The following is a 57,671-nucleotide window of genomic DNA, read 5'->3' as shown; positions in this document are numbered from 1 at the left end:
GTGATGTGCGGATCCCTGAAGTGGCAAGTGATCAGAATCCGATGCCGTTCATCACTTACTTCACCATAAAAGGAGAAGGAAAACTCTACAACTATTTTGGCATGGAACCTTATGAGGAGAACAAAAAGGGTTTGAGTTTGAGCCTTTTCATTCCGGGCGATAATGATCACACCGTGTATTTTATCAATCACCGAAGCGAGAAGTACATCGGCAGCGGAGCCATTTCTGCCAAAATTGTGGAGAGCAAGAAAAACTACGATTGGTCGGTGAACTATCCGGCCGAATCTCGCCCGTACGTTCGTAATGTTGACGGCAAAACGCGTTTCTTTTGGCTGAGCACCATCGTGTCACGGGCAGGAAAGAACGAAGGTGAGTACATCGGAGGAAGCATTCCAGAGATATGCCTGACCGATGCCGTATACGGCAAAGTAACTTGGATAGCACAGGATTCGCTTATGGACTCAGAGTCTTGGCTGCGAGAGGCTGAGAGGCAGATGAAGGGTTATTGGGATTCGGAATAGAACCTTATTTCTCCAACGCCTCAAAACGCCAACTCACGGATTCGCCTTTTTCGTCAACTACCGTCATGGTGTGTTGGCCTGCTGCAGCACTTACTTCGAGGTTGTGTTCAAATTGGGTTGTGCCGATAAACTCATTGTCCAAATGCCAATAGACAAGCGTCTCTGGCTGACGATGTGCAATTTCAAAAACCACCTTTTCCCACGAACCATTCAGGTTTCTGGGAATGAAAATGCCCGAACCATTCTTCGGATAAATGACCGCAATGTTCTGAATGGCATTGACCAAGCAGTCTTTTCTAAATGGAGGAAGCGGACGATACGTTGGGTTCTTCCGTTTATAATACCATTCCTGAATGGGCGGAAGCACGAACCACGGTTTGTTTACCATAGCGCTAACCGAATAGCAACTGCTCGACACGCGGTATTGCGATGTGCTGTCGAGATGAATGTTCTGGTGATAAGGACATGATTCCGCGCGATTGGCATTACCCGGAACATGAATGATAAGCTGCTCAGGACAATTTGCCGTTGCAAGAAAACCCGATTGTTTGCAGGTATTCACGCCTGTCATTTTGATCTGCGGTTCATCAAACCATCCATCTCGCGGTAAATGCTTAAAAACCTTGAACATGACCGGAGCGGCTACATTCAAACCGGTCAATCCCGGACGACCTTCGCCATCAGCATTTCCCACCCAAACGCCCACCAAATGGTCTGGTGTAAAACCGATTGCCCATGCATCTCTATGGCCGAAACTTGTCCCTGTTTTCCACGCCACTTTTTGCGAAGAACCGAATTCCTGCCAACCCATTTCCTGCGAAGGTCGGTTCAGCATTGACATGGCCTGAACTGTCCACCACAACGCTGCGGGATCGAAGACGTTTTCTCCATCCGTTCGAACTTGAACAGAATCGTTGCTAACGAACGTTGACTGAATCAGATTCTCTTGACCATTAAGCGTTCGGGCCATATTCATGTAGGAAGTGCCAAGATCCCAAAGCGTGGCCTCAGCACCGCCCAAAATGATTGAAAGCCCGTAATGATCCGCTGGCCTTGAAATCGTAGAAAAATGGAGTTTTTGCAATTGATGATAGAATTGCTCTAAACCATAATCTTGCAGCATCCTCACCGCAGGAATATTGAGCGACCGCGCCAATGCTTCTCCAGCAGGCACGGCACCGTCATAGTTCTGATCGAAATTCTTGGGCGCGTAGCCCGCAATGCGCGTTGGAATATCAGGTATGAGCTGATTCGGCAAGAGTGCGCCATCCTGCAACATGAACGTATACAAGAATGGTTTAAGGATGCTGCCTGTGCTTCTGGGTGCCGTGATCACATCCACAGCTCGTCCCGAACCTTCATCGGGGCAATTACTATTGCCAACATACGCCATTACTTTGCCCGTTCTCACATTCAAAACAAGCACCGCCATGTTGTGAATTTCGTTCTGACTGAGCACGCCATGATAATCACTCACAATCCGATTTACGTTTTCCTGCAAGGCCTGTTTGATGGTGGTTCGGACGCGTTCTCCCGTATGACCTTCTTTCATCACACGGTTCAACAAGTGGGGCGCTGTATTGGGCATGGAATGCGGTTTTCCGGGCAACGGTTCTTCTTTGGCCAGCTCACAGGTTTCGGCATCAATCACTCCCTTTTCTCTCAGTTTGTCCAAAAGCCGATTGCGCTTCTGCCTTAGTTTGTTGCTGTTTTTTCCAGGATAAACAAGCGATGGCGCATTGGGCAACACGGCCAGCACGGTCATTTCGCCCCACGAAAGTTGGTATGGATTTCTGCCGTAATAGCGCCAAGCTGCGGCATCCAAGCCAACGACATTCCCACCGAAAGGCGCGTTGGAAGCATAGAGTTTCAGAATCTCATCTTTTGATTCCCTGATCTCTAAACGAACCGCTAGAATCACTTCAATCAGCTTTTCAAATATGCTGCGCGATTGCCCTTTACGCGAAAGGCGAATGGTCTGCATCGTTAGCGTACTTCCGCCACTCACCACATGCTTGGCTTTGATGTTCTGCTTCATCGCCCTTCCGAATGAAACAGGGTTGAATCCAGGATGCTGATAGAAATATTCGTCCTCGAAATAGCGGATGGATTGGATGAATTTGTCTGGCAAACTGTCTGATTTCGGAAATCGCCATTGCCCGTCCGAAGCAATTCTTCCAGCCAACAAACGCCCGTTCTCATCTTCAAGGATTGTACTTGTGGGCGTAGTGAAAAGCGGGTTTGGAAGGCACACCGCGAACCAGATGACCAGTCCGAGGAATGTGCCTCCAATGACCCATTTCTTCCTGTATGAGAGAACTTCTTTCATTTTTGCCTGAGCTCAAAAATCCCCCGTCCTGAAATGTTCCGCAAGCTTCACTTTCAGTCCACCTCCTTTAAAAGGGGGAAGGCGGATTCCTCCTTCTTAAAAGAGGTGCCGATGCAAAGCGGAGGATTTTCACTTTCAATCACTTTGCTTCCGAGGTTGGATTACCAGCCTCTACCACTTTCACCCATTTCCCTGCCTTGTGAGCGTTGATCTCGTTATCATACATCGCTTCGCATGCAACCGTTGGTAGATAGAATTCGCCCAGATACGTGGCATTCAGCAGAATGCGGAAAGTCTTGGTTTCGTTCTTCTTTAGGTCGAAATACGAGTACACACGGTCGTCACGGATGTCCTGATATTCTGGTTCATCAGCCACTTTGGTGCTTTCGCCTTCATCCATCCGCAGGTTGCGGATTTCCCAACCTGAAGGAAAAATCTGCGTGAGCGCCATCTCGCTGTAATCCTTTCTTATACCCGGATGTGTGACCGTAACCTCCGCAATAAGGTCGGAACCTTGCTCCAAAACCTTGGGGTCGATTTCCTTGAAATTAAGATCGGTGTAGCGCACTTTCATCACCAGGTCATGTTCCGAACTGGTCAAATCTCCAGCCGCTGGAATTCCTTCCGAAATCATCTTCACAAACAGCGTGGATGTGCCCGTGTTCGTAACCTTGAAATGGCCGCCTTCGGTTCCGGACATCGGCAAACCAACCTGCGAAATGGCTGTCTCAGAATTGCGCTGTTTTGGCTTGGAATTGCCCAAAACATAGCTGAATTTGAGCGACTTTGCCGCTCCACCGGTTTGTCCAATGAACTTGGAAATGGCCAAAAGCGAATACGCGGTCGTTTGCGTGCTATACCAACTATTGGAGGACAGACCTGTGGTAAGTTCATCCAAAATTTTCTTGGCATCGGTTTTTCGGTCAAGCATCGTCAACGCTTCCAAGATCATCGCACGGTCGCGCTCCGAACTTCCATACGAATAGCTCAATTCGCGGTAGGACTTGATGGTCGTTGATTGCCCTGCGATGAGTCCCTCAGCAATGCTTTGCTTGCCGATCAACTGATAGGCCACAGCCAGTCTCCATCGTGCCGCTGTTTCCAAATTTTTGATGGTTCGCATGCGGTTCATCGCGCCTAGCGAAGGCGTTCCTGCCAAGGCAAGCGTGTAAAGCCTGTACGCCTGAATGAGCTGTCCCCTTGAATAGTAATGGTTGTGCTGCCCATCCATATCGGCCGTCCAACTATTGGCGCGTTGCTGCTGGAATTTCGTCCAATTCTCGATGAAACCTGGAGGCATATCATATCCTTTGGCTTTCGCTTCGAGCATGAAATGCCCTGCGTAGTTTGTTCCCCAATCGCTCGCCTCATCCATTTCGCCTGGCCAATAAGACAATCCGCCAGAATAGATCTGGAAGTTGCGCAAACGATTGATTCCAGCCTTGATGTTGTCCTCAATCTCCTGCTTCTGCTCTGGAGAAAGCTCCATCAGGTTGCTCAGAAACAACTGGGGAAAAACAGATGAAGTGGTCTGTTCGATGCAACCATGCGGATATTGCACCAGATACTGCAAGCGTTTTTCAAGATCCATCGATGGAATATTGGAAAGTTCAACCACGCCTTTGTTTGTTCCGGCCATGCCAATTGGCAGATAATCAATTTCCCAACTTTGACCCGGTTCGAGCAAGGCGTCTTTCACTTCTGTAATACGCGGATTAGGCGTTCGCACGTCCAATTCCACCTCGTATTCAGCACGTTCAGAACCACTTTTCGCAACCACTTTCAATTTTCCAATGCCAAGTTTTTCGGCAACGCTTAGGTTGAAGGTCACGACTTCATCACCAACCCGTGAGAATTTGATGGTCTTGGATTTCTCCCCGTTGATGTGAAATAGCTCATTGCTTTCGATGGTAACCGTCACATTCTTCACCTTATCGTCCATGGCAAAAACAGTTACTGGAATGTCCACTTTTTCCTGTGGGCCAACCACGCGCGGAACGGTAGCAATGACCATCAACGGTTTTTTGACGGGCGTTGTCTTTTCAGTAGAACCGTAAGCATTTCCCTGCCCAGCCACAACCATCGTTCGCACTGATCCAACGTAGTTCGGCATCTCCAATTTGTGCACGTTCTCTTTGCCGGCTTCCACCACAAACGGACCGATGAATTTTACCACAGGTTTGAATCGATTGGCTTTGGCGCCACCGTTTTTCCGACTGTATTCATCTCCACCCAAGGCAAGCAATCCGGCCATTTCTCCTGAGAATGTGCCAATCACATATTGGTACATGTCCCACGTTTTCACGCTCAACGCTTCCTTGGCGTAGAAATGCGACCATGGATCGGGTGTTTTGAAACGCGTAAGATCAAGCAATCCTTCATCTACAACGGCTAAGGTGTAGGTCATTTTTCGACCCATTCCTTCGCGCACTTTCACTTCGAAAGGTGCCTCAGGCGCCAATTCGTTTGGCATGGTAATGATCGGGTCGAGGTGCGATTGCGGATTCTCAATCGTAATGGGTTGAATGCCGTACAAACGGATTGGAAGGTCGTTCTTCACGTTCTTATGAGGCTGAATAAGCGACAGATGAACGAACACGTTCGGAGCCATTTCCTTGGTTGTTTCCAACTCAAAACTGTTCTCGCCTTTCTTCAGGTCCACCCAAAAAGCGTTGATGATCTTACTGCCCGATTCGATGCTGGCCAAGATGCGACCTTGCTTGGCGGACGGCACGCTCACCTTCACCTTTTCGCCTACTTCGTATGTTTTCTTGTCGGTGCTGAAGGTGAGCAACTCCGCAGCTCCGGGCGAGTTGCCGCTATCATCATTCCACCAACCTTTGTAGGTTACATAAAAGGTCTGTCCTGCGCTGTGGCCTGTAACCGGATCGGTGACACGGATAAACTTGCGACCATATTGGCGCTCGCCTAAATTGAGTTCGTAGATCGCCTTCCCATTTTTGGTGTCGATGGTGGCTGATTTCACCAGATTACGATTGTAGTTGCTTACATATCGGGCCAGATCGTTCTCAGACGAACGCTCCCACCACCATCTCCAATACACATCGAAAATCTCAATCTTAACGCCTTTGCGATCAACGGGTTTTCCGAATTCATCCACCGTAACGATCGGTATCAGATTAGGCTCGTTGGAATAGAGCGCGCCATTCCAAGCATCTCCCTGCGGCACTTTCAAACCAACGTATCCGCGATAAGGCGAATACGGCATGCTGAACCGATCGACTGAGAAATCGCCTCCTTGCTCAAACGCACGTATCTTGAAATTGGCAGACAGCATTCCGGGTGCGTTTTTCGCAACCTGAATGTCTGGTTGAACGGTGGCTTTTCCATCAGCATCCAACTTGCCTTCGAACACCATTTTCTCTTCCGCATCAAAGTCTTTTGCAGGGTCATCAAAGATGTAATCAGGATACTTTTCAAATACTGTTGAGCCTTTGGTAAGGTTCAATTCCACATCCGCTTTCAGGTTATCGGCAATGGCGCCATGCAGCCATTTCACTTCAAGCGTTCCTTTTGGTTTCACAACATCGGTCAGAATCTCACTTCCAAAATCAATCTTGATCTTGAGTCGATTCGGTTTGATGGTTTCTATTTTGATGGTCTTTGTGAATTCGGAACCACCCACTTTGATCTTCGCCAACCAGTTTCCAGTTGGCGCATCTACAGCTGTTGAGGTTCTGAAATCGTAGAATCCATTGATCGAAGTGGTGCGCACTTTCCGTTCAAAAAGCTGTTGTTGCGGTGTGTAGAGCTCAAAAACCACCGGATGATCTTTGGGTAGAACGTGGTTCTCATCTTGCAAAATGAAGGACACGAACAGCGAATCGCCCGGACGCCACACGCCACGCTCGCCATAAATGAATCCTTTGACACCTTTCTTATTCTGCTGTCCACCAATATCGAACATGCTCATGGAAAGGGCCGAACCATCATCCAGGCGCAAATAACCGCGCTGTCCATCTTTTTTGGCAATAAGCAGATAAGGCTTTCGCTTCAGGTCGATCTTTACAAAACCATCACCATCGGTAGTAGAACTCCCTACCAATTGTTGTTGAAAGTTGTAAATCTCCACTTCCACATTCGACATCGGATCGGTAGTTCTGAGGTCGGTAACGGCCACCAACATATCCGTGCCACGGCCGCTTTTAGCAATGATTCCGAGGTCGGATGCCAAGAAGTTTCTGGCAGGAAAACGATCGCCTCGCATATAGTATGATTGCGAGCACGGATTATCCCTGTCTTCATATTTATAGTGGCGATAATCATAATAATCTTCGTCATCGTAGTAATCCCAGCGCGGTGGGCTATCAAACTCATTCTCATAATCGGGCTCGTCCCAAACCTCATCCTCTTCCTTCGTTCCGCCACTTTCGCAAGGATAAAGCGATTGCTTTTTGGTGAAACTGACCTGCACGCGATAGAGCGCTCCGGGTTCGGCCTTTATGAGTTTCGAGAGGTCGATGGAGAAATTGTTCCAGCTGCCGTAGTCAATCGGTTTTTCGGATTTGAGTTCTACTTCGCCATTGAAAACCGGACGGGCCACGCGCTTCATTTCGTCAGTTCCATCAAACTGATTTACTTGAAAGAACTGCGCCATATTGTTCTCAAAAATCCTGAGAACACGCACATTTACAGCCTTCAGACTCACCGCTTTGAACGGGAAGGTCAATCCATCAGAACTTGGCAGAATAACACCTTTTCCAATCAATTCAACCGAAGGTTTGATGCTGGTGAACTTGACCTTTTTCTGATATTCAGCCATCAATTGATAGTTGAGTGAGTTGCGCACGCCATCGGTCACAATAAGTGTGATGTCACCAATAAGGCGTTTGACAGGATACAGTTTTACTGAATTTCCTTCGCGCACCAAGCGAATATCAGCTTGTGGTCTTAGGTAAATCAGGCCATTGAGGTCAATCTCCGTACTAATTGGATCGGAAAAGAAGATGGTGATCATCTGCTCGGGCTGTGTAGTGGTTTTCACATCCAAAACCGTGAATTCTCCCAATGGCGGAATGTCATAGCTTCGCTCCTCTTCTCCTTCAAAACCAAGTTTTTCTCCGTTCCACTGTAAGATCACTTGCCCGCGATCTTCCGTTCTGCTAATGCTATCGATGATGAATCGATGCAGCTTACCTCCACCTTCATGTTCCCAGCTCAGACTGAGTTCCTTGCCATTCTGCAAAGCCACCAGCGAAGCTTCCACATCATCTGCAAAAGCCACATCGTAGGTGGTCACATAGCCGCGCATCATCTGCCATTTCAGGTCGGTATCGTAGGCTTCCATTCCATCAAATGCCACTGCCATCGATTGCTTCATCACCTGAATCTGGAATACCAACGTTTTCAGGTTTTCCGGCACGTCAACCAGTTTGTAGAGGTCGAATTCCACCTCATACGCCTTGCCTGATTTCAACCGCTCTTTCGGACGAAACTCAATGGTTCGGTTATCCAGCCAAAACGCTTCACCATCCACATTCGGACTGAAATCGAACAGTTCTTTTTCAATCCGCGTGTTGATCTCAGCATCGGGGTGCGACTCTGCTAGTTTTATCTGAATGGTTGTGCTATTGCTTACCACTCCGCTGGTAAATGCAGAGATGTATCCAGCAAATGCCGGATCAATAGGTTCATTGCTTTTATCCTTACATCCGAACAGTACGAGGATGATGAAAGCAAGACTGGCAATTCTTAGGGCGGAAGGGGCTGGTGTTTTCATGGCAAGAATTTTTTAAATCTAAGGTTTCAACTACATTATTTTGAGATTTTTTGAAATGATGTTACATGTACTACGCTGGCCCGAAAACAAAAATTGTTTGGGTTGCTTTCGCCCAACTGTTTATTAACAATTATTAGAGATTAGCGTGGCAACCTCGATGCCTAAGGAGGTGACAATTTTCATAAAAATGGACGTCAATTGATGTTTTCGGTCCATCCTGATATTTTTTGGGTCTGTTATTTTAGCCTGTCCGCTCCCAGTTCAAATCCATAGCCAATCCTTCATTATTCACCTATTCAGACTTGCAATGAATACGGAGATATTGGCAAAAAACAGACCCCGTAAGACTGTAATGTTGGGTAACTTGAATGGAAATCCTAAAAACCCATAAGTCATGAAAAATCTACTGCTCATTTTGGTGATGCTGTTGGCTGAAGTTGCTTTGGCCCAAGACACAGCTATTGAAGAAAAAAAGTTGAACTCTGAAGTGAGCGAAGTGACCGTTTACTTTAAAGGAGCTCAGGTAAAACGAGTAAAGCCATTAAAGCTGAAACCGGGAAAATACAGGCTGGTGTTTGAGGGTTTGGAACCCGACCTGATGGACAATAGCCTTCAGGTGAAGGTAGACGATGGACTTGTGATCAACTACGTTAACAAGCGTTCGAACTTCCTAAAGCACCTTGACAAGAATGAAAAATCCGAGGCGCTTCAAACAAGTCTGGACAGTCTACAGATTATTATAGAGGACGAATCGGACGTGCTGGCTTTGTATCAGAACCAAGAGAAGATATTGGCTCTGAACAACGAAATAGGCGGACAGCAGGAAGGTGTGCGGGTAAATGAACTCATCGAGACCGTTGAATTCTATGAGGTGAAGCTAAAGGAAGTGAAAATGGCTCAACGAAAAAGCCATAGAAGAATCAAGGATCTGGAAAAACTGCTGCGCGAAAAAACCGCTCAAAAGCAGGAGATAACCAGTATTGTTCCTCCAAAAACAAGTGAAATTGTTGTTGAAGCAAGTTGCGAAGACACTTTCAAAGGAAACATCTCGCTCAAATACATCATTCCGAATGCCGGTTGGACTCCCATTTACGACCTACGGGCTGAGGACATAGACGAACCGATCAATCTGATTCTAAAGGCCAACGTGCGTCAAAGCAGCGGGTCAGACTGGAAAGATGTGAAGCTCAATCTGACCTCTGAAAATCCGTTTGAAAGCGGCCAAATGCCAGAACTAAAACGCTGGGATCTTGGCAGCTTGAGAAATTCTAAGCCAACACCTGAACTCAATATTGCCAGCATGGAACTTACTGGTTCGGGAAGTATCCAGGGAACGGTATCAGACGACCGTTCTGAACCGATTCCATTTGCCAATGTGGCGCTACTGAATGAAGGGGAAATAGTAACCGGTTCGACCACAGATTTTGACGGAGTCTTTAAACTGAAAAACATCAGTGCCGGAATGTACGACCTCAAGGTCAGTTCGGTCGGTTTCACTTCGCAGGAACGGAAAGGAATTCCAGTTCATGGTGATCAGATTGCAATTGCCGATTTTAAATTGAGCGCAGGCGTACAGCTGGATGAAGTCTGTGTGATTGCCTATACCGTTCCACTCATACAGAAAGACGGAGGTTCTGGCTCTTCATTTTCAGCCAGTGAAATTAGGCCCGGAGGGTATGGAGGTGGAAACCTGCTCAGTTCGGTTGCTGGTGTAGAAATTGAAAAAATGCCAGCGCGCGGTGCAAATTCGGTAGTTACAACTGTGGCTGGCATGCAAAATGAACTTGGTTTGATTCGAGGCTCGCGGGATGGTGCTTTGAATCCCTACATTGATGGCGTGAAGGTGCGCGGATCTTCCTCGCTTCCGCAATCGGCCTACGAAAGCGTACGCGTACTTACAGGTGGCATTCCAGCACAATATGGCGATGTGGATGGAGGAATAGCGTCTATCAGTTCTCAACCATATTTCAGTAATAATTACACATCAGATTTTCGGGCGAGGAACAAGCGAATATCGGTGAACACTTCGGTTGCTAAAAAGGAAACCCGCGTTTTTTACAAGGTGGAGACTCCTTTCACCGTGCTTTCTGACGATAAGGATTACACCGTGCAAATAGATGAACTGGAAATGAACGCAGACATGAGCTACTTCTCCGCCCCCATCGAAGTACCTCACGCTTTTCTGGTAGCCAAGATCACCGACTGGGAACGATTTGAGCTATTGGAAGGTATTGTTAGCCTCTATGTTTCTGGCACTTACATTGGACAATCGCTCTTATCGCCTCAAAACACAGGAGATACCATGCTCGTTTCGCTTGGCTCTGATAAATCTTTGGTGGTGGAACGAGAGCAAATGAAGGAGTTTACCAAGCAGCAGATAATTGGCAACAAGACGATTGATTATCGAGGCTTCACCATCAAGCTAAAGAACAACAAAGACAAACTGGTGAGGCTTCATTTACAGGACCAATTACCGGTCTCCACATCTCGAGACATTTCCATTTCGTTGATCGATACCGAAGGTGTGAAACTGGATGAAGACAAGGGAATTCTCGATTGGAAATTGACGCTGTTACCTGGAGAAAGCAAACAGGTCACCTTCAAATACCTTGTAAAACGTCCCAGTTGGAGAACGGTCTCTTTAGATTGAATGTAAGAAGGCGGGTCAAATTCGAGACTAGTTATTCAAATTCGAAGCAATGCTTCAAAATCCTTCCAAATGTTCGAGATCTGTCCCCTACGGGCTACAAAAAAGGCTTTCCGTTTGGAAAGCCTTTTTTATTTCAAATAACTTCAAGTTCTACTCAAAGTAGAGATCAATCAGCTCGTGTACTTTCTCTTGCGAGTAAGAAGAGCCACCTTTTAGGAATAGATCAATCATTTGCTGCACTTCATCAGGTGTCAATTCTCCGTCCTTATTGAAATCAGCTTCCTTATATTTCTTTGCAAGTAGTCTTCTAGATTCTTCTTTGTACTCGCCACCTTCTGTTTTCAAAATTGTCAGCACTCCATTTACGAATGCCACTTTGGTTCCTCCAAAGTCGATTGGCTCAACATTTTCGGTAAAGTCTGTGAAGTAGGCATTCATCTCATTGAATTGTTCGGTTGTCACCGAAGAATTGCCTTCTAAGATCTGATCCAGAACCTTTTGAATCTCTACCGCAGAAATGAGCCCGTCATTATTTTGATCGGCCATTTTAAACTGAGGTTTTACGGGTGCGTAATTGATACGCGGTTGTTTTTTCAAGTTCGAGGTTGAACGAATTTCTTTGATCGCTTCCTTCAAAGGGGCTCCGGTAAGCGTGCTTGGCACCGGCTCTGACATTCTATTTTCAACTGCAACACCCACTTCTGGCTGATCAACTTCTGACGATTCTGGCGTTCTCAATTCATCTGTTGTGATATCTGCTTGAACATCTACTATCGGCTCTGATTTCTCCTCCATTATCGGGTGCTCTACCTCTGATTCATCGACAGGTACATTCAGAACAAAAGTTGCCTTGGGAACAGGGTTTGCGTCCAGTTTTTCTTGAACTGGAGCTATCGAATTGCTGACAACTGGATCATAAATGAAAGCATTCATGCTCAACAGAAAATCCTTCACCAACATTACCTCTGGAGTTCCATCGAATAGGTAACGTTCGAATCTAGAAACGGTGTAGTCCAATTCTGCTGACTGGACAGTTTCACTGGCTTTAATGTTTTCAATCGCTTCTTGCATCCCATAAGAAGTTGCATTAAACGCTTTTTGCACTTGACCAGAACCTGCCAATTGTTCAGCAGCTTGAATCGAATAGGATTCAGGCACTTCGTAAGAGGAATAAATACCTTCTTTCTCCAATTCCAATCTTTGCGACTCAGCGTCTTCGAACTTTTCAAAAACCCCAAGTCTGTATATGATGAGGGAATCGTTCAGCACTTGCTTCCTCAATTCTGGAATTTTCAAAAGACGCGGATTCACCTCTTTTCCCTCCTGCTCTTTATCAGTGGCCACATTTACTGTATAACCTTTGTTCTCCACAAATCTTGGGTTAGGATATCTCTTATCCCAATTGATACCGTAAACGTTTTCCGAAACCATCCATTTCTCGGCCACCAATTCATAATCGATCGGCTTGCCGGTCTGGTCAACCACCTCATCCTTTCCCGTGTTCAAACTATTGTCGCGGTAATCAGGAATTCCGTCAACGTCCTCATCTAACGGACATCCCGCTTTGTCAACTTTAACTCCGCTCGGTGTAGCAGCACACTTATCCAAAATATCCTTCACGCCATCTTCGTCCCTATCTTCATTTTCAACAATAGATAATTGAGACGGATCGAACAGGAATTTGTAATTAGGCAGTTCTGCATTTCGCGATGTATTGAATGCCATTGTGTTTACCACCAACGAAAGTTGATTCAAAAAGAATCCGTCATTCAATCCAGCGGAATTGCCAGTGGAATTGCCATCAACTTCATCGTTCACCGAAAAGAAGTATCTGCTCATTAATCGTACGGAAAAGGCTCTACTCAAATGTAAATCAACACCTAAACCAGCAGATGCCGTGAACGTGCTCATCGATTTCTTGACCAGCGTTTCGTATTCGAAATCGCGTGAAACATTCTGAGCTAGATCGCGATTCCCTGGTGTCTCAGCAAGATTTCGGATGGTTCCATCAGACCAATAATTGTATTGGTTCTCACCATCATAAAGTAAATCGGTGCGCAGATTGAAATAGTTACTGTAGTAGGCTCCAGCTACAAGAAATGGATTGACCACAGGCAATCGATATTTGTATAGTCCCGCAAAGTTGTATTCTACATTAATCCCTGCCTGAACCATTTGCGTTTCAAAATTGCGATGCTCCTTAAATGCATTCTCGTTACCACTCAGTTTACCATAGATGACATTGAAATTCAGCGTGAACGATTTAGAAAATCCAAGACCTAGATTAAGGTCATACGCGGCTCTATTTCCTAATATATGAACGTTAGCCTTTGCCGATGCATCTTGAACATCTCCCAAAAACTTAGTCACACCACCGCCAACACTGAAAACAAAATTTATGGGCCGCTTGGTTGAATCCGTTACAGACTCAACAGAATCTTGGGCCAAACCAGCTTTACACAACGTGACCATCCATAAAATTGACACAATTCCCAAATACCTCATACACATATTGTTAAAATGCAGTGAACGCCCCTAGAGCGGACCTCTGTCCGATTCTCGATAAATCATTGTTGATTGTCGATTAATTGTGCAAATGTATAGACGAAGACGTAGATTTGACGTCCGTCAGAAACGAATTCGACAAGCAGCATGGAAATAAGATTCCTTAGAAACATCTACTCAACAACAAATATGATGCGCATAAAGTCATTGCCCTTCATTACGCTGTTTTTTCTTGGAGCAAGTGGGGCTTTTGCACAGATTACTGTCAATCAGTCATCTACAACAAACCAAGTGCAAGCATTGGTTGAAAATGTACTTCTTGGTTCATGTGTTACAGTTTCCAACGTAAATTATATCGGGCCTGCATCTGCCGCTGGAACTTTCAACGCAACAGGAACCACTTTTGCCATGCAGAATGGTATTCTTCTTACCACTGGAAGTGCCAATACTGCCATTGGCCCTGACGATGATAACAATGCCGGGGTCGACCAAGGAAGAACTGGAGATGCAAACCTTACAAGTCTTGCAGGAGTAACCACTTACGATGCGGTTATTTTGGAATTCGATTTCGTACCACAAGATGATTCACTTTCGTTCAGATATGTTTTTGCTTCGGAAGAATATCCAGAATGGGTAAACTCACAATACAATGATGTGTTCGGATTCTTTATTTCTGGCCCAGGAATAAGCGGTCCTTACGTTGGTAATTCGGCAAATATTGCGCTGATTCCAAACACCACTACTCCAGTAGCTATCAATAACGTCAACAATGGCTACAGCCAAAACGAGCCTGCCAATGGTCCTTGCGAAAATTGTGCTTACTATGTTGAAAACCACAATGGACCTGCGGTTCAGTACGATGGTTACACAACTGTTTTAACAGCCAAAGCTGTTGTAACGCCTTGCCAAACGTATCATATACGATTGGCGATTGCTGACGCTGGAGACCACATATACGATTCAGGTGTCTTCCTCGAAGCAGGAAGTTTTACTGCCGGAGGTGGAATAACGGTAGATTTCACCAACACGCAAATTGAAGAAGGATGTTCTGACGAGTACATTGTATTCTCAAGAGTTGATGTTGCGAACAACGGAACTCCGATAAGTGCTACTTATAGCGTGAGCGGAACAGCCACCAATGGCGTTGATTACAATTCATTTCCAACAACGGTAACTATTCCCGCAGGTCAGAATTCAGTCATAATTCCAATTGTTGTTCCACTTGACTTCATTGCTGAAGGAATCGAAACAATCGTGGTCAACATGGACCAACCTCCATGTGATTGTTTGGCTCCGGGATCTGCTACAATCAACGTGATTGATAATGATGTTCCACTTGCATTGACTACGACTGGTGAAACCACCATCTGTCTTGGACAATCTGCTAACTTGACTGCCAACGTCAGCGGAAGTTTGCCTCCTTATTCAGGTTCATGGGATAATGGAGCTCCAGTTGGCGCAAACGTGACAGTCTCTCCTGCAAATACCACCACGTACACTTACACGGTGACTGATGCCTGCAATTCTCAAACACAGACTTCAACCGAAACTGTCACCGTAATTCGTCCTGATTTTAACGCTAATGATCCAAGCCAATGTTTTGATGGAAATAGTTTCGCATTTAGCAATACTGGGACGTCTGGCGGAACGGTTTCACACTATTGGACCTTCGGAGATGGAAACTCATCAACGCAAGAAAACCCAACGCACTCTTATGGTGCCGATGGCTCTTACACCGTAACTCATTTTGTGATTTTTACTGCTTCAGCTTGTACAACAAACGCTTCAGAATCAATCACAGTTTTCCCTGAACCTGTAATTACTGCAACTACAGATGCCAATGTGATTTGCGCAGGCGGAACAGAAGGTGCCATTTCAACATCCATTTCTGGAGGAACTGCAGCTTACGGATACGTTTGGACTCCTGGAGGAATGTCAACTGCAAACATATCTTCTCTCGGGGTTGGGAATTATTCAGTTGTTGTTACTGATGCGAATGGCTGTACTGATGACGCAAGTGCGTCTATAAATCAGAATGACCCGGTTCCACCGACAATCACATGTCCCGCAACTGCGAACATCACTACTGACGCTGGGTTGTGCACTTCTTCTGCTTCAATCGGAACGGCTACTTCGTCTGACAACTGTGGTGTTCAATCAACAATTGTAGATAACGCTGGCCCTTATTCAGTTGGAACAACAACCGTTACTTGGACGGCAACGGACTTTACCGGAAACACCGCAAGTTGCTCGCAGGATGTGGTTGTAACGGATGATGAAGCCCCCTCAGTCATCTGTCCAGCAACAGCCAATATCAGCACCGATGCTGGCCTTTGTACTTCTACTGCTTCTATCGGAACAGCAACTTCTTCTGATAACTGTGGCGTTACTTCAACTCTGCCTGACAACTCAGGTCCTTATTCAGTTGGACCAACAATCGTTACTTGGACAGCTACGGACGTGAACGGCAACACGGCCACCTGTACGCAGGATGTGGTGGTTTCGGATGATGAGAACCCATCGGTTTCCTGCCCTGCAACTGCCAACATCTCCACAGATGCTGGTCTATGTACTTCTTCTGCTTCTATCGGAACGGTAACTTCTTCTGACAACTGTGGCGTTGCTTCAACATTGGTCGACAACTCAGGTCCTTATTCGGTTGGAACAACAACCGTTACTTGGACTGCCACCGATGTGAACGGCAACACGGCCACTTGTTCTCAAGATGTGGTTGTTTCTGATGATGAAGACCCATCAGTCACCTGTCCAGCGACTGCAAACATCTCTACTGATGCTGGGTTGTGTTCTTCTTCCTCTTCCATCGGAACAGCAACTTCTTCCGATAACTGTGGCGTTGCTTCAACTCTGGTTGACAATGCTGGGCCGTATTCAGTCGGAACAACAACCGTGACCTGGACCGCTACGGATGTGAACGGAAATACGGCAACTTGCACGCAGGATGTGGTGGTTTCTGATGATGAAGACCCAACGATTCTTGGCTGTCCATCAAATATTGATGTTACTCCAGCAAGCAATGATTGTACTCCAGTTGTTACTTGGAATATTCCGCAGGCAGACGACAACTGCTCAGCGTCACTTTCAAGCACTCACAATTCGGGCGATTCATTCCCGGTTGGAACAACAACGGTTACCTACACGGCCACTGACCTCGCTGGCAACACCTTCGATTGCTCATTCGATGTAACCATCACGCCATCGGTTCTTGTTCTTGCAATTGACCCATCAACGGTTAATTGTGGTGCAAACGTTAGCTGCAATGGTGCAACGGATGGAACAGCTACGGCAAATGTTTCTGGCGGATGTCTTCCTTATTCTTACGATTGGTCTGATGGTCAAACTACTGAAACGGCAACAGGTCTTGCAGCAGGAACATATACTGTAATTGTCACAGACGCTAATGGTTCTACTGAAACGGAATTAATAACGCTAGCCGAGCCAGACGCGTTGGAAATCGATGGTTTCGAAGTGTCGGAATATGTTGGTGGTGCAGGTGTTTCCTGTAATGGAGCTCCAGATGGCGAAATTGACATCACTGTTATTGGAGGTGCTACTTGTCAAGCTTATAGTTTCAGCTGGACCGGCCCCAACGGATTCACTTCTTCCTCCGAAGATCTGACTGGACTTGAAGCTGGTTCATACACGGTTACAATTGAGGATGTAAACGGCTGTTCAACAACTGGTACTTATACTGTTTCTGAACCTGATGCACTGGTTCCGACCTGTACTTCGGAAGACGCGCTTTGTAATGGCGATGCTAACGGAAGTGTTGAAGTAGCTATAGCTGGAGGAACTTCTCCGTACACGTACGCTTGGAGCAACGGAAACACGGATGCTTCTCAATCTGAACTTACAGCTGGAACATATGGTGTAACCGTTACGGATGCAAACGGATGCATCATCACCTGTAGTTCAGTTGTTGGCGAGCCTAACGTGCTGAACGCTGTGGTTACGGCTTTTGACGAAACCTTGGTGAATGGCTGTAACGGTTCTGCAATTGCTACGCCAACTGGTGGGACTGCTCCTTACAGTTACGAGTGGAGCGATGGGCAAACAGATTCGACCGCAATTGATCTTTGTGACGGAATTTATTCCATCACGGTTACGGATGCCAACGGTTGCGAATTCACTACAAGTGTGGTCATCAATCCACCAACTTGCGATTTGGATGTGGACGTAACCGCGTCTGATGTAAGTTGCAATGACGGTTCTGACGGAACAGCAACAGCTACACCGCTTACTCAGCAAAACAACACTCCTTTCACATATCTGTGGAACAATTCAGGAACAACACAAACGATAAACGGAATTTCTGCTGGACCGTACTCTGTGGTCGTAACAGATTCCATCGGTTGTCAAGCCTCAGGTTCGGTGGTGGTTTCAGAACCAACGGCTCTTTCTGTTGGAACGAGTGTAATTGATGAGCAAAACTTCAACGGATGCGATGGTTCTGCAACAGCAAATCCATCTGGCGGAACGCCTCCATATGACTATGCTTGGAACGATGCTGACGCTCAAACCACACAGACAGCTTCTGACCTTTGTCCAGGAACTTACACAGTTACCGTAACCGATGCCAACGGTTGTGATGAAACGGTTACTATCACGGTGAACCCACTTCTTTGTACTGGTTTCTCCGTAGCGGTGAACACGGAACGATTGAGCTGTTTTCAAGCTGGTGATGGTTCTGCCACTGCAATTGTAACTGGCGGAACGTCTCCGTTCACTTACTCTTGGAACAATGCTGAAACAACTAGCAACATCTCAGGATTGGCCGCTGGTTCATACACAGTTACCGTTGTTGACGATGTCAACTGCTCTCAGACAGTAAGCGGAAATGTGACGCAGCCTGCGCTTCTCGAAGCAGCTACGGCAGTTGATAACGTTTCGTGTAACGGAGTTGAAAATGGAGTTGTCGAATTGACCGTAACTGGCGGAACAGCTCCTTATGTTTTTGATTGGGATAACGGAGCAACCTCTGAAGACCTTGAAGACCTTGGGCCTGGTATTTATAACGTTTTGATCACGGACGATAATGGCTGTACCACAACTTCTTCTGGAACGGTTACTCAACCAGATACACTTGGCGCTTCGAGCATTGATGTGGATGTTTCCTGCAATGCTGGTGACAACGGCTCCATTGACCTTACTCCAACCGGTGGTCTTGGACCATATTTATATACTTGGAGCACAGGTGCTCATACGCAAGATATCAGTGACCTTTCGGCAGGAACATATTCAGTCACATTTGCCGATCAGAACGGATGTCTATTTACGTACGAAACGACCATTTCGGAACCGGATGCACTCGACTTGACCTGCAGTTCTGAAGATGCGCTCTGTAATGGCGATGATAACGGAACTGTCGAAGTTTCGGTGGCTGGAGGAACCGCTCCGTTCTCCTATTCTTGGAGCAATGGAAGCACAGATGCGTCTCAAACTGGTTTGGTTGCAGGAACGTATGTTGTAACTGTTACCGATGAAAACGGATGCGTTTCCAACTGTAGTTCAGTTGTTGGTGAACCTGATGTACTGAACGCGGTGGTGGTTGTTCAGGATGAGACATTGGTGAACGGTTGCAATGGTTCGGCAACGGCCAACCCAATAGGCGGGACACCTCCTTACACATATGAGTGGAGCGATGGCCAAACCACGCAAACTGCGGTTGACCTTTGCGCTGGAACCTACACCGTTATCGTCACCGATGCTAACGAATGTGAATTCACCACGAGCAATATCGTTAACCCACCATCTTGTGATCTTGATGTAGATGTTACTGGAACTGACGCAAGCTGTAATGACGGTGAAGATGGAACTGCAACTGCCACTCCGATCACAGTTCAAAACAACACGCCATTCACGTATCTGTGGAACAATTCAGGAACGACACAGACCATTGATGGAATTACTGCCGGACCTTATTCAGTGGTTGTAACCGACTCAATCGGTTGCGAAGCTTCAGGTTCTGTGGTTATTTCTGAGCCAACTGCCTTGAGTGTATCAAGCGTTGTGGTTGATGAGCAGACATTCAATGGTTGCGATGGTTCGGCTACTGCAAATCCTTCAGGTGGAACACCTCCATATTCGTACGATTGGAGCGATGGTCAATCTAATCAAACCGCTACTGACCTTTGCCCAGGAACGTACACGGTAACTGTAACAGATGCGAACGGTTGTGACGAAACGATCACCATCACCGTCAACCCATTGCTTTGTACCGGATTCACAGTAGCAATCAATACCCAAAGACTCAGCTGTTTTCAAGCTGGCGATGGTTCTGCCACCGCTGTTGTAACAGGCGGAACGGCTCCATTCACTTACTCATGGAGCAATGGTGGAACGGACAGCTCGATCTCTGGATTGGCTGCTGGACAATACACGGTTACCGTTGTTGATGCGGTTAACTGTTCGCAAACTGTTAGTGGAAACGTAACGCAACCAGCACTTCTCGAAGCTGCTACTGCAGTTGACAATGTTTCTTGTCATGGAGTTGGAAATGGTGTGGTGGAATTGACCGTAACTGGTGGAACTGCCCCATACGTTTTCGATTGGGACAACGGAGCAACAACTGAAGATTTGAACAACATTGGCCCAGGTTCTTACAATGTTCTTGTTACAGATGAGAATGGATGTACCGTTTCAGCTTCTGCAACGGTTACTGAGCCTGATACGCTTCAAGCATCAAGCATTGATATAAATCCAACTTGTTTTGAAGGAAACGATGGCTCGATTGACCTAACGGTTTCCGGTGGTCTTGGACCTTACTTGGTTTCGTGGGACAATGGTGGCAACACCGCAGATATTTCGGGTCTGAGCGCAGGAACTTATGTGGCAACCATCGTAGATCAGAATGGATGTATCTACACCTATTCAACTACGCTGACTGAACCGAATCTGGTTGTTCCAACCATTACGGCTGATGGTCCAATCATCTTCTGCGAAGGAGATTCTGTAACGCTCACCGCAAGTGAAAATGCTAGCTATTCTTGGAGCCCGAACGGAGAAACAACTCAGTCAATTACTGTTTACGATGCAGGAGATTACAGCGTGAGCGTGGTAACTGAACATGGTTGTAACGGAACATCTGCTGCAACTTCTGTAACCATGTTCCAAGTTGATCCAGCAACTATTGATGTTTCGGGACCAACGGAATTCTGCCAAGGCGCATCAGTGACATTATCTGCTTCGCAGGGTTCATCTTACGCTTGGTTACCAAACGGTGAAACGACTTCTTCAATCACGGTTTCTACTTCAGGAACGTATTCGGTTACCGTAACGGATGTTAACGGTTGCGAATCAACTTCTGCTGAAGCGACCATCACGGTTTATGATCTTCCTGTTCCAACAGTTACAGCTGACGGACCACTAACTTTCTGCGAAGGTGGTTCGGTAACGCTCACGTCTAGCGAAGCTGAATCTTACGCTTGGGCGCCATTCGGACAGACTACTCAGTCCGTAATTCTGACTGAATCCGGAATTTACCGAGTGACTGTAACAGACGAGAATGGATGTCAGGGAACTTCCACCCCAATTCAGGTGGTTGCGAATCAAAATCCAGAACCTGTGATCATTGCAAATGGCCCAACACAATTCTGTGAAGGTGGTTCTGTGGAGCTTTCCGGACCAAGCGGATTCATATATAACTGGTCTCCAAACGGAGAAACAAACCAATCGATTCTTGTTACAGAAACAGGAGATTATCAGTTGACGGTTACGGATGAACAGGGATGTACAGGCATTTCAAACATCATCACAGTAACCAATTTTGATGTGGACACTGCTCAAATTTTTGCAAGCGGGCCAACGGAATTCTGTGAAGGAAAAGAACTTGCGCTTACTGCTTCTTCTGCATCATCTTACCTATGGGCACCATCTGGAGAAACATCACAAATCGTTCTTGCAACGACTTCTGGTGCGTATTCTGTAACCATTACAGATGCGAATGGATGTATTTCACAGTCAGACACAATTGATGTGATCGCACATGAAAATCCTACTCCAATTGTAAGTGCAAACGGCCCATTGACCTTCTGCGAAGGCGATTCGGTTGTTCTTACCACAGGAAATTTTGATCAGTATGATTGGCATCCAAATTCAGAGATCAGCTCCTCGATAACGGTTTCCGAAGCTGGTGATTACTGGGTGGTTGTAACCGATCAGAACGGCTGTACAGGTTCTTCAGATACTGTTTCTGTAGGCAACTTCACTGTTGCGGATGCCACAATCAACGTTTCTGACCCAACGGAATTCTGCCAAGGTGGATCGGTCACGTTATCTGCTTCGCAAGGTTCATCTTACGCTTGGTTGCCAAATGGCGAAACAACTTCTTCAATCACAATTACTACTTCGGGAACGTATTCGGTAACTGTAACGGATGTTAACGGTTGCGAGTCATCATCTGCTGAAACCACCATCACTGTTTATGATCTTCCTGTTCCAACAGTTACGGCTGATGGCCCGTTGACATTCTGCGAAGGTGGTTCTGTAACGCTTACTTCAAGTGTTGGCGAATCATACGCTTGGGCACCATTCGGACAAACTACTCAGTCGGTTATTCTGACTGAATCCGGAATTTACCGAGTGACGATAACGGATGAAAACGGATGTCAGGGAACATCCACTCCGACACAAGTAATCGTAAACGAAAGTCCTGAACCTGTCATCGTGGCTAATGGCCCTACGGAAATCTGTCGAGGTGGTTCAATCACGTTGACATCTTCATCTGCAGATTCTTACGATTGGACACCGAATGGCGAAACCACACAGTCTATCACAGTTGACGAATCCGGAGTTTATTCCGTAACGGTTGTTGATGCTAACGGATGCGAAGGTTCGGCACTTACAGCCGTTGAAGTTGTGGTTTTCGAACCTGACACGGTTACCATTTCTGTGAATGGGCCGACTGAGTTCTGCGAAGGAGGAGAAGTTATTTTAACTGCATCGTCAGCTTCATCTTATTCTTGGTTGCCAAATGGCGAAACCGACCAATCGATATCTGTTACACAAACAGGTTCTTATACCGTGACCGCAACTGACCAAAATGGCTGTTCTTCAACATCAGCAAGTATTGATGTGACGGTATTCGATTCGCCAACAGCTGTTATCAGTGCTTCGGGAACCACCACATTCTGCGAAGGCGATTCGGTGACGCTTACAGCTCCAAGTTCGTCTGCTTATCTGTGGGAACCAGGAGGTGAAACGACTCAATCTATCACTGTGTTCAATTCGGGTTCTTACTCGCTTCAAGTAGCTGACGCAAATACTTGTGTTGGAACTTCTGATACGGTTGAGGTGTTGATCTTCGAAGTGGAGCCAATTCAAGTTTCTGCAAGCGGACCAACTTCTTTCTGCGATGGTGGAGATGTGGTTCTTACTGCAACGGGCGGTCAATCTTACTTGTGGGAACCGAACGGTGAGCAAACGCAATCAATTACCGTAAGTGCATCTGGCGAATACGTGGTTACAGTTGTGGATGCGAACGGATGTTCTACTGATTCAGACACAACGGAAGTGAACGTGTTTGAGCTTCCAACAGTTGTGGTTTCTGTTGATGGCCCGAATACAACTTGCGAAGGCGATACCATCACGCTGTCAGCCACTTCGGTTCCAAGCAACGTAAGCTATCAATGGTTTGATGGTGTGCAACCGATGACCGGTGAAGTTGATTCTCTGCTGAATGTGTTCGAGTCTTCTACGTATAGCGTGACGGTAACGGACGCAAATGGCTGTTCTGATTCGGATAATGCGCCAGTACTTCAATTCGTTCCTGTGCCTGTGGCTGTTGTTTCTGAAGATCAATTCATCTGTGCCAGCGATAGCATTACGCTGATTGCTTCGGGTGGAGACAACTACCTCTGGAGCAATGGTTCAACAGGACCGAGCATCACGGTAACACCTGATTCTGCTACGGTTTACACAGTTACAGTTTCCAACCAATTCTGCTCTATTACAAGTTCAGATTCTGTTGCTATCGGTCTTTATCCTTCTCCAAATGCGGTGATTGAAACTAATTTGACCGGAATGCTTGAGGTTGGACATTTGTTTACTGATGCTTCTGGCGATACTTCCATCACTGATTGGTTTTGGGAGTTTGGAGATGGCGAATTTGCTGAGGAGCAAAACCCATTGCATCCATTTAGCGATGAAGGATTCTTCAATGTGGTATTAACCGTGACCAATGAATTTGGATGTACAGATACTGCCAGTGTTGAAGTAGAGATCACACAAGTGATTGATATTCCAAACGTATTTACGCCAAATCATGATGGATACAATGACAACCTCTTCATCGATAATTTCGGAGTGATCGATTATGAACTTACTATCTATAACAGATGGGGAATGGTGATGCACTACGATAAATCGGGAGAAATTTTCTGGGACGGTCGCACTCCTGCAGGCGAAGAAGCGAAAGCTGGAACATACTACTACGTTCTTAAAGTGAAGAACGAAGGAAGCCTCGGAAACTTGGAGAAAACAGGTACGGTTACCCTGATCCGCTAGAGGAACACAAGGAATGTTAAAAGCCGTGAAAATCACATGATTTTCACGGCTTTTTGTTTTTGTCCGTCTCGATTTCTAAATGGGGATGGCTAACTTGTGTCTTCGTTTCTGAATCCGAATGAGCCGATTTCTATTCATCTTAGTTTTCATTTCAAGTTTCCAACTCGCGGTTGGACAGACTTTCTTGGAACGAGGTGTCAGCTCATTCAATGAAGGCGATTACAAACAGGCCAAACGCTGGTTTGATTGGGCACTGAAAGCTGATTCTACCGATCTGGTCGCTATCTCAAACCGTGCGCATACCAAAAGGGCGTTGAATGATTTCCAAGGTGCTTTCGAAGACTTCCACAAGGCTACAGAACTTGCTCCAAACGAGGGCAATACGCATTTCTGGATGGCACTCTGCGCCTTCAATGTGGGCGATTATGAATCGTCAGTGAAGGGAAATTCAAAGGCTTTAGAACTTGGTTCTGAACAAGGGACGCAAGCATATATGAATCGTGCTCAAACATTTATCCGAATGGGCAAGAACCAAAAAGCGCTTGCCGATTATGATAGCGTGATCGTAAAAAAAGATCAACGTCTGATGCAAGCGCATTTCGATCGAGGTCAATTGCACATGCGAATGAATGACCAAAAATCTGCTCTAAAAGACTACAAAAAGGTGGTTGAACTAGACCCTTCCAATGTTCAACTTACGTGGGATATCGGGCGCATTTCGTACGAAGCGGAAGAATACGTGGATGCACTGACCTATTACTCGCGGGCAATAGATGAACTTGACAAGCCGGAAGCGCAATTGTTCTTGATCCGTGGAGAAACATTTGAAAAATTGAAAAACTACGAAGCTGCTATTGTTGACTATACGCGAGTGATAGAGATGAATCCGAATTTGGCAGATGCGCACTACAATCGCGGCCAGGCCAAAGCACGTTTGGGTGATACCGAAAAAGCCTGTGTAGATTGGAAAAAGGCAGCCGAACTTGGACACATGGAAGCAAAAGGTGTGATTGTGTACAATTGCAAATAGCAGAAAAAAGCCTCGAAGAAGAAATTCTTCGAGGCCAGTTCTTTTCTAATCTAGAACCAAGAGAATCATCTCATCAACACTACCTGCTTCGTATACAATTTGTCATTCACGAATAAGCGAACCAAATAACTTCCAGGAGGATTTCCAGCAGCTTCAAAAACCTGTCGATACTTTCCAGCAGCTTGATTTCCGTTTATGATTTCCACCAATTTTCTGCCAGATAGGTCAAAGACATCCAACTGCACTTTTGCATTTTCTGTAAGTGTATATGAAAGTGTGGTCTGATCACGGAATGGACTTGGAGCCACTGTGATGAGATTATCCTCGTCAAACGAGCTGAATTTGTGGTCGGCAACTTCTGGCTGATCATCCTCTCCTGCATCTTTCTGAACCACCGTATGGCAGTAATCGCGACATGGACGATAATCGTACGCTGCGTAGGAATCATAATCGCCAGAAAGCTGCATTTTCCTTCTGATCTTGGTCAGATCCAACTCTCCAGTTCTAAAGCACCACACACGGTTTGGTGTTTCCCACTGTTGTCCTGTCAATTCGTATTCTTCAAAATGCAGCTTATCCCCTATCACGTAGCCGCGGATGTTCATGTAACCCACATCTTCGTGCAGTTTGTCCTTGATGTATGAAGTACCAGTGACCTTATTTCCATCCTGTACGAAATCGAAAACGATATCGAATTTCACCTTGATGAACGTTCCGGTTTCATCGTACTGAATTTCTGTTCCAACCCATTTTCCGCTCAGATCGTATTTACAATCTTGCTCGTACAATTCGTCTGATTCGTACTTGCGGAGTTGCTCCTGATTCTGACTGTAGCTCTGCGAAAATGCAGTTGCGGCAACAGTCAGCATTAAACTCATTGTTCCTAAAAAACGTGTAAATGTTCTCATGTCATTCAGAATTTGAAGCGAAAAGTTACACAGACAATTCCTACTTCCGTCAATTGAGATGAAGAATTAACAAATTTTTCGGATTGATTGTGAGCCCATTCAAGTTCACGTTCTGCTCTGTTACCACGTTGGTTGCCGCTGTTTTTCCTTTCAGTCTTTCCTGAAAACGTGTTAAATCAATATCCATCGGTTTATCGGAAGTATTCATCGCACACATCACCGTTTCCGAATCGGTGTATCGGAAATAGACATACAAGCCATCAACAGGAACAAATTGCATGGTTTTTCCTTGCTTCAGCGCCTTACTTTCCTTGCGGAACTGTGCCAATTTCTGGATGTAAGCGAACGCTTCGTTTTCGAAAGCCGTCCGTCCGTTTTCAGTGAACTTATCAAGCTTATCCGTTTTCCATCCTCCGGGATAATCTGCTCTGACTTTCGCATCTGGATCGGTAAATCCCGTCATTAGAATTTCACTTCCATAATACAACATGGGAATGCCACGAGTGGTGAGCAACCAACCGATTCCCATTTTCCATTTGTCGAAATCTTCCCCAACCATGGAATAAAAGCGGCCGAGATCATGGTTATCCAAGAAGATCACGTTTCGTGTCGGGTCTTCGTAAACAAAATCCTTGGCCATGGTGTAATACAATTTGGCCACACCATCCGTCCAACCTTGCGGTTTCGTTAAAGCATCGTTAATGGCGTAATAGAGTTGAAAATCCGTGACAGCTGGCAACTCCGTATTGAAATCGCCATTCATATTATTGTTCTGAGTAAAATGCGCTTGAATGGGCGTTCCGTGAACCCAGGTCTCTCCAAAAAAACTGAATTTGGGATAATACTTCTTAATCATCTTGGCCCAGTTGGCCATGAATTCTGCATCCGAATATGCGTAAGTATCAATGCGATAAGCATCAATTCCTGTCATCTCAATCCACCAGATAGAATTATAAATGAGGAAGTTGGCCAGCAATTCGTTCTGCTGATTGAGGTCTGGCATGTGACGATCGAACCAACCATCGGTCATCACCTTTTTGTCCGCTTTAGAAACGTAGGGATCCATCAAGGTTGGCGCACGATAACTTGTCCGCTGAAAACCATCCCACTGATGGATCCAATCCTTACTTGGAAGATCTTTGATCAAATGATGATTGGCTCCAACATGATTGAAAACGATATCCATGATCATCTTCATTCCAGATTGATGGCACTCGCTGATCAGTGCTTTGTATTCTTCCAGCGTACCAAAACGCGGATCGATCTGATAATGATCGGTGGCTGCATAGCCGTGGTAACTCTCGTAAGGCTGATCGTTTGTCAGCAGCGGATTGATCCAAAGCGCTGTAGCACCAAGATCTTTAACGTGAAATAGTTTCTCGCGAATTCCCTGAATATCTCCTCCGTGTCTCACTTTCAATGAATCGCGAAGCACGCGTGTGTCGGTCAATCCTGCAATCACATCATTCTGCTCATTTCCGTTTGCAAAACGGTCTGGAAATATGAGGTAGATAAGGTCTGACTGATTCAATCCTTGATGAACTTTCGAAGATTCATCGCGCTTTAAAAGCGGATAATTGAGTTTGAACGACTTTTCTCCATTCGTAAAATTGAGTTCAACATTATTTCCAGAAAACTCCGTTGGAATCGAAATGTCCAAGAACAGATATTTCGGATTTTCGACTTTGTGCGTTTCCGTAACGAGAACTCCAGCATTGCTTGGCAGCGCCACGTTCCAACCTTCATCTACACCATAGATCATCAGCTGAAATTCCTGTTCGGGCATTCCAATCCACCAATTGGGCGGATAACATTTGACCGTGCTCGCATCTTGCCCAAATGCTGTGCTTGCTAAAAGGAAAATGAATAGGAAAAATCTCATCGTCTGGATAAAATAAAGGCCGTCACGAGCAGCTCGGACGGCCTTGAACAGTTAAAGTCTTAGATCAATCAACCATGATCTTGGTTGATTTTTGGAAATCAGCACAACTCAATTTCAACACATAGATTCCTGTTGGAAGATGGTTTGCAGCAATAGAAATCTGCGATTGCCCGTTTACTGTTTGTGCGTAAACCTGTTTTCCATCTACCGATACCAACTCAACAGATTTAAGCTCTGCTGCATTTTGGATAATAATTCCATCTAAGGTTCTTGCGATTCCGAATTCGGTAGTCACATCTTCTATTGCTGTGACAGCAGAAACGGTGAATTCATAGTTGTTTCCACTATTGTTTCCGAAGAAAAGCGTGAAATAATCAATGGTTTCTGCAACTGGATTGGTCTCTTCCGTAACCAAAGCGTAATAGCTTACGGTAGTTCCTGCTGGAATCACCCCAGCTGGAACGGTGACCGTGCCAACGCCATTTGCAAAATTCGTCACCTCTAAGAAGTTAGAACTTGAGTAACCATCAACACTGGAACGAATAAAAAGGTGCTCTCCTGGGCTCAATACAAGTGCATTCGCCAATTCAACAGTCACGGTTACGTTATCAGCTTCTGTCGGACTTGTTGGCGAGTTGTAAACGGTGTCAATCGCCACTGGCGAGAAAGCTGTTTCAATGATTGACATAAAATTGTCTCCTCCTCCATCTTGGATAATGGTCGTGTAGTAATAGCCTGCTTGAATGGCCGGCAACAAACCAGTGGCACCTCCACCCAAAGCTTGTGTATTGAGTCGAGCACTTGCAGTTTCAAGCGTTGGATCAATGATCGCATTGAAAGACGATAAAGTGTCATTTGCACTGTAAGGTCGCCAAACCGGATCGTAATTACCAGTGAAAAACTCCCAAGTTCCATCTCCTGCTTGAATAGCATTCTGTGCTTGAAAACGCACTGAACTCACCACCCCATGATCAATGAGATTGTAGGTTTGATAGGAGATTCCATCCTCGGCATTCGAGCCGAAATTGGTAGGCACTTGCGCAAAGCCACTAGCGGCCATCAGCACAAGACAAAAAGAGTAGATTTTTTTCATGATGAGAATGTTAAGGGTTTTGTTCTATTGAAGGATTTCCAGCAATTTCTTCTTGAGGAATTTTGAATAGTAAAGATGCAGCATTGTACGAAACATCATCGCGCAAAGGCGCTTTCCTTCTCTTCAATTCGTGATAGCGGTCGTTTTCAAAACACAATTCCCAGCGCCTTTCCAATTGGATCTTTTCCAAGAGCTGATTGGTGCCCGTTTCCTCAATGAAATCGACACCGAAAGCGCGTTCCCGAATGGCATTATAACTTGCCAATGCATCGGCAGTATTGCCGTTTCCGGCTGCGCTAATGTTGGCTTCTGCACGTATCAAATGCATTTCTGCAAGGCGAACAACTGGCACATTATAAAACACATCTCCCGGACGATCATACTTGATGATTCGCCCTTTCAAGTTGACCGGATTTTGCAAAAACCATTTGGTTTTCCGTTGATCGCCAGGCGCATAACTTGTGATCAGCGCTTCAGAAGCATATTGAAAAACAGGAAGATTATTGAACTGCGAATAAGATTCATTCAGGCCGTTATCGAAAGTGGTAAATGCGAGCTGAAAAATCGATTCGTTGGCTGTTGCGTAACCTTGCGACCGGAATGGAATAAGCAAGGCATCGTCTTCTGCATTGGTAGGATAAAGGCTGTATAGATTGCTCGAAATCACTGCTCCTGCCGCATCCGAAGCTCCCAAATAATCGCCTTTTGCAAATAACACCCGCGCTTTGATGGCTGTTGCGGCCATTTGCGATGCCCGATGTGTTGATCTTCTAACACCTTGCTCCTGAAATAAGGCTTCTGATTCTTCAAGATCGCTCAGCACGTTGGCATAAACTTGTTCTACAGAAGAACGTGCAATTGCCAGATCTTGCTCAAAAGACAAGGTTGGTTCCGTTCGGTAAGGAACACCAGCCTGACTGTTGTTTCCCTGCTTATCCACATCATAAGGCAAGGCCCAAAATCGGCACAATTCAAAATGACAAAGAGCTCGAACGAACAGTGCTTCGGCCTTCAATGTTCCTTTCTTGTTTTCGAATTCTGTTCCGGAAAGCAGGTTTTCATCAACTACTCGGATGATGTTGTTTGCACGATTGATCACCTTGTAGGCTTCGCGCCATGTGCTGCGCAACGTTCCGATCTGAATGGTAGTAGCACGCTGATAGATCTCTAACGTTCCGAAAGGCGAAAGCCGCGATTCATCTACTTGCGTATCTTCTGCCATGAGGTCGGCATACAATTGCAAATTGCCACCATAAAGCGAACTTCCCTGCAAACCATTGTACATGGAATTGGCCAAATTGTCCAAATCCTGATACGTGGTGATCGCTTGACCGGACGGAATGCTGTTAACCGGTTCAATGTTCAGCAGGTCTTCGCACGAACTGAGAACAATAACGGAGAGAAATATGATCGATAGTCTTTTCATTCTGTTGCCGATTAAATTCCTATTTGAATACCGAATGAAATGGTTCTGGCCTGTGGCGTTCCCAAATACGGACCCGCAAACGATACATTACCTGATTGTGAATTCGGGTCCACATTTCTCAACACTTCGGGATCCCAACCTGGGAAAGCTGTCAATGTCCAAAGGTTTCCTCCTTTCACGTAAATGCGAAGTTTCTGGATCTTGATGCGCTCGCACACTTTCTTCGAAAATCCATAGCCGAATGTGAGTGTTCGTAGTCGTAAGTACGATCCATCATACAAAAAGCGCGATGAATTTACCGGTGTGTAATTATTCAAACCCGGAACATCTGTATCTGTATTTGTTGGCGACCAAGCGTTTTTGATCTCCTCGCGCTGCGCGATGCTTTGCCAATTTCCGACCTGCGTTTTGGCAGCATCATCGTAAATCGTGTTGCCATACGCAAAACTGAACAAGGCGCTTAGCTCAAATCCTGCAAAAGAAAAGGTGTTGGTAATACCACCGTAGAAGATCGGAAGCGGACTTCCCATCGGCTTTCGGTTGTTCTCGTAAAACAATCCTCCAGTTGGGTTTGCAAAGGTCATAACGTTGCCATTCTTATCATAGAAAAGCTCTGTTCCTCCAGCCACATCATACATGACCTGATTGCCAGAACCATCTAGCATTTGCGAACCATCTAAGTTGAAGGCGCCAATTTGACCATCAGCTTTCTGCACTCCCGCAAACTCAACCAAAAACGCTTGCCCTACGGGATAACCTTCAATGACCCGACCTTCTCCTGCTTGTCCACTCTCGAACGCATCAGGCGGAAGGCCCGCAGCATTCAGCACTTTATTGCGATTGAATGCAAGGTTCAAATTGGTTTCCCACTTGAATTTGCGATTGAGGTTTCGGCTCGTCAGGCTGAATTCCATACCCCAGTTCTCAAGCTTACCAACGTTCTGCCAAACACCATCATAACCAGATGAAGTTGGTAACGAAACGAAGAGAAGCAGATCGGAACTGGTCTTTCGGTAGTAGGTGATATTTCCAAAAATCTTGCTATCGAAAAAGGCAAAATCGAGATTGACATCCAATTGCTGAGAACGCTCCCATTTCAAGTTCCGATTATCGAGCTGAATCGGTGCCACGCCAGAGCTATCTGCATAACCAAAACCAGCAGAATAAAGCGACCAATGTGCAAAATCTGGAATGGCGTTGTTGCCCGTATATCCAAAGCTAGCACTCACTTTCAAGTACGGAACGGCTTTTGAATCCTTCATAAATTTCTCGTCAGAGATGATCCATCCTGCCGAAAATGCAGGAAAGAAACCCCATTTATTTCCTGGGCCGAAACGAGAACTGGCATCACCTCGCACGCTTATTCCGAGCAGGTATTTGTTCTTCAACTTATAATTGATCCTCGAAAAGAACGAGAGCAATCCGTTGGCTGTTTCGTAGCTGTATCCGCTTTGATTTTCTTTTGGAGCATCGGATGGATTTTTAAGGTAATCGTTCGGAAAACCAAAACCGTAAAGCCCAAATCCTTCCGATTTTACCCGCTGCGATGTTTGCCCCACCATGATCTTGAAATAGTGGCGTTCAGCCCAATCTTTCTCGTAGGTCAAATAGTTGTTCAAGTTCCAATTGACCACGCGCGTGGTTCTATCCCAAGCAGAAGAAGTGCTTCCTTGCTGATTGATGTTCCTGAAATTGAACTCATCTTCCTGCTGATTCATGAAATCAATCCCGAAATCGGAATGGAAGCTGACATTTTTGTGGAACTTGTAATCGACATAAACAGAGTTGATATTACGGATGATCTCTGTATTGAATGTCTGATTGTTCAGCGCCCAAACCGGATTGTAGATATTATCGTTGTAATCGCCATTCGGGTCGTAAATAGGAATGTATGGAAGAATCTGTTGAGCGGTTCCCAACCCTCCAGCGTCACCCGTACGGATTCGATCAATGCTTGTGTAAGTGAAAGCCAGATTGCCTCCAATACGAAGACGTTCGCTTGCATCCGCATCCAGATTCAGTCGAGCGTTTGCCCGATTGTAGTTGTTGCCAACCAGAAATCCTTTTTCACCACGATAAGCTCCACCGAGGTAATAGCGTACTTTCTCAGAGCCTCCGCTTGCCGAAACATCCAGCTGGTGAACGCTTCCAGTACGCAACATTTGGCTGACCCAATCCGTGCCTCCGTTTCGGGCGATGGAATCTGCTTCGGCTCTGGTCAATCCGCCACCAACTGATGTCGTTGCCGTTTCTGGAGCCAATCCTTGATCAGCACGAGCCTGATCGCGCAAAGCCAAATGCTCTTCAGCACTTAAAAACTTCACCCGATTGGTTTCGTTCATGATGCCATAACTGTAACCAACGTTGATTCTGGATTTCCCCGACTTTCCGTGTTTGGTGGTGATCAGCACAACGCCATTCGCACCTCGCGAACCGTAAATGGATGTGGCCGCTGCATCTTTCAAAACCTCCACACTTTCAATATCGTTCGGGTTCAGATCAGATAATGCATTAGAACTTGAACCGAGATTTCCCGGGTCGAAACTTCCTGTGGTGATCGGAATTCCATCCACCACAATCAACGGTTGACTTCCTGCCGCAATGGAATTGGTTCCACGCACGTTTATCTTGACTGCCGAACCAGAAATACCATTCTGAGAGATGATGCTTACTCCTGCTGCTTGCCCTTGCAAAGCTTGATCGACACTTGGTTGCGTAGAGCTTTCAATTGCTTCCGCTTTCACTGTTGCAATCGAACCTGTGATATCGCGTTTTTGAGTTGTTCCGTAACCGACCACAACCACCTGATCCAGCAACATCACATCTTCCGATAGCTTAATATTGAACGTAGTCGTTTCGCCAGATTTGATGGTGAGAACTTGCTTTTGTGTCTTCAATCCAATGAAGGAAAACACAAAGGTCTTTTCTCCAACAGGCACGTTTTTGAGTTCAAAATTCCCATCAAAATCTGTGGAAGTTCCGATTGTCGTTCCCTCAAGCACCACCGAACCACCAATAATGGACAAGCCATCATCTCCGGTCATGACACCTTTCAGGGTTCCAGTTTGGGCCAAGGCCCAAGAACTAATAAGTACGAAAAAGGCAGAAAGTAGATGTTTGGTCATTGCCCTAATTTAGTTCAGAAAAGCAATTTTAGACCACTAATATAATATTAAGTGTCAAGATGACACTAAGTGTTGAAAAAGGTCAGTGTTTATCCTCTATCATCCGTTCGAAAATCTGGTAACCATGTGGTTCTAGCTCCCAATGCAGATTTCCATGTGCATCAATTGAACCTTTGTCAATGTGGCTCGAATAAAATCCTGAGAATTCATCACCCTCAAGATCAATGGAGACAGCTTCCGCAGAGAAATTCAGCATTACGAGGATTTCCGAAAACTCATCGGCTCTCGAATAAACCACTACGCGTTCGTTTCCAGCATCAATGAATTTGATCGGAGCTCCATCAGCACCAGTAGCCAAAACATCGTGATCAGCTTTGATTGAAACCAAATTCTTATAGAAATCAGCCAGTGAATCGTTACTCCAATCAATGACATCTTTCTCAAAAAACTTTAGTCGTTTGTTCAAGTCCGCTTCCTGTCCGCTGTAGATCAGCGGCATTCCAGGAACCGTGAAACTCATCACGGCAAACGCTTTTCGATTGTCGCCCATTCGTTCAATGGCAGTTCCATTCCACGAGTTCTCATCGTGATTGGTAATGAACTGCATGCGATAATCTTCAGGTTTGTATTTGGTGGATTGCTCTTCCCAATACGCTTTCAGATCAGAAGCTCCTTTCTCTCCTCTCGAAACCTCATTCATCAAGTGATGAAAGCTCCAAGCATAAGTCATATCAAACGCTTGATGTAGTTCAGCTGGTTCGCCTTCTGCCAAGAAGAAATTAGGTTTTACAGAATCAATTCGTGCTCTGGCAGCAATCCAAAAATCCAAAGGAACCATCTCCGCAACATCACATCTAAAACCATCGATATCTGCTTCCCGAAGCCAGAATTCGAGACTTTGGATCATCGCTTCGCGCATGTCGGCATTATCGTAATTCAGATCAACCACATCGGCCCAATCGGCAACTGGCGGAAGCATTTTTCCAGTTGAATCGGTGGTGTACCAATCTGGATGATCCGTAACCCACGCATTGTCCCATGCCGTGTGATTGGCAACCCAATCCAAGATCACTTTCATGCCTTTAGCGTGCGCTGCATCCACCAAAGCTTTAAAATCTTCCATCGATCCATGTTCAGCACTCACCGCTTGGTAATCCTTCACCGCATAATAGCTTCCCAGCGCACCTTTCCGATTCTGTTCTCCAATAGGATAGATCGGCATGAACCACAGGATTTCAACGCCCATATCTGCCAGACGATCCAAGTGCTGTTCTTGAAACGCTTTGAAGGTTCCTTCTTCGGTCATCTGACGAAGATTCACCTCGTAAATGGTGCTGTTTGTCGACCAGTGTTTGTCAGGAACGGGCGTTTCTTCTATTGGCGGTTTTGGATCGGTGCAGGAAAAAAGAAAAAGAGTGAAAAGGAAAAAGATGTGTTTCATTGGATTGTTTTTACACAGAGACTGTATTGAGATTTGGAGAGGCACAGAGGCAAGATTGAAAACACATTCATCCATTTAATCTGTGTCATCCGTGTTCTATTTTTTGATCAAAATTTCGAAGCCATAAGCAGGCACATTCACTTCTAGGTTTCCGCTAGAATAGTGCAATTCACTTCCGAAGTGAACTGTCCATTCGTCACTGTCATCATGCACAGGAAGCATGTGTTGCGCGCTGTCTTTATTGAAGATGATGATTACTTCGTCATCGAAATATTTCCTGCGATAATGCATCATTTTTCCGTCTGCGCAGATGTCGTAAATATCTCCGAATTGAAGCGCCAAATGATTCTTACGTAAGGCAGTGATTGATTTTGCAATTTCTAAAGTTTCGTTTTCTTTTTCAGATAGATCGAAGCGCATCAATCGCCTGTTATCTGGGTCGCCAGCGCCTGGCATTCCGAACTCATCTCCATAATACATCACGGGAATTCCTGGGATTGTCCACATGAAAGCAATGAGCTGCTCCAGCTTCTTGTAGCCTACCGGATTTTCCACTTTGATGTCGCGATTCCAGCCTGCTTCTTTTTCATCTTCACCGAATTTCAAGGCTTCTCCAGCATAGGAAATGAAGCGAGGCAGATCGTGATTCCCTGTGATATTTCCCATCAAATGATGATGTCCGTAGTAACTCAAACTCGATTGAAGTGACGTTCCCAAGCGATTAAAATCTTCGGCATCGAGCGCGAAAACGTTCCGCGCATCGAAATACAAGTTAAAGTCGAATTTCCCATCCATCATTCCTGAACCGATATAAGAACCGATCAACTCGCGGCTTCCGAAGGTTTCACCGATCTGAAAAACCGGTTTCCCTTTTTCAACGATCACTTCTTGCTTGATCTTTCTAGTAAGCGTTCGCCAGAATTCTTGCGGAATATGCTTCGTGGCATCATGTCGGAAACCATCGAAACCATATTCTGTCACCCAAAACAATGCCGTGTCCGAAAGCATTTCGGTTACTTCCGGTTTGGAGTGATCGAGGCTTGGCAAGAACGTATCGAACCAAGTTGTCAATCGCTGATCTTCCCAAATGCGGATGTTTTTGGTTCCATCAGGAAGATCCAATTGTGTGCGCCATTCAGGATGTTCTTTCACAATCGGATGATCTTCGTGAACATGATTGGAAACGAAATCAAGAATGATGTTCATGTCTTTTCCATGCACATCGTCAATCAGGCTTCTGAGTTCATCTGAAGTTCCCAAACGATGATCAACCACCGTGTTCAGAATGGGCCAATAACCGTGATATCCAGAGAACTTTCTGTGTCGAGCAGGAAACTCAACGTAACCAATTTCAGGGTTTTGGGTGATGGGAGAAACCCAAACCGTGTTCATGCTCAACGCCTCAAAATAACCTTTATCGAGGGTCTGATGAATTCCTGTCAAGTCGCCACCTTGATAATTGGCTCTGTAATCGATTCCTGGGTCAACAACAGGCTGATCATTCAACGAATCTCCGTTTACGAAACGGTCAACCATCATGAAATACATCTGCGCAGCGTGCCACTCATTTCGAGACACATCATCCGCATTCTGAATTGGTTTTCCATTCTGAATTGGAATGTAAATATCATTAGAAACGCCTTTCTCATTATAAGACCAAACACGCAAGGTTGAGTTTGCTGCCTGCTTTGCAAGCGTTGGCAGCCCAACCGTAAGTTCGTTTCCCTGAACACCGACCATATCAGAAGGAATTCGATGATTTTCCCAAAGCGCGAAAACCTCAGTTGGTTCGTTCTTCAGTTCGAAACGGATATTTCCTTCATCAAAACTTCTGGCAAGCAACAGCGGACTTCCCTCCTGCTCCAAACCTCCCACTGTGAGCAGCGAATTGAATCCGCCCACATTATTATCCACACTATCCGGATTGGCCGGGTCGAGTATCCACTTATCATTTACAACAAGTTGATATTGATACAATCCTGGATCGAGATAAAGCGTTCTGGTCCAAACATCATTTTTCCTCTCAAAATCCTGATCTTTTACACTCCAACTCGTGAACTCGGCCGCAACTTGAACTGATTCCGCCTTTCCAGAATACATCAGCTCAACTTTCTGCTTTTTAGATTTTTGAAGAATGATGAAAGAAGGGATTCCATCTGCCCAAAGCTGCAATTCGGCAATGGCAGGAATTTCTCCATTCCAAGAAATCGTCAATTTCGAAGTTTCCGGATCAAGGCTTGACGAAAATGGAGCTTTTATGGAAACACTGTCGAGCTGTTCCATTTCCAGAACGTAATCGTTAATATCAATGGTTGCCGGACTTTCTACTGGAAGATTGATTGGCGAACCTAATCCAAGAATCAGATTTGAATGTTTGACTTCTACCCTTTTATCACCTGAACAGGAAAACATAAAAAGGGAGAGTGCAGCAATCGTAATTCGGTTGACCATAATCGATGTTTAGTCGTTTAATTCACTTTCCCACGTTAGCACAAAAGCGTTTGATGTGTTCTCAAATTCCACCGCAAACACATCACACTTGTAGTCAACTACAGTTGCTCCCAGTGGATCAAAATTCGGCAGTGCATCAACCCAACGGTAATCCTCACTCTTAGCCAACAACCCTTCGACTCCACTCTGGGTGACATCTACCGATGTCACTTTTCTATCATGGAATCCATGCCAAATGACTTTCACTTTATTGAATTCTGAAGCAAAATCTCCCTCTTGAGCTCCAAATAGAATCGTATTGTTCGGACAATCATACTTTATCTCGCGAGAGCTCCATTTGCCTTTCTCGAAATCATAGCTTTCTCCATCATCCTCATAAATGCAAGCAGTTCCTTCTGCGCTGAACCAAACATGAAGGCTCAGAACACCATCGTGCTTATGAGAAGTTGATTGAACCAGACTTTGCGTAATGATCGGTGCTCCACGTTTCACAAAAACAGGCAATTTCTCCACCGGACAATCAACTACAACTTCTTGATTTCCTCTGTAATGTTTGTCTGTAAAAAGGTCGTACCAATCGCCTTCTGGCAAATAAACACGAACCAGATCTTTGGTACTTTCCACTGGACAGATCAGCAATGATTCGCCAAACATGTATTGATTCTGATACGCTGGCTCGTAAATCTTTTCATCTCTTGGATGGAGCAACGCCAACGACCTCACCAGTGGCATTCCATCTTGCGTAGCGCGATGCATGGCCGTGTAAATCGTTGGCATCAACTTATAACGCAAGTTGATGTAATTCCGAGCGATGGCTTCTGAAGTTTCGCCAAAGGTCCAAGGCTCGGCATTGCGCGTTCCGATCATGCTGTGCGCACGGAAAAACGGGCTGAACGCTCCGATGGAAATCCATCGGGCAAACAGATCGGAAGATGCTTCGCCAACAAAGCCGCCAACGTCATAACCAGCAAATGGAATTCCGGTCAAACCCATGCTGTTGATTAGTCGAACGCCAGCCATCATGTGCTCATCAGAAGCAACGTTATCTCCGGTCCAAACGGCTGAATAGCGCTGAACACCCGAAAATCCAGCACGCGTCAACATCAACGGACGCTTGTTATCCAAGTATTTATCCGCGCCTTCTTTTGTGGCGCGAGACATCAACCCACCGTAAACGTTTCTTGCTTCGCGATGCGTGGTAGTGTCACCTTCCCAATCAAACTCAATAAGGTCAGGCGTCATCTGTCCCCAACTTGCAGGTTCGTTCATATCATTCCAGAAACCACGAATGCCGTTATCGGTGTAGAATTTCATCTTATCCGACCACCAATTACGGGCTGATTCTTTGGTGAAATCTGGGAAGTAACTCCAGCCTGGCCAAACCTGTGCGCAGTGCAATTCTCCATCAGGATATTTCACAAACACATCCTTCTTCACACCATCTTCACAAGGCTCGTAGCCTTTTTCCTTCTTCACACCAGGATCGACAATCACGACCGTTTTGAAACCATCTTTCTCCAGATCGGCTGTCAATTTCTTCGGATCTGGAAATCGTTCCTTATCAAAGGTGAAAACCTTGTAATCCTGCATGTAATGGATGTCGAGGTAAATGACATCCGCAGGGATTTTCTTCTCGCGAAACGTTCTTGCTACGTTCAGAACCTCCAAATCGGGATAATAGCTGTAGCGACATTGCTGAAAACCAAGCGCCCATTTTGGAGGAAGCGGAATTCTTCCCGTGAGCCAAGAATAATCCGACACCATTTCGACCACCGAATCATTATGAAAAAAGAAATAATCCATCGGTCCGCCCTCGGCCTGAAACGAAGAAAAACGGTCGTTACTTGCACCAAAATTGACCACTGAACGGTGAGAATTATTCAAGAAAATGCCGTAATGACCTTCGGCATGAATTCCCATGTAAAAAGGTGTGCTCAGATAGATCGGGTCGGCATTGGTCGGATATCCAAAATGATCTGTATTCCATTGCGTGTAAGCGTTTCCAGCTCGGTCAAGCGGACCGGTTTTCTCACCCAAACCGATGAATTTCTCACCTTCCATTAAGGATTTGTAAGTGACAACCGTATCGCCTATCCAACCCGTTCCGAGTGCGCAATCGTCTTCGTTCAAGAAATTTCCATTGCGATCTGTAAATGAGATTCGAAGTGGTTTCCGAGCAATCATCACCTTCAATTTAGCTGTGGTTATGAAGATGACATCTTCTGTCTGCTTCACCTCGAAAGCCGTTTTCTGAGGTTTTTCTACAACTGCATATGGCAATTCTGACGCTTCATTCTGCGTCTTTTCGACATAAACCCGAACAATGGATGGCGAATAGATGGTGAGACGAACCTCAGCATCATCTGTGCTCAGTAAAACGCCATTTGTTGATTCCTGAAAGGAAATGACCGAACCAAGCGATCGGAATAATCTTTTCATCCTTGAATGGCGTGTTTCAGGTGATATTCAACCAATCCGTCAATCGGTTTTTTGACAACATTCCCGACTGTAATTCCCAATTTTTCGGCTTCCTCCTTCAGAATATCCTGAAAGTAATAAGCAATGGAACCCACAAAATTGACCTGAACCTCTTTGTGATTTTTGAAGCAACAAACATGACGCAATAGAAAAGCACGCATACCATCATGAATCATGTTTTTGACATACTCCGTTTCACGAAACTTGGAAATGGTCTTCATGAAAGATGCCAAATAGACATTGGCGTGCGGCTGCATATAAATGTTCTCGAGAATTGATGTTTTGGTGTGACCTTGATTGACCAATTCTTCTCGCAATTCCTCTGGAATCGGTTCTTTATAAAGATAATCGCGCAGCACTTGCTTTCCGTACCAACTGCCGCTCCCTTCATCTCCTAAAATATACGCCAAGGAAGGAATCTCCTCATAAATCCCTCCGTTTCCATCGTAGTAGCACGAATTGGAACCCGTTCCTAAAATGCATGCAATGCCTTCTTGTCCTTGGCAAGCAGCCAAAGCCGCGCCAAGCACATCGTGATCTACTCGGATGTTTGCTTTTCTAAAAAGCGTACGAAGCGCGTTTTCAACTACCTTATTCAGTTCCGGACTGGAACAACCTGCGCTGTATATGTATACATCCGTGATCTGATCCGCATATTTATAAAGCATTCCTTGCGCTTTAATGGTTGCGCTGATTATGGATTCGCTATGAAAAAACGGGTTGAAACCCATGGTACTTACCGCTCCTACCTCACGATCACCATCCATTAATTTCCAGTCGCACTTGGTGCTTCCGCTATCTGCAATCAATACCATTTCTAATCAGAATATTAACATTTCGGTTTGCAAAGAAAGCCAAGTTAGTGTTAAATTGACACACTGAAAAATGACGCATACAATTAACACCATCAATTAATCAATCGCAAGTTGCCAATCAACTCAAAACCAAGCATTTCGGTTGACTGTGTAGTATTTCACTTCGACCAAGAAACCGAACAATTAAGTGTGCTTTTGGTCCATCGAAAGTCTGTGGTTGCTGGTCAACCGACACTTTCTTTACCTGGCGATGAGGTAATGGCGAATGAACTCATTCTGGATGCTGCCAATCGGGTACTACTTGACCAAGCAAGCTTGGAAATTCCATTGTACCGATTTCGTTCGTTCGAAGATCCAGCAAGGCTGAACCGCCCAGATCCGTCTGAAAGCCGTGTTATCACCAAGGCTTTTGTTGGGTTTACGAACAATACGAAACTGACATTTGGATCGTTGGCTGCTTCTGGTGGTTTTTGCCCGATAAGCGAAGTGCCGGAAAAATTGCTTTACGATCATCGCGACATTCTGAATGCAGCTCTGAATACGCTGAAACGAGCAACAGCAAATCATCTACTTCCGCTTGGAGGAATGCCTGAACCGTTCACTATCACCGAAATTCAACAACTGTACGAGACAATTCTAGAAGAGCGACTCGACAAACGGAATTTCAGACGTGCCATTTTAAGTAAAGGATATCTGAACGATTCGGGCAAAATGCTGACCGGACAGAATTTCAGACCAGCCAAACTCTTTGCATTTGACCGAATGAAATTTCAAAATCTCCTCGACAGAGAACTTGAGAAATTGCCTGTGGTTCTATTTTAAAACACGCATATTCGCGCATGGATCAAAATCACCTTCCTTATAATCTGAACCCGAACGTTTCGGTAGATTGTGTGATTTTCGGATTTGACGTGCAAGGATTGAAAGTGTTGTTGATCGAACGAGACAATCCTGACAACACCGAAGGCAAGAATTTCCAACTTCCAGGCGACTTGATCAGAAACGATGAGAATCTTGATCAGGCAGCGAACCGTGTATTAAAGGAACTGACAGGACTGAACGATCTTTTTCTCGAACAATTCGCGGCTTTTGGAGATCCGCTTCGCGCCAAAAGGGAGAACGACCTCGAATGGTTGCGCAGCGTGCGTAAGGATCCTGATGCACGTGTAGTGACCATCGGTTATTATTCGCTCATCAAACCAGAGAATTTCAAACCATCTGCAAACTCATTTGCCCGCAAGGCCGAATGGATCGGATTGAACGAAGTGCCTGAATTGGCTTTCGACCACAACTTAATCCTAGAATCTGCCTTAGAAGCACTTCGAAAGAAGATCCGCGTGGAACCGATCGGCTTTGAACTGCTTCCGAAAAAGTTCACGCTTCGTCAGCTTCAATCGTTGTACGAGGCTGTGCTAGGAATAGAAATTGACAAACGCAATTTCAGAAGGAAAGTGATGAGCTTGGATTTCCTCCTGCATTTGGACGAAAAACAGCAAGGCGTGGCGCATAAACCGGCTCGCCTATTCCAATTTAATGTTAAAGCTTACAACCAAACCTTTCGGCCTGTGTTCGATTTACAGTAGATAGAATAACTTCGGCCGCCAGAAAAATAAAGTAACATGTCATCCATTACACTAGAAGAGAACGGAAAACTTAATGTGCCATCAAACCCAACCATTCCATTTATTGAAGGAGATGGAATTGGAGTAGATATTTGGGAACCGGCAAAGAAAGTTTTTGATGCAGCAGTTGAAAAAGCGTACGGAAAAGAACGGAAAATTGATTGGCTGGAAATTCTAGCTGGCGAAAAGGCATATCACCAAACTGGTGAATGGCTGCCAGAAGAATCGCTGAAGGCCATTCAGACACATTTGGTTGCCATTAAAGGACCGTTGACGACACCGATCGGTGGCGGCATCCGATCATTGAATGTGCAGCTTCGTCAAACACTTGATCTATACGTATGTCTTCGGCCTGTACGTTGGTTCAAAGGCGTGCCTTCTCCCTTGGTACACCCTGAATATACGGATATGGTCATCTTCCGAGAGAACACGGAAGATATCTATGCAGGGATTGAATATCAAGCAGAAACACTAGAATGTGTGAAACTGATAAATATACTTCAAGATGATTTTGGAGCTCGCGGAATCCGCTTTCCAGAAACAACTTCTATCGGCATTAAACCTGTTTCCAGACAAGGAACGGAACGATTGATAAAAGCTTCCATTGAATACGCCATTGAGCACAAAAAACCTTCTGTGACCATTGTTCACAAAGGGAACATAATGAAATATACCGAAGGAAGCTTCAAGAAATGGGGATACGATTATGCCGAAAAACATTTCCATGATCAAGTATTCACTTGGGACATGTACGATCGTATTCTTTCGGTAGATGGAACTGACGCTGCCAATCAGGCACAGGAAGATGCCTTGAACGCTGGAAAAGTGCTTATCAAGGATTGCATCGCAGATGCCTTTTTGCAAGAAATTCTTCTTTATCCGAAGCAGCATTCGGTTGTAGCCACGCTTAATTTGAACGGAGATTACATTTCGGATGCCTTGGCGGCTTGCGTTGGTGGAATTGGCATTGCTCCCGGAGCCAATATCAATTACGCTACCGGGTACGCTATTTTTGAGGCAACGCATGGAACTGCGCCCAAATTAGCTGGTAAGAACATGGTCAATCCGAGTTCCATCATTTTGTCTGGAGCAATGATGTTTGAATACATGGGTTGGACGGAAGTTTCGCGCTTGATTGAAAACGCTGTTGAAAGAGCCATCGCAAGCAAACGAGTGACCTTCGATTTCGAACGATTGATGGATGGAGCAACCTTGCTTTCCTCTTCTGAATTCGGAGATGAGATCATTGCCCACATGAATTGATGCGAAAAACCGAGCACAGATTCAGCACAGAATTATTTACTTCAATTTGCTGCTTGTAACTCAAAAACTAATTCTTACATTTGCAGCCCTAAAATTTGACTACGAGAAGCAATGGCTAATCACAAATCAACTCTCAAAAGAATCCGTTCAAACGAAACCAAGCGTTTGAGAAACAAATACGTTCACAAAACCACTCGTAATGCCGTAAAGGAATTGCGTGGCACAACTGAGAAAGCTGTTGCTGAGGAATTGTTTCCTAAAGTGGCTGCATTGGTTGATAAATTGGCCAAGAACAACATCATTCATAAGAACAAAGCATCCAACTTGAAATCGAAGTTGGCCCTACATGTGAACGCGCTTTAAGCGCACCGTTCGCCCATATTGAAGCTCCGTTCCAATTCGTTGGGACGGAGCTTTTGTTTTGCAGTTTCTGTATATTCGGTCTACGATGGAAACGTATCAGCAGACAAAAGGAATCCGCTCTTGGGCCGAAGATGACAGACCGCGGGAAAAGCTACTTCTGAAAGGAAAATCCGCATTGAGCGATGCTGAGTTGATTGCTATTCTGATCGGTTCTGGAAATACGGAAGAAACAGCTGTTGACCTTTCGAAACGTATTCTTCTGAGCTTGAACAATCAACTTTCCGAACTCGGAAAACTATCCGTAAAAGACCTAACGAAATTCAAAGGAATAGGCGAGGCAAAGGCCATCAGCATTATTGCCGCACTTGAATTAGGTAGAAGACGAAAAGATAGCGAGCCCGAAAAACGAGTTAAGATCACGGACAGCCGTTCTGCCTTTGATGTGGTCTACCCGCATTTGGGCGACCTAAGGCACGAAGAATTTTGGGTTATTTTTCTGAATCGGGCCAACGCTGTGATCGGAAAAGAGAACATCTCCAAAGGAGGTGTTTCTGGAACAACCGTTGACCCTAAAGTGGTATTCAAATTGGCTGTTCAGTTTCCAGCTTCCGCAATCATCTTAGCACACAATCATCCGTCAGGTCAATTAAAACCAAGTCAAGCAGATCATCAACTGACCAAAAAGCTGAAAGAAGCAGGAAATGCTTTGGATATTCCCGTTCTTGATCACCTTATAATTGGTGAGCGGGATTACTTTAGCTTTGTGGACGAAGGAGTGTTTTAATGAAGAAATTACTGACCATTATTGGCGCACGTCCGCAGATCATTAAAGCGGCTGCACTCAATCGGTCAATCCAATCTCGTTTTTCCGATCAGTTGACAGAAGTGTTGGTTCACACAGGCCAACACTACGACCATGGAATGTCTGATGTTTTCTTTCAAGAAATGGGCATTCCATCGCCTAAGTATCAATTGGAAATTGGATCTGGAAGCCACGGAAATCAGAGTGGAAAAATGTTGGACGAGATTGAGCAGGTGATCTTATTGGAAAAACCAGACGCAATTGTTGTTTATGGCGACACCAATTCGACACTGGCTGGTGCGTTGGCCGCGGCTAAAATCCATGTTCCTGTAATTCACATTGAAGCAGGACTTCGTTCGTTCAACAAGCGAATGCCAGAAGAAATAAATCGAATAACTGCCGATCACTGTTCCACTCTACTCTTTTCGCCCACGAAGGCTGGAATTCGAAACTTGGAAAACGAAGGCTTCCATTCATTAAAAGAAGCTCAGAAACGTGGGGAAGCAGATATCGACAATCCTTACATATTCCATTGTGGCGATCTGATGTACGATAACACGCTTTTCTATTCAACAAAAGCAGATGCGTACGAATCACTGTTTGAGAAACATGGAATTGACAAGAACAACTTCATCTTGTCCACCATTCATCGTCCGCAAAACACGGACGACATTCTGGTTCTATCGCGCATTCTCCAAGCACTGAATGAAATCTCTTTGGAAGAAGGCATCCAAGTGGTATTGCCGCTTCATCCGCGTACCACAAAGATGATTACCAACTCTAACGATGCGGGCACCAAACTACTGGATTCGAATCCGAAATTCATCATTATTGAACCTGTTGGGTTCTTAGAAATGCTTCTTTTAGAAAAGCATGCGCAATTGATCATGACCGATAGTGGTGGTGTTCAGAAAGAAGCGTTTTTCATGAAAAAGCCCTGCGTTATTCTGCGGCCAGAAACGGAATGGACCGAGATTGTAGAATTAGGTTGTGGCATTTTGGCCGGTTCTGATCCTGAAAAGATCAAAAGCGGTTACGATCATTTCAAGCACAAACCGCCAACGGACTTTCCGCCCATTTTCGGAGATGGAAATGCTGCCGATTTCATCTGCACTACCATCATAGAACACTTGAATTGATGCTGATTTACAGCCACAAGATCACACCCCGCGTTCGGTACATTTTTAATGTGCTGCTGGCGGATATGCTGGGTTTGCAGATCTCATTTACGGGTAGCAAAGAAAAATTCTTAGCCGCTGAAGGTGCGAAGATCAGCTATTCGCATTCGAAGGTTGGAGATGAAATTCACTTCCGTTCGCAAGGACTATTGCACGAAACGGGTGTAAAAGACCAGAACATCCGCGTTTCAGAAAATGAAAACGGAAAGTATTTCTACACGGTGAATTCCACTGATTCCGCATTCAATTTTGATGTATTCAGTGCTTCTTTCTTCTTACTCTCAAGGTATGAAGAATGTTTGCCACACATCCGCGATAAGTACAATCGATTTGAAGCTTCCGAAAGTCTTGGGTTCAAAAATGGATTCCTTACGGAACCGTTGGTAGATCAATGGCTGCTTCGCATTCGGGCAATGATAAAATCGGCCTATCCAGATCTTGCGTTCAAACAACGGAAGTACGAGTTCATTTCTACCATCGATATTGATAATGCTTACGCGTACAAGAACAAGGGTTTTATGCGAACGGTTGGCGCCTATGGCCGCGCACTATCCAAGTTGAATTTTGGCGAAGTGATGGAGCGTACGAGTGTGCTTGTTGGAAGCGGACACGACCCTTACGACACCTACGATTTTCAACTCGACATTCAGAAGGAATACAAGCTTAGAACCATTTATTTTTTCCTTCTGGCAGATTACGGAGTGAACGATAAGAATGTGCCGTTCTACAACTTGGAATTCCAATCACTTATCAAACATTTAGGCGATTATGCCGAAATAGGCATTCATCCAAGTTTCAATTCCAACCAGAAGAATGAAAAGCTGAAAACGGAGAAAAAACGATTGGAGAAGATCATCAACCGATCTGTGACCAAAAGCCGTCAGCATTTTCTCATTCTGCATTTGCCCCACACGTACCAAAAACTGATTGACAACGATATTCTTGAAGATCACTCGATGGGCTATGCCGAACATATCGGATTCAGAGCTGGTACGTGCACGCCTTTTCGCTTTTATGACCTTGATCTGGAAACGGATACCGAACTGATGGTTTATCCCTTTGCAGTGATGGAGGCTACACTGAAATATTACATGAAGCTGCCGCCAGATGAAGCCAAGAAGCACATCTCCGATATTGTGCAAAAGGTGAAAGATGTGGATGGTACTTTCATTGGACTTTGGCACAACGAGACACTAACAGACCGCGACATTTGGGCCGGTTGGCGAGATGTTTTTGTGCATATGGTAAAAGTGGCGCAAGCGTAACTTTTGGCACCCATAGCCTAGGTTCAATATGTATATTTAGCCTTCGGCACGTTAGTTCCGATTTCTTATTTCAAAATCTCACAATAGATGGCCAATATACTTGGCGGCCACGGGTCGCTTTTCGATCAATTCATAGGTGAACTCCGAAACGTTGACGTACAAAATGACCGCATGCGTTTTAGGCGGAATCTGGAACGGATAGGAGAATTGATGGCCTATGAGATAAGTAAGACATTGAAATGGACCAATGGATCCGTCACCACGCCATTGGGTCAGGCTGATGTTCCGCAGCTGAGTGCTCAGCCAGTGGTTGCCACCATTCTTCGCGCAGGTCTTCCACTCCATCAAGGAATTCTGAATTATTTCGATCAGGCAGACAATTGTTTCATTTCTGCTTATCGCATGAACCATAAGGAAGACGGCACGTTCGATATAAAGGTGGAATACCTTTCGAGCCCATCTGTTGAAGGACGAACCGTGATCCTATGCGATCCGATGTTGGCCACAGGCGGATCGATGGTGTTGGCGTTCAAGGCCTTGCTGAGAAGAGGCAATCCTGATCACGTACACATCGTGGCGGCCATTGCAAGCAGAGAAGGACTTGAATACTGCCAACGACATCTGCCAAAGAATTGCACCATCTGGATAGGCGGATTGGACGAGGAATTGACAGCGCATTCATACATCGTTCCTGGTTTGGGCGATGCTGGAGACCTTGCTTACGGAGCAAAGGAATAATTATACAAAAAGGCATATCCTAATGTTGGTAATGGCGTAGAGAAGGAAATCAGGAGGTGGAGAAAATTCTACAAATATTGTTGATAGTCATACTGAGCGCCACCAAATTCCTGACGGCTCCCATTACTTCCTTGAATATTGGCTTCGGCTACCTCGAAACACTCATCATTACCATGATAGGCGGGCTGATAGGTGTGTTCTTCTTCTTCTACCTGAGTTCGGCCATCATGCTATTGATCAGCCGAATGGCTGCTGGTTCTGACAAGAAAAAACCATCTAAGCCCAAGAAGAAATTCACGTGGAAGAATAAGATCATTGTGCACGTGAAGCGCGAATACGGTCTTATCGGACTCGCTGCCATTACACCAGTACTGCTATCTATTCCGCTCGGTACATTCTTGGCGGCAAGGTTTTTCCGCAATCCGCGCAAAGTGATCCTCTATCTGTCGGCATCGGTTGTTGTATGGTCGGTCATTGTCTCTTCCGTAGTCATCATTTTCTAAGGTGTTTTGAAGAAGATAGAACACGTTTTCTTTGACCTTGACAGAACCCTGTGGGATTTCGAAACCAATTCGGAAGCCACACTGAAAGAACTGTTCAAAGAGTTCGGACTGAGCGAAAAACTAGGCGTTTCTGATGATGAATTCATCATCGAATACAAACGGATAAACGAGATCTTCTGGGAAGATTACAGGAATGGGGTGATCAACAAAGAGTCGTTGCGCTACGCGCGATTTGAAGCCGCATTCAAGTTCTTTGATCATTCAGACAGAGAACTTTCTGTTGCAGTGGGCGAACAGTACATCTGGCGAAGCCCGCGCAAAGTGGCGCTGGTAGATGGCTCGTTGGAAGTGTTGGAATACCTGAGACCAAAATATCAGCTTCATATCATCACCAACGGGTTTGATGAAGTGCAGCACATCAAGATGGAAAGCTCTGGTCTAAGTCCTTACTTCGAACATGTGATAACATCAGAGAGTGCTGGTGCCAAAAAACCGAGTGGCGTAATTTACGATCATGCGCAGAACCTTACCGGAGCCGTAGCTGCGAATAGTGTGATGATCGGAGATCACTTTGAGGCAGATGTGCAAGGCGCCATCAACGCAAAATGGAAGGCGATCTTATTTGAACCAGCCAAGCCCAAAATGAATGAAGCTCAGTTCATTCACATTCATAATCTGAAAGAATTGATGGATATTCTTTAAATCTCAGCCAGCACGCTGATTCCTCCTTTCACCTTCTCTTCCAATTCTACTTTGATCTTCGCATCTAACGGAAGAAAAAGATCTACACGTGAACCGAATTTGATGAAACCAAGTTCATCGCCTTGTTTTACTTGATCGTCTTCGTGACAATACCATACGATGCGTCTGGCTACAAAACCGGCTATCTGACGAATGAGTACGGATACTCCAAACTCCGTTTCAATCACAACCGTGTTACGTTCGTTCTCCGTACTCGACTTTGGATGCCACGCCACAAGAAAAAGTCCGGGATGGTACTTTGAATAAGCAATACGCCCAGAGATCGGATAGCGATTGAGATGTACATTGAGCGGTGACATGAAAACAGAAACCTGAATGCGTTTCTCACCATTGAAATACTCGGGCTCATCCACTTCTTCAATGGCCACCACGGTTCCATCTGCAGGACAAACGATGCTGCGCGATGAAATGACCAGCTTCCGTTTCGGACTTCTGAAAAACTGAAGGAAGATCAAAAAGATGATCGCACCGCCAATTCCGACCAAAAAATGCAGCCATTTAAGTTCAGGGAAGAAGTGAATCACAGCAAATGTGATCCCTACCACTGCAAACGCCAACAGCGTTAGCATACGATAGCCTTCTTTATGTATGGTCATTCTTGCCATTAAACCGCAAATGTAAGCTTTGGTTCGTGCTTAGTTCAGAGAAAAATCTTGAGATAGACAAAAGCGAATGGCGTAGCCAGAATGATACTGTCCAAACGGTCAAGCACTCCGCCATGCCCAGGCAGTAAGGTGCCGCTGTCTTTGGCGCCCACATTACGCTTCAAAAGGCTTTCAACCAGGTCGCCATAAATGCCTGCAACTACTGCAACCACGGATAATCCGATCCATTCCCAAACGTTGAGAAAGTCGAGGAAATAAGAGAATCCGATGGCGAACGCCATGCTCATAAGCAGACCACCAAATGCTCCTTCCCAACTTTTTTTAGGGCTGATGCGCTCAAACAATTTGTGCTTCCCGAAGGCAGTTCCGGCCAAATACGCTCCGGAATCGCTGGCAAGAATGAGTTGGAGGAATGCGGCAAAGAACAGTGGATTGTAGCCGATCTCATCGTTCGGATGAACGATATTGATCAATAATGTAACGGGAACCGCCACGTAAATGATTCCTAAAAAACCGTGCGCAATATTGGTAAACGGATCTTGGCGCTTCCTATACAGCTCAATGGGTGGAATGAGAAAAAGACAGACCAACGGAAACAGCAGGAATTTGTAGGAGAGGCCATAAAAGGTCATGAGGCCATTTCCCAAAAACATGGTGATTCCCAACAAGTAACCCGTAAGCCGTTGCGGTTTAAAACCGCCCATGTCTACCAGATTGTAAAACTCCATGAGTCCAACGATCAGCGCAAAGGAGAAAAAAGCCAGAAACCCGATTGGACCACCCAAGAAAATGGACGAAAGGAAAATGCCGAACACGATCAGTCCGACAATGATCCGTGTAGCTAACTCAGGCATTTTCTTCATCGAGCATCCTTTTTGCTAGAATCACCTCATCCTGCGGAACATACAATTCGGCTTCACCGAACAGATAAGATGAATCTTGCTTATTGATAACGACCACGTTAATTTCTTGTGCTTTGAGCAACATGGATTTCATTTCAATCTCGTTGCTTGCTCCTGAAAGAATCTTTACCCAACCTTTTTCCAAGCGGGCAATTTATCAACTTTGGGTCAAAGTATCGTCCTTCTCGGCTGCAGCGGAAATTTCTGCGTCTTCAACAGGAGCACTTTTCTCATCTACCGCAGGAGCAACACTTTGGTTCAATTCCTCAATCGCTTCTGTGTTTTTCTCCACTAGGTCTTCTTCCCTATCCCATTGACGTTTTCCAAAAATGACCTCCAGATTTTCCTTGAATATCACCTCTTTCTCCAAGAGATTCTCAGCCAATTTCTCGAGTTTATCCTTGTTGTCGAGTAAGATCTTCTTTGTACGCTCGTAAGCAGCCTCCACCATCTCGCTCACCTCTTGATCGATCAACTCAGCCGTTTTCTCGCTGTAAGGCTTATTGAAATTGTACTCGTTCTGACCAGAGGAATCGTAGAAACTGATGTTTCCGATCTTGTCGCTCAATCCGTAAACAGTCACCATCGCGTAAGCTTGCTTGGTCACTTTTTCCAGATCGCTCAAAGCCCCTGTAGATACTTTTCCGAAAATGATCTCTTCTGCAGCTCGTCCGCCAAGTGTAGCGCACATCTCGTCCAACATCTGTTCTTTGGTAGTGATCTGTCGCTCTTCTGGCAAATACCAAGCAGCGCCCAACGATCTTCCGCGCGGAACAATGGTCACTTTGATCAACGGAGATGCGTGTTCAGTCAACCAACTCACGGCAGCATGACCTGCTTCGTGATAGGCAATTACTTTTTTCTCTCCCTTGGTAATGATCTTGTTCTTCTTCTCCAAACCACCGATGATCCTGTCAACAGCATCAAGAAAATCCTGCTTCTCTACCATCTTCTTGTCTTTCCGCGCAGCAATCAAAGCCGCCTCATTGCAAAGGTTGGCGATGTCAGCACCGGAAAAACCAGGAGTTTGTTTTCCGAGGAAATCCACATCAACATCTCCTCCCAACTTCAAAGGTTTCAGATGAACTTTGAAAATCTGAACGCGCTCTGGAAGATCAGGCATATCAACAAGTATCTGACGGTCAAAACGGCCAGCACGCATCAAGGCTCTATCCAAGATGTCTGCACGGTTGGTGGCAGCCAAAATGATAACGCCACTATTGGTTCCAAAACCATCCATCTCGGTAAGCAATTGGTTAAGCGTGTTCTCGCGCTCATCGTTTGCTCCTTGAGAGATGCTTTTGCCTCTAGCTCGTCCAATTGCATCAATCTCATCGATAAAGATGATGGCAGGTGCTTTTTCTTTGGCCTGTTTGAAAAGATCGCGAACGCGGCTTGCGCCTACTCCCACAAACATTTCAACGAAATCTGAACCTGAAAGTGAGAAGAAAGGAACCTTTGCCTCACCCGCAACAGCTTTTGCCAAAAGGGTTTTTCCTGTTCCCGGAGGGCCAACAAGCAAGGCACCTTTCGGAATCTTTGCACCAAGATCCGTGTATTTCTGTGGGCTTTTTAAGAATTCCACAATTTCCTTGATCTCCACTTTGGCTTCGTCCAAACCAGCCACGTCATTAAAGGTCACGTTCACTTTTGTGTCACCTTCAAAAAGCTGCGCTTTGGATTTTCCGATATTGAATATCTGAGCACCGCCTCCGGCACCTCCACTCATTCTCCGCATCAGGAATATCCAAACACCGATAATGAGTACGAATGGAAGCAACCACATGAATGAATCAGCCCAATTCTGCCGGGTTTCAGCACTTGTGGTGAACTGCTCCTCTTTTGGCAATTTCTCCTTTACCTCTTTCAAGGTGTTGTCGAAATTCTGAATCTCAACGATCTGGTAGAAATACTGCGGACCTGTGCTCAAAGCTGTTCCGAAGGGATTATCCTTCACATCCTTATAAGCTTCATTCGATTTCAGCGCTTCTGGCTTGATGAAAATCTCAGCCATTTCCTTGTTGATGATCACCAACTTCTGCACATCGCCCGATGCCAACAACTCCTTCAGTTGATCATCGTTCAATTTTCTTTCCGTATCACTCATGTTGGGCATGAATGTCATGGCGATAAAAGCCACGGCAATGATGACATACACCCAGTAGAAGTTGAAGTTCAACTCGAAGTTGAATTTCGATTTGGAAGGCTTTTTCCCGTCTTCCTTTTTGTTTTTATTTTCCTTGTTTTCCTTGCTCGACATCCTAATAATTTTTCGGCCTAGGCCACTTCATCGTACTCTTTAGTTACCGCATCGGCCCACAGACCTTCTATATTGTAATGATCTCTTATTCCACGCTGAAAAATGTGGACAACCACATTCACGTAATCGAGTAACACCCATTCGGCATTACTTGTTCCCTCAATGTGCCAAGGCTTATCTTTCAGTGCTTTTCTCACCTCTTCTTCCACACTTCCGGCCAAGGCGTTCACGTGTGTGTTGGAATCTCCGCTACAGACAACGTAAAATTCTGTCACAGCATTCTCAATTTTTCTTAGGTCAAGACTTACTATGTGTTTCCCCTTTTTCTCTTGGAGTCCGTTAATGATTTCTTTAACGAGCAGTTCAGTTTCCGCCTTGCGGGATATTTTCTTCATTCAGGGTGTTTAGAATTTGCAAATTTACCATTTAAAACTGCTACAAATTGACCAAAACCCTCTTCATAGGACAAAGCACAATTCGCTTGAATTCGGTCGACTCAACCAACAACTATGCCCGTGCCCTGGTTCGCGACAAAATGCCGATGGAAGGCACGGTTATCGTTGCAGAGGAGCAAACAGCAGGTAGAGGACAAAGGTTCAATTCGTGGGTAACAGAGCCACATTTGAACTTAACATGCAGCTATATTCTTAAGCCTGTCTTTTTGGCAGCAAAAGACCAGTTCATATTGAGTGCCGCTGTTGCATTGGCAGTGCGTGCCACGGTTGCCAATTGCGTCAACGACCAAGAAGTGACTATCAAATGGCCAAATGACATTCTGGTCGGGTCTAAAAAGATTGCGGGAATTCTTATAGAGAACATGCTTCGCGGAAGCCAATTGGAGACAAGCATTGTGGGAATCGGTCTCAACGTGAAGCAAACAACATTTCCCGATGGATTGAATGCCACTTCGCTAAGGCTTTTATCCGATTCGGCACTCGAAATTGAATGGGTGATGGAAATCCTCCACGAACAACTGGAACGGTTTTACCTGCAAATTCGACAAGGAAACCTTGAAACGGTGCTTACTGAAATGAACCGTGTGCTTTTCGGTGGTGGAGAAGAACGACAACTTTCGGTGAATGGCGCGGATGAATTGGTAAGAATTATTGGCGTGCAACAGTCTGGCGAACTGGAGTTGGAACACGCTGATGGAAGCCGTACGCTTCATCAACATCACGAGATCGGCTGGTATCTGTCGTAAATCTTAAAACTAAGCGAATTGCTACGCCTTCCAAACCGAAGGCTCTTTCCGCCATTCGGTCAATTGCTCCAGATCTGATTCTGAAACGTAACCTGAATTCACCGCCAACTTCACCAGTTCCGAATAATTGGAAAGCGTGTAGATCTTGCAGTTAGCAGCTTCAAAATTTTCATCGGCAGTTGCGAATCCGTAGGTGAAAATAGCCACCATTCCTAGAACTGTTGAGCTCGTTTCGCGCAATGCATCCACCGCTTTCAGGCTGCTTCCTCCGGTAGAGATCAGGTCTTCAATCACCACCACTTTGCTATTCTCGGGCAAGTAACCTTCAATCTGATTTCCCAGACCGTGCTCTTTCGGCTTTGGGCGGACATACACGAACGGAAGTCCCAACTCTTCTGCTACCATCATTCCAATGGCAATGGCGCCAGTAGCAACGCCAGCAACCACTTCGGCATCGGCAAATTTCTCTTTCACGCCTTGGGCCAAACCTTGCGCAATCAACTTTCGCACATCAGGAAACGACAGTGTTTTTCGATTATCGCAATAGATGGGCGACTTCCAACCCGAAGCCCAGGTGAATGGGGCATTCGGTTGCAGTTTTACAGCTTTGATGCGAAGCAGTTCATTAGCTACCTTGGCGGCCAATTCTGAGTTCAAAATATCCATGGCGCAAAGCTATAAAGTTTTCATAGGCGGTTCGGTTTTGGAGTTCGGAAACGACTCCGAATTCGGCTCAGTTTTCAACAGGCAATTGACCGATCCATCACTAGAAATGTGGCCAGAGATCATTGCACAGTTGGAAGCCGGTTCGCTGCATGTTCTCGTTTCGGGTAACGTTGCATTCAATTGGGATCATTTTTCTGGGCATTACAAATTGATTGAAGCTGCTGGCGGATTGGTGCAGAATGAAGCTGACGAATGGCTTTTCATCCATCGGAATGGAATGTGGGACCTTCCCAAAGGCAAACTGGAAAAAGGCGAAACAATAGAAAAGTGCGCGGTGCGCGAAGTGGCAGAAGAATGCGGCATCGAAGAACCGAGCATAACCGAGGCCCTTTCGCCTACATTTCACACCTACTCCTTAGGTGCCGAGCGTATCCTGAAGAAAACGCATTGGTATTTAATGAAAAGCCAAAGCAATGCCGCATTGATCCCTCAAACGGAAGAAGGAATAACAGAAGTGAAATGGGTCGATCCGACCAAGGCCAAAGCACTGGCCGAAGCGAGTTTTGGCTCCATTCGGCAAGTAGTGAAAGAAGGTTTTCGACTCTAGACCGACTGCCGAACGAGTATTCAAAAGGCTCCTCATTCTGACCGTGTCGCTCACCGATTTACCCTCAAATTCAGGCACTTAAGCGCTTCAATTAGAGTACTCCTCGAAAAAAATTGTAACCCAATCCGTGTCGATCAAGTTAAAGTCAGTCCATTGAGGCTGATTTTCCATGTGGAACAAATCACATATCAAACAACGATTTAAAGGCGGTTTCTACCGCAAACTCTTCGCGCCTACCATTGGCGTATTCACCAAAGGTTGATCTTCATGAAAACGAAACTGATTGCTGCAACAGCCATGTTGTCTCTTGTCGTGTCGGCACAAGCACAGATAACCAAGAACATAAAATACGATTGGGGCTGGTCGTATAAGTTGGAAATGCCAGAAACGGGATTGAAATGCGAGTTCCCGGAAAAACCTGTGAACACCCAATTGGCTTACGGATACATGACCTCGGCTTCGTTCAAGGATGAACTCTTTATTGCCGCTAAACTCGAAAATCCAGAACCGTACGATATCGAATGCAGAACGCAAGAATTCATTGCCGAAATGCAAAAGGTTCACGGCCTTCCTATTAGCAATCTAAAATGGGATAAGATGCGTTCCGAAAATGGGAATCTGACCATTGCTGCCGACAGTAAAGGTGGTTATGCGCAGTTCCATATCGATGCCATTGCAACAGAGGATGCCTTGACCATCTTCATCTACTCGCATCATAAGGAGCTTTCTGTGCCGGGTCACTTCTTCGCCAATTCGTATTCTGTTCAAGATGCCAAGGCAGGAGATCTTGTATACACATCGAAGGAAAAGCAGCTGAAACACGCCAAAGTCATAGAGCGTGCAAGTGGAAGAAGCGTAGTGAAATTAGAGAACTCGCCCATCACCTTCGAATGGCCCGAAACACCGCAATTGGAGGTGAACAGAAACGAAGCTTCGTATAGTTTGACCAAGAATGAATCGCACTACGCTACACGAGTGGTTGAGGTTGGCCCAACGGTAAGTTATGCCTTCTTCAACACCTTTATAAGTAAAGACCAAAAATCAAGTTCAAAACTTGAGGTCATCTCAGACGAAACCGAGATTCCAGCTCAATTTGATACGGATAAAGAGGTGTTTTTCCGAAAAATGACCTTGCGGACAGAAACAGGAACACAGCATCGATTTTATGTAGCTGCCGAAAACAAGATCATCGTTCAGGAATTGGAAACATCATCTGAACCGACTTTGGCCGAAACACGCTACTTAAACACCTTCGAACAATCGGTTCGAAACAAATACGATACGAGAACCCTCGTGTTAAAGTAAACCAGGAAAGTTTGTGGGTCGAGGCCGTTATGCGAAAGCATGGCGGCCTTTCTCATTTTAGAACCTTGCCTTTTTCGTTTAACCGCAAAGACGCCAAGTTGCCGCAAAGACACGGAGCAATACTTGTTTCAAGACACCCCGCTTGTCATGCTGACGCAGGAAGCATCTTACAGAGAATCCGAAAAACAACTTGTAAAGAGACCCTTCCTATCGTCAGGGTGACAGACGGATATGCGCTCCTTTTTCGTTTTTGTTTAACCGCCAAGACGCCAAGCTACCGCAAAGGCCGCAGAGACCTTTTTCCTTTCGCCTTTATACTTATTCCTTCCGCCTTATTCCTTTTCTTTTTTTTCGAATTTCGTGCTTCGCCCTTTTTACCGCAAAGACGCCAAGTTGCCGCAAAGGCCACAGAGACCTTTTTCCTTTCGCCTTTATACTTATTCCTTCCGCCTTATTCCTTTTCCTTTTTTTCGAATTTCGTGCTTCGCCCTTTTTACCGCCAAGACGCCAAGTTGCCGCAAAGGCCGCAGAGACGTTTTTCCTTTCGCCTTTATACTTATTCCTTTCGCCTTATTCCTTTTCCTTTTTTCGAATTTCGTGCTTCGCCCTTTTTACCGCCAAGACGCCAAGTTGCCGCAAAGGCCGCAGAGACGTTTTTCCTTTCGCCTTTATACTTATTCCTTTCGCCTTATTCCTTTTCCTTTTTTCGAATTT

36 protein-coding genes (1 of these 36 running past the window's edge) are annotated in these 57,671 nt (G+C 45.4%); 18 read left to right on the top strand and 18 right to left on the bottom strand.

From position 1 onward, the window contains the following. Positions 1 to 521, top strand: the 3' end of a protein-coding gene (locus tag K9J17_13450) for a hypothetical protein (protein MCF8277733.1). Its footprint begins 1,075 nt before the window's first position; 521 of the gene's 1,596 nt are visible here — the last part of the coding sequence; the start codon falls outside the window, past its left edge; the stop codon is at positions 519 to 521. A 4-nt stretch (positions 522 to 525) separates the two neighbouring features. On the opposite strand, the gene pbpC is transcribed toward K9J17_13450, so the two are convergent. Both pbpC and K9J17_13440 read right to left on the bottom strand, forming a co-directional pair. Then, the gene (gene pbpC / locus K9J17_13445; protein MCF8277732.1) at positions 526 to 2,850 is read right to left on the bottom strand and encodes a penicillin-binding protein 1C; all 2,325 of its coding nucleotides are present in this window, start codon (positions 2,848 to 2,850) and stop codon (positions 526 to 528) included. A gap of 139 nt (positions 2,851 to 2,989) precedes the next feature. Further along, the gene (locus tag K9J17_13440) at positions 2,990 to 8,590 is read right to left on the bottom strand and encodes a hypothetical protein (GenBank protein MCF8277731.1); all 5,601 of its coding nucleotides are present in this window, start codon (positions 8,588 to 8,590) and stop codon (positions 2,990 to 2,992) included. 394 nt (positions 8,591 to 8,984) lie between these two features. Here K9J17_13440 and K9J17_13435 point away from each other — a divergent pair, with 394 nt between their 5' ends. Beyond that, positions 8,985 to 11,240, top strand: a complete 2,256-nt coding sequence (locus tag K9J17_13435) for a mucoidy inhibitor MuiA family protein (GenBank protein MCF8277730.1) — start codon at positions 8,985 to 8,987, stop codon at positions 11,238 to 11,240. 150 nt (positions 11,241 to 11,390) lie between these two features. On the opposite strand, the gene K9J17_13430 is transcribed toward K9J17_13435, so the two are convergent. Next, positions 11,391 to 13,712, bottom strand: coding sequence for a hypothetical protein (locus K9J17_13430; GenBank protein MCF8277729.1), 2,322 nt, complete (start codon positions 13,710 to 13,712; stop codon positions 11,391 to 11,393). Between the two features lie 180 nt (positions 13,713 to 13,892). Between K9J17_13430 and K9J17_13425 the strand changes: the two genes are divergently transcribed. Both K9J17_13425 and K9J17_13420 read left to right on the top strand, forming a co-directional pair. Next, a complete protein-coding gene (locus K9J17_13425) occupies positions 13,893 to 24,266 on the top strand; it encodes a choice-of-anchor L domain-containing protein (GenBank protein ID MCF8277728.1) in 10,374 nt (3,457 codons plus the stop codon). Positions 24,267 to 24,384: 118 nt separating this feature from the next. Then, the gene (locus K9J17_13420) at positions 24,385 to 25,296 is read left to right on the top strand and encodes a tetratricopeptide repeat protein (protein MCF8277727.1); all 912 of its coding nucleotides are present in this window, start codon (positions 24,385 to 24,387) and stop codon (positions 25,294 to 25,296) included. 65 nt (positions 25,297 to 25,361) lie between these two features. Here K9J17_13420 and K9J17_13415 read toward each other — a convergent pair whose 3' ends face one another. The 9 genes from K9J17_13415 to K9J17_13375 form a co-directional block, all read right to left on the bottom strand. Continuing rightward, positions 25,362 to 26,204 carry a T9SS type A sorting domain-containing protein gene (locus K9J17_13415; GenBank protein ID MCF8277726.1) on the bottom strand — a complete coding sequence of 281 codons (843 nt, stop codon included), beginning with the start codon at positions 26,202 to 26,204 and terminating at the stop codon, positions 25,362 to 25,364. A 49-nt stretch (positions 26,205 to 26,253) separates the two neighbouring features. Continuing rightward, a complete protein-coding gene (locus tag K9J17_13410; GenBank protein MCF8277725.1) occupies positions 26,254 to 28,086 on the bottom strand; it encodes a glycoside hydrolase family 13 protein in 1,833 nt (610 codons plus the stop codon). Between the two features lie 64 nt (positions 28,087 to 28,150). Continuing rightward, positions 28,151 to 29,179, bottom strand: coding sequence for a T9SS type A sorting domain-containing protein (locus K9J17_13405; protein ID MCF8277724.1), 1,029 nt, complete (start codon positions 29,177 to 29,179; stop codon positions 28,151 to 28,153). A 10-nt stretch (positions 29,180 to 29,189) separates the two neighbouring features. Continuing rightward, complete coding sequence (locus K9J17_13400; GenBank protein MCF8277723.1) at positions 29,190 to 30,605, bottom strand: RagB/SusD family nutrient uptake outer membrane protein; 1,416 nt, start codon at positions 30,603 to 30,605, stop codon at positions 29,190 to 29,192. An 11-nt stretch (positions 30,606 to 30,616) separates the two neighbouring features. Next, a complete protein-coding gene (locus K9J17_13395; GenBank protein ID MCF8277722.1) occupies positions 30,617 to 33,730 on the bottom strand; it encodes a TonB-dependent receptor in 3,114 nt (1,037 codons plus the stop codon). An 82-nt stretch (positions 33,731 to 33,812) separates the two neighbouring features. Further along, a complete protein-coding gene (locus K9J17_13390) occupies positions 33,813 to 35,171 on the bottom strand; it encodes an alpha-glucosidase C-terminal domain-containing protein (GenBank protein ID MCF8277721.1) in 1,359 nt (452 codons plus the stop codon). Positions 35,172 to 35,267: 96 nt separating this feature from the next. Next, positions 35,268 to 37,622, bottom strand: a complete 2,355-nt coding sequence (locus K9J17_13385; protein ID MCF8277720.1) for an alpha-amylase — start codon at positions 37,620 to 37,622, stop codon at positions 35,268 to 35,270. A 9-nt stretch (positions 37,623 to 37,631) separates the two neighbouring features. Next, the gene (locus K9J17_13380) at positions 37,632 to 40,061 is read right to left on the bottom strand and encodes a glycoside hydrolase family 31 protein (protein ID MCF8277719.1); all 2,430 of its coding nucleotides are present in this window, start codon (positions 40,059 to 40,061) and stop codon (positions 37,632 to 37,634) included. Further along, a complete protein-coding gene (locus K9J17_13375; GenBank protein ID MCF8277718.1) occupies positions 40,058 to 40,915 on the bottom strand; it encodes an ATPase in 858 nt (285 codons plus the stop codon). Before K9J17_13375 ends, K9J17_13380 begins: the two co-directional genes overlap by 4 nt. A 111-nt stretch (positions 40,916 to 41,026) precedes the next feature. Between K9J17_13375 and K9J17_13370 the strand changes: the two genes are divergently transcribed. From K9J17_13370 to K9J17_13325, 10 genes are all read left to right on the top strand, one after another. Further along, on the top strand, positions 41,027 to 41,737 hold the full coding sequence (locus K9J17_13370) for a hypothetical protein (GenBank protein ID MCF8277717.1): 711 nt from the start codon (positions 41,027 to 41,029) through the stop codon (positions 41,735 to 41,737). 17 nt (positions 41,738 to 41,754) lie between these two features. Continuing rightward, positions 41,755 to 42,498, top strand: a complete 744-nt coding sequence (locus K9J17_13365) for an NUDIX domain-containing protein (GenBank protein MCF8277716.1) — start codon at positions 41,755 to 41,757, stop codon at positions 42,496 to 42,498. 36 nt (positions 42,499 to 42,534) lie between these two features. Next, on the top strand, positions 42,535 to 43,800 hold the full coding sequence (gene icd, locus K9J17_13360) for an NADP-dependent isocitrate dehydrogenase (protein MCF8277715.1): 1,266 nt from the start codon (positions 42,535 to 42,537) through the stop codon (positions 43,798 to 43,800). Between the two features lie 111 nt (positions 43,801 to 43,911). Continuing rightward, a complete protein-coding gene (rpsT, locus tag K9J17_13355) occupies positions 43,912 to 44,163 on the top strand; it encodes a 30S ribosomal protein S20 (GenBank protein MCF8277714.1) in 252 nt (83 codons plus the stop codon). Positions 44,164 to 44,248: 85 nt separating this feature from the next. After that, positions 44,249 to 44,947, top strand: coding sequence for a DNA repair protein RadC (gene radC / locus K9J17_13350; GenBank protein MCF8277713.1), 699 nt, complete (start codon positions 44,249 to 44,251; stop codon positions 44,945 to 44,947). After that, positions 44,947 to 46,104: a UDP-N-acetylglucosamine 2-epimerase (non-hydrolyzing) gene (wecB, locus tag K9J17_13345; protein ID MCF8277712.1), complete on the top strand. Its 1,158-nt coding sequence runs from the start codon at positions 44,947 to 44,949 to the stop codon at positions 46,102 to 46,104. Before radC ends, wecB begins: the two co-directional genes overlap by 1 nt. After that, positions 46,104 to 47,408, top strand: coding sequence for a polysaccharide deacetylase family protein (locus tag K9J17_13340; protein ID MCF8277711.1), 1,305 nt, complete (start codon positions 46,104 to 46,106; stop codon positions 47,406 to 47,408). The genes wecB and K9J17_13340 overlap by 1 nt, the downstream gene beginning before the upstream one ends. An 87-nt stretch (positions 47,409 to 47,495) precedes the next feature. Beyond that, positions 47,496 to 48,146 (top strand): uracil phosphoribosyltransferase, encoded by a 651-nt coding sequence (upp, locus tag K9J17_13335; GenBank protein MCF8277710.1) that lies wholly within the window; start codon positions 47,496 to 47,498, stop codon positions 48,144 to 48,146. A 77-nt stretch (positions 48,147 to 48,223) separates the two neighbouring features. Beyond that, positions 48,224 to 48,649 carry a hypothetical protein gene (locus K9J17_13330; protein MCF8277709.1) on the top strand — a complete coding sequence of 142 codons (426 nt, stop codon included), beginning with the start codon at positions 48,224 to 48,226 and terminating at the stop codon, positions 48,647 to 48,649. Positions 48,650 to 48,655: 6 nt separating this feature from the next. Next, on the top strand, positions 48,656 to 49,351 hold the full coding sequence (locus tag K9J17_13325) for a YjjG family noncanonical pyrimidine nucleotidase (GenBank protein ID MCF8277708.1): 696 nt from the start codon (positions 48,656 to 48,658) through the stop codon (positions 49,349 to 49,351). On the opposite strand, the gene K9J17_13320 is transcribed toward K9J17_13325, so the two are convergent. The 5 genes from K9J17_13320 to rsfS are packed head-to-tail and all read right to left on the bottom strand — an operon-like array spanning position 49,348 to position 53,573. Further along, positions 49,348 to 50,007 carry a phosphatidylserine decarboxylase family protein gene (locus K9J17_13320; GenBank protein ID MCF8277707.1) on the bottom strand — a complete coding sequence of 220 codons (660 nt, stop codon included), beginning with the start codon at positions 50,005 to 50,007 and terminating at the stop codon, positions 49,348 to 49,350. The genes K9J17_13325 and K9J17_13320 overlap by 4 nt on opposite strands. A 44-nt stretch (positions 50,008 to 50,051) precedes the next feature. Continuing rightward, positions 50,052 to 50,870, bottom strand: coding sequence for a phosphatidate cytidylyltransferase (locus tag K9J17_13315; GenBank protein ID MCF8277706.1), 819 nt, complete (start codon positions 50,868 to 50,870; stop codon positions 50,052 to 50,054). After that, positions 50,863 to 51,063, bottom strand: a complete 201-nt coding sequence (locus tag K9J17_13310) for a DUF2007 domain-containing protein (protein MCF8277705.1) — start codon at positions 51,061 to 51,063, stop codon at positions 50,863 to 50,865. Before K9J17_13310 ends, K9J17_13315 begins: the two co-directional genes overlap by 8 nt. Before the next feature lie 12 nt (positions 51,064 to 51,075). Beyond that, positions 51,076 to 53,178 (bottom strand): ATP-dependent zinc metalloprotease FtsH, encoded by a 2,103-nt coding sequence (gene ftsH, locus K9J17_13305; GenBank protein ID MCF8277704.1) that lies wholly within the window; start codon positions 53,176 to 53,178, stop codon positions 51,076 to 51,078. A 17-nt stretch (positions 53,179 to 53,195) separates the two neighbouring features. Further along, positions 53,196 to 53,573 (bottom strand): ribosome silencing factor, encoded by a 378-nt coding sequence (rsfS, locus tag K9J17_13300; protein MCF8277703.1) that lies wholly within the window; start codon positions 53,571 to 53,573, stop codon positions 53,196 to 53,198. A gap of 47 nt (positions 53,574 to 53,620) precedes the next feature. Between rsfS and K9J17_13295 the strand changes: the two genes are divergently transcribed. Further along, positions 53,621 to 54,379 carry a biotin--[acetyl-CoA-carboxylase] ligase gene (locus K9J17_13295; protein ID MCF8277702.1) on the top strand — a complete coding sequence of 253 codons (759 nt, stop codon included), beginning with the start codon at positions 53,621 to 53,623 and terminating at the stop codon, positions 54,377 to 54,379. Between the two features lie 21 nt (positions 54,380 to 54,400). On the opposite strand, the gene pyrE is transcribed toward K9J17_13295, so the two are convergent. Further along, positions 54,401 to 55,024 (bottom strand): orotate phosphoribosyltransferase, encoded by a 624-nt coding sequence (gene pyrE, locus K9J17_13290; protein ID MCF8277701.1) that lies wholly within the window; start codon positions 55,022 to 55,024, stop codon positions 54,401 to 54,403. 19 nt (positions 55,025 to 55,043) lie between these two features. Here pyrE and K9J17_13285 point away from each other — a divergent pair, with 19 nt between their 5' ends. From K9J17_13285 to K9J17_13275, 3 genes are all read left to right on the top strand, one after another. Then, entirely contained in the window at positions 55,044 to 55,652 is a 609-nt protein-coding gene (locus K9J17_13285; protein ID MCF8277700.1) for an NUDIX hydrolase, read from the top strand. Positions 55,653 to 55,919: 267 nt separating this feature from the next. Continuing rightward, positions 55,920 to 56,957: a hypothetical protein gene (locus tag K9J17_13280; GenBank protein MCF8277699.1), complete on the top strand. Its 1,038-nt coding sequence runs from the start codon at positions 55,920 to 55,922 to the stop codon at positions 56,955 to 56,957. A 65-nt stretch (positions 56,958 to 57,022) separates the two neighbouring features. After that, the coding region (locus K9J17_13275; GenBank protein MCF8277698.1) for a hypothetical protein at positions 57,023 to 57,671 on the top strand (649 nt) is incomplete at its 3' end.

The sequence above is a fragment of the Flavobacteriales bacterium genome, assembly GCA_021739695.1.
GTDB lineage: Bacteria > Bacteroidota > Bacteroidia > UBA10329 > UBA10329 > UBA10329.
The sequence above is the reverse complement of the archived record's forward strand: the minus strand, read 5'-3'. Positions and strand labels throughout refer to the sequence as shown.

Excerpts from the sequence above, each read along its gene's own strand:
- pbpC (MCF8277732.1), bottom strand. The coding sequence starts at position 2,850 with ATGAAAGAAGTTCTCTCATACAGGAAGAAATGGGTCATTGGAGGCACA.
- K9J17_13375 (MCF8277718.1), bottom strand. The coding sequence starts at position 40,915 with ATGGTATTGATTGCAGATAGCGGAAGCACCAAGTGCGACTGGAAATTA.
- K9J17_13280 (MCF8277699.1), top strand. The coding sequence starts at position 55,920 with ATGAAAACGAAACTGATTGCTGCAACAGCCATGTTGTCTCTTGTCGTG.
- upp (MCF8277710.1), top strand. The coding sequence starts at position 47,496 with ATGGCCAATATACTTGGCGGCCACGGGTCGCTTTTCGATCAATTCATA.
- K9J17_13425 (MCF8277728.1), top strand. The coding sequence starts at position 13,893 with ATGGAAATAAGATTCCTTAGAAACATCTACTCAACAACAAATATGATG.
- radC (MCF8277713.1), top strand. The coding sequence starts at position 44,249 with ATGGAAACGTATCAGCAGACAAAAGGAATCCGCTCTTGGGCCGAAGAT.
- K9J17_13320 (MCF8277707.1), bottom strand. The coding sequence starts at position 50,007 with ATGACCATACATAAAGAAGGCTATCGTATGCTAACGCTGTTGGCGTTT.
- K9J17_13285 (MCF8277700.1), top strand. The coding sequence starts at position 55,044 with ATGGCGCAAAGCTATAAAGTTTTCATAGGCGGTTCGGTTTTGGAGTTC.
- K9J17_13400 (MCF8277723.1), bottom strand. The coding sequence starts at position 30,605 with ATGAAAAGACTATCGATCATATTTCTCTCCGTTATTGTTCTCAGTTCG.
- rpsT (MCF8277714.1), top strand. The coding sequence starts at position 43,912 with ATGGCTAATCACAAATCAACTCTCAAAAGAATCCGTTCAAACGAAACC.
- K9J17_13435 (MCF8277730.1), top strand. The coding sequence starts at position 8,985 with ATGAAAAATCTACTGCTCATTTTGGTGATGCTGTTGGCTGAAGTTGCT.
- icd (MCF8277715.1), top strand. The coding sequence starts at position 42,535 with ATGTCATCCATTACACTAGAAGAGAACGGAAAACTTAATGTGCCATCA.
- K9J17_13315 (MCF8277706.1), bottom strand. The coding sequence starts at position 50,870 with ATGCCTGAGTTAGCTACACGGATCATTGTCGGACTGATCGTGTTCGGC.
- K9J17_13380 (MCF8277719.1), bottom strand. The coding sequence starts at position 40,061 with ATGAAAAGATTATTCCGATCGCTTGGTTCGGTCATTTCCTTTCAGGAA.
- wecB (MCF8277712.1), top strand. The coding sequence starts at position 44,947 with ATGAAGAAATTACTGACCATTATTGGCGCACGTCCGCAGATCATTAAA.
- K9J17_13410 (MCF8277725.1), bottom strand. The coding sequence starts at position 28,086 with ATGAGATTTTTCCTATTCATTTTCCTTTTAGCAAGCACAGCATTTGGG.
- K9J17_13385 (MCF8277720.1), bottom strand. The coding sequence starts at position 37,622 with ATGGTCAACCGAATTACGATTGCTGCACTCTCCCTTTTTATGTTTTCC.
- K9J17_13340 (MCF8277711.1), top strand. The coding sequence starts at position 46,104 with ATGCTGATTTACAGCCACAAGATCACACCCCGCGTTCGGTACATTTTT.
- rsfS (MCF8277703.1), bottom strand. The coding sequence starts at position 53,573 with ATGAAGAAAATATCCCGCAAGGCGGAAACTGAACTGCTCGTTAAAGAA.
- K9J17_13430 (MCF8277729.1), bottom strand. The coding sequence starts at position 13,712 with ATGGTCACGTTGTGTAAAGCTGGTTTGGCCCAAGATTCTGTTGAGTCT.
- K9J17_13420 (MCF8277727.1), top strand. The coding sequence starts at position 24,385 with ATGAGCCGATTTCTATTCATCTTAGTTTTCATTTCAAGTTTCCAACTC.
- K9J17_13390 (MCF8277721.1), bottom strand. The coding sequence starts at position 35,171 with ATGAAACACATCTTTTTCCTTTTCACTCTTTTTCTTTTTTCCTGCACC.
- K9J17_13440 (MCF8277731.1), bottom strand. The coding sequence starts at position 8,590 with ATGAAAACACCAGCCCCTTCCGCCCTAAGAATTGCCAGTCTTGCTTTC.
- K9J17_13415 (MCF8277726.1), bottom strand. The coding sequence starts at position 26,204 with ATGAGAACATTTACACGTTTTTTAGGAACAATGAGTTTAATGCTGACT.
- K9J17_13405 (MCF8277724.1), bottom strand. The coding sequence starts at position 29,179 with ATGAAAAAAATCTACTCTTTTTGTCTTGTGCTGATGGCCGCTAGTGGC.
- ftsH (MCF8277704.1), bottom strand. The coding sequence starts at position 53,178 with ATGTCGAGCAAGGAAAACAAGGAAAATAAAAACAAAAAGGAAGACGGG.
- K9J17_13365 (MCF8277716.1), top strand. The coding sequence starts at position 41,755 with ATGGATCAAAATCACCTTCCTTATAATCTGAACCCGAACGTTTCGGTA.
- K9J17_13395 (MCF8277722.1), bottom strand. The coding sequence starts at position 33,730 with ATGACCAAACATCTACTTTCTGCCTTTTTCGTACTTATTAGTTCTTGG.